Genomic DNA, 54806 nt, shown 5'->3' on the forward strand with positions numbered 1-54806 from the left:
TCGAAAAATGGCTTGCCGTAACCTTGCGTGAAGTCGGTGCCGATGCCGACGCAATCGTCGCCGACCAGGTTGATGATGTAATCGAAGGCCTCCACGTAATCGTCAACGTTGGCATTGCTGCCGCGCTTCAAAAACGGCGGGAACATGGTGACGCCGATAAAGCCGCCATGATCGGCAATGAATTTCAATTGCTCGTCGCTCTTGTTGCGCGGATGCTGTTTCAAGCCGGACGGCAGGCAGTGCGAATAACAGACCGGTTTCTTCGACGCCAGGATCGCCTCGGCTGAGGTGTTGCCGCCGACATGCGACAGATCGACCATGATGCCGACCCGGTTCATTTCTTCAATCACCTCGCGGCCGAAGCCGGACAAGCCTCCATCGCGCTCATAGCAGCCGGTGCCGATCAGGTTCTGGGTGTTGTAGCAAAGCTGCACCACCCGCACGCCCAGTTCGGCGAACACTTCGATATAGCCGAGGTTGTCTTCAAATGCATGGGCATTCTGGAAACCCAGGATGACGCCGGTGCGGCCTTCTATTTTCGCCCGCTTGATATCGTCGACGCCGCGCACCAGGGTCAGCAGGTCGGCGTTAGCGCGGATCAGGTTCTTCATGTCGACCACGTTGCCGACCGTGCCCTGGAAATTTTCCCATACCGAGATGGTGCAATTGACGGCGCTCAGGCCGCCCTTCTTCATGTCTTCGAATACCGGCCGCTCCCATTTCGAGATATTCAGGCCGTCGATGACCAGACTTTGCTGATGCAGCTTGCTCATGCCGGACTCCTTAATAGATGGGGAAACGCTTGCACAGCGCGCGCACTTCAGCCAGCACCCGCTGCTCGACCTCAGCGTCGCCCTCCGGCTTACGCGCCAGCGCATCGAATATTTCAACGGTCAGGCGGCCGATAGTGCGGAACTCCTCTACGCCGAAGCCGCGCGCAGTTCCGGCCGGAGTGCCGAGCCGGATGCCGGAAGTGACGGTCGGTTTTTCGGTATCGAACGGGATGCCGTTCTTGTTACAGGTGATGCCGGCGCGCTCCAGCGCATGCTCGACTTGCGTCCCTTTCAAGCCCTTAGGCCGCAGGTCCACCAGCAGCAGATGGTTTTCAGTGCCGCCGGTCACCAGGTCGACGCCGCCCGCCAGCAGCACTTCGCCCAGGGCTTTGGCGTTGGCGACAACGTTGCCGATGTAGTGCTTGAACTCCGGTTGCAGCGCTTCGCCGAAAGCGACGGCTTTGCCAGCGATGACGTGCATCAGGGGGCCGCCCTGCAAACCCGGGAAAACCGCGGAATTGATTTTCTTGGCGATGTCTTCATCGTTGCTCAGCACGAAGCCGCCGCGCGGACCGCGCAAGGTCTTGTGGGTAGTTGACGTGACTACATGCGCATGCGGCACCGGGCTAGGATGATGACCGGTTGCCACCAGCCCGGCGATATGCGCCATGTCGACCATCAGCAATGCATCGACGCTATCGGCAATCGCGCGGAAGCGGGCGAAATCGAGCTGGCGCGGATAGGCGGAATAACCGGCGATGATCAGACGCGGCTTGTGCAGCTTGGCCAAAGCTTCCACTTCGTCGTAATCGATCAGGTAGGTGTCGCGGTTGACGCCGTATTGCACCGCATTGAACCATTTTCCCGACATCGCCGGCCGCGCACCGTGCGTCAGATGGCCGCCGGCGTCGAGCGACATGCCGAGTACGGTATCGCCCGGCTTGACCAGCGCCAGCATGACCGCGCCGTTAGCCTGGGCGCCGGAATGCGGCTGCACATTGGCGTATCTGGCGCCGAATAATTGCTTGACTCTTTCCAGCGCCAGGGTCTCCACCTGGTCGACGAATTCGCAACCGCCGTAATAGCGCTTGCCGGGATAACCTTCTGCATACTTGTTTGTCAACACCGATCCCTGCGCCTCCAGCACGGCGCGCGAAACGATGTTTTCCGAAGCGATCATCTCGATCTGGTTTTGCTGCCGTTCCAGCTCAAGGCCGATGGCTTGCATGACCGCGGCGTCGCGTTCGGCCAGCGACTGGGAAAATGCAGAAAGTGTCATTTGTATATGTCCTGGAAAAAGATGGCGAGATTGCGCATTAAACTGAAATCGGAATGGTTCGCTTGTTGACATCATTCTTGTCCCAAGCCATTGCCCGCTATTGACTTGATCTGACGGGAACCTTTCAATTTGCGACATTGCCGTCACTTTTGGGCAAGCGCCGTTTCTTGACGCTGCTCACGCAGCTGTGGCGCAGGCTTGCCGGCCGATTGCGCCGAAATGGATCGCATGCACAAAAAGCGGGATCGACCGGACTCAGCGCTACCCTGCCTGGCCATATGGCGTGCTTGCCGGAAAAGATGCAGAGCGTGTCAAGAAAATCGAAGCGCCCCGGAGTGAACCAGGTATTCCGGCATTTTTTTCGCATCGGGACTGTTGAAATAAGCCTTCTGGTCAGCTTGGCATGCTTATTGCGACGCACAACCGAAAGCATTTGTTGTCCGGTCGTTTCAACGTTACATTGTCCATCGCTGATGTTTGCCAACGGAGCAGGTCATGTCTAAAAGCGCTTCTTCCTTCACCCATTTTGCTTTCATGCCGCTCAACAACTTTACGATGTTGGCATTTTCAAATGCCATCGAAGTATTGAGAATGGCCAATTACCTGGAAGGAAAAAATCTTTACCGCTGGTCCGTCGTCAGCCCCGAAGGCGGTACTGTCATGGCTAGCAACGGCCTCTCCGTGACCACTACGCGCGCCGGCCAAGGCACCGCGGCCGACGTCGTCTTCGTCTGCGGCGGCACCGACATCGCAGCAGCGATCAATCCTGCCACGCTGGACATGCTGCAACATCTGGCACGCAAGGGAATTGCCCTGGGCAGCCTGTGCACCGGCGCCTTCGCCCTGGCCCAGGCCGGCCTGCTGGATGGCTACACTTGCGCCACCCACTGGGAAAACCTGTCGACCTTAAAGCGCAGCTATCCCGCGATTTCTTTCGCTCCCGATCTGTTTGTCATCGACCGTGACCGCATCACCTGCACCGGCGGCATCGCGCCGCTGGACATGATGCTGAACCTGATTTCAAGCCAGGTCGGAAAAACCACGATTGCAGCGATCGCCGATCAATTTATCCTGGAACATGTACGCGACCACAAAGACCAGCAGCGGGTGCCGCTGACGGTGCGCATGACGTCTGCCCGTCCGGCCATGGTCGAGGTGGTGTCGCTGATGGAAGCGAATATAGAAGAACCCCTGTCGCTGGATGAGCTGGCGCAGTTATCGAACTCGTCGCCGCGCCAGCTGCAGCGCATGTTCAAGGAACATATGGGCATGTCGCCTACCCATTACTACCTGACGCTGCGCCTGCGCAAGGCCAGGGAATTGCTGCGCCAAACCGATATGTCGATACTCAGCATTACGGTTGCTTGCGGCTTTCAGTCCGCCTGCCATTTCAGCAAGACCTATCGTGAAATATTCAGCGTTGCGCCAAGCACCGAACGGCGCCAGCAAGCACCGGTTCCGGCTGCGTTGCTGGCGGCGCCCATGCAGCAAGCGGCAGCTTTCATTTAGCGGCGCAGTAGCAGGGAGAGAAGAAGAAAGAACGGGCGCCGCTGGCGCCCGTTTTATAACAGAAAATGGCAACACTCAAAACAGTCGCCTTAGCCGTTTGAAGAGCCCTCCCACAGATTAATCCCGCCCTCTTTTGCCTGCACATCGATAGCCGCCAATTCTTCCGTCGAAAAATCCAGCCGCTGCAAGGCCGCCACGTTTTCCCGGATCTGGGCCGGACTGCTGGCGCCGATCAAGGTGGTGGTCACGCGCGGATCGCGCAGTACCCAGGCCAGCGCCATCTGCGCCAGGCTCTGGCCGCGCGTCTTGGCAATCTCGTTGAGAGCCCGCACGCGCGCCAGGTTTTCCGGACTCAGATGGGCCTGCTGCAGCGAGCCGCCACCCTCGCGATTGATGCGCGAATCTTGCGGCACGCCGTTCAGGTATTTATCGCTCAGCAGTCCCTGCGCCAAGGCGGTAAAAGTGATGCAACCCATGCCCTCCTGTTCCAGCGTATCCAGCAAGCCTTGTTCGATCCAGCGGTTGAACATGTTGTAGGACGGCTGATGAATCAGGCAAGGCACTTTCCAGTCGCGCAACAGCTTGGCGGCTTGCGCAGTCTTGGCAGGCGAGTAGGACGAGACGCCGACATACAGCGCCTTGCCTTGCTGCACCGCGGTCGCCAGCGCACTCATGGTTTCTTCCAGCGGCGTTTCCGGATCAAAGCGGTGCGAATAAAAGATATCGACATAATCCAGGCCCATGCGCTGCAGGCTCTGGTCGAGGCTGGCCAGCACATATTTGCGCGAACCGCCGCCCTGCCCATACGGCCCCGGCCACATGTCCCAGCCAGCCTTGGTCGAAATGATCAGCTCATCGCGGTAAGGGCGCAGGTCTTCTTTCAGGATGCGGCCGAAATTGGTTTCGGCGCTGCCGTATGGCGGTCCGTAATTATTGGCCAGGTCGAAATGCGTGATCCCGAGATCGAAAGCGGCGTGCACCATTTCGCGTTGACGCGCCAGCGAGGTGGTGTCGCCGAAGTTGTGCCAGAGTCCCATCGACAACAATGGCAACTTGAGGCCGCTGGGGCCGCAAAACCGGTACTGCATGTTGTCGTAGCGCTTGCTTGATGCGTGATAGCTCATGACCGAAATTCCTTTACGATGTGTTCGAAAAATCCTGCTTAGGCAGAAAAATGGATGGCAGTCTATCTAGCTGCACTTCGCCCCAGAAAAATATGCAATACCAGCAATAGTGGCAACAGCAAGCCCGGCATCCAGTGCCCGGCCGACCAGAGCGGCCTGCTGGCTTCGCTGGCGATGTAGTACAAAGCATAGCCGCTGATCGTCAACCAGGCTAGCAAGGCCGCCATGCTCCAGCCGGAATAGCGATTGCGGCGCGCATGGTGAGCGCGGCGGATATGGCTGAGCAGCAGGCTGCCTACGAAGAAAAGCATGGCCATGGCGGCCGCACCATGCAGTTTCATCGACCATGGCTCGACCGGATTGACGGTTTCACCGAACTCACCCGCTACCCGCAGGAAATAATGGACGATCAGCCACAGAATACCGCTGGCCGTCAGCAGGCCGGAAATGCCATAAAGACTGATTCGATGCCAGCGCTCAAGGCGAAACCTCAGGATTTGCTGCCGGATTCTTGGATGATGAAGACTTTGTTTAGGATGTTTAGGGGAGCGCATCCGTCAGATTATAAAAGCAGTTGCGCCAAACTGCTGCAATAACGGATGTTGGGGATCGGCGCTTGACAGCACCAGCTTGGTCAGCGCATCCGCCGTCATGCAATCGGCAGCTTGCACCGTGGCGCTGACACTGTCGACTAGCGCGTTGCCGCTTTCACAGTCGACCAGCGCCGAACGTTGGTGGCCCCGCACCGTCTTTTGCGAAAAATAACTGCCGGAAGTCGCCATTGCAGCATTTTTCAATTCGATCCGGCCCGCGATTTGCGCGGGCGCCCGGGGATCGCGAATCATGACCGGATAGGCGTTTTCGCCGAAAGCCCGCAAATCGCCGCCCGCATTGACGCACGCCGAGGCGACGCCTGATGCTTGCAAGGCATTGATGGCAGCATCTACCGCGTAGCCCTTGGCGATACCGCCCAAATCGATCAGCACCGGCGCCATTTTCCGAACTTTATCGGCGTCATCGATATGCAAGCTGAACCGATTAGCCGCGTTGCCTGAGCCGGTTTCTGCGATTTTCCCGGCTAGCTTCGGCAAATAGCCCCATTCAACCAATTTTGACGCACAACCGATATCAAACAGACCATTCGTTACTGCATTCAAATTGAGTGCCGTGCGAATCACTATCGCCGTGTGCGCATGAATCTGTATCGCGCTGCCAACCGCCATGCGATTGATACGGCCGACATCACTGGCTGCATCGTGATAGCTCATCAAGCGATGCACTTCGGCGACAGCGGCGAAAGCCGCATCGAAAGCGCAAGCGGTGGCGACATCGCCAAGCGTATCCGCAAGTGTCACCTCGACCAGGGTTCCCAGCCAAGGTTGCGCCCGCCGCTTCATTTTTTCAGCATGACCTGAGCGATGGCGGCTATCCGCCGTACGCCATCGGTGACATGCGTGCACGACAGCGTGGCGCCGCTGATGCTGGCGATGCCGTCGCCGATAGTCAAGCCGGCGGCAGCTGTCTTGCCGACGAATTGCTTGCGCCACGCCTGGCTTTTGATTTCAAAGCCGTGGCTTTCCCGATAGGTGAGAATTTCAATCTGCTTGATGCTGGCATCGGGATTGACCGCTACCGCATACGAAATCAATTCAAACTTGCCGACCACGTCATCCAGTACCACGTAGCCTAATTGGCTATCGCCTTTATACGCGGCAAACACGCGCCAGCCGACCGAACGTGCAGGCAGGCCGGAAATTTTCTCGACCTGTTTCATCTGTTCGCCGGACAGCTGCAAGCTGGCGTCCCGGAAGCTGGTCGCATCCGGAAACATCACTTGTTGCGCCTGCTCCACCGTCAGGTACTGGGTGGCGAAGGCGCTCGAAGTGGCGCCGGTCGCAAGCGCCAGGGCAGCCAGGTTGATCTGTTTCATCGTGGATACCAATAAATAGTTAGAAATTAGAACGCATAACCGAGGCCGAGATCGAAGCTATCGCGCGTCGTATCTACCTTGAATTTCCGATAATCCGCTTTCAAAACCACGCCTTCGCCGATATTGAAGTTGGCGCCGACCGTCCAGACACCTTCGTTCGGGCCGCTTGCTACTCCCAGGCCGGGCGGCAGCGCCGCATAGCTGTTGGCAGTATTGAAGCGTTCATAGCGGGTGAACGGTGTCAAAGTATAGTCCGAGTTTTTCCACAACTGATAGGCGGCCTGCGTGTACCAGCCGTAGAACGACGACGGCACCGGTGTAGGCTGACCGGCGAAGGTCTGATTCAGGACCTCGGTGTTGCTGATGGTGCCGCGCGCATAGACTGCGGACAGATCCCATTTGCCCGGCGTGTAGCGCGCATGCAGATCCCACAAAGTAAGGCGCGCATCCTGCGCCGCGAAATCCGGCGTCTTCTGGCCGACTTTGCCGGTAAACACGGAGCCGCCCAGCAGCAAGCCTGGCACGCCGCGCCAGTTCAATGCGCCGAACACACTCAGATCATGCGACTTCGCCATCTGGCCTTCCTGGTGAATGCTGCCCAGCGGCGAGGTGCGGCCGTCGGTCGACGAAGCATCCCATTTGCTCAGATCGAAACCGGTAGTCAGCCCCGTATCCCAACTCAAGCCGTTGTCGAGCGTCTGCGACAAGCCCAGGCCAGCCTCGCGCCAGGTGGATGGAATGATCGCCGTTTCGACGAAATTACGATACACGCCGTAATAAGCAGTCGGTTCGTGATTAGTATTGAGCAAGCCGGCCGGGATCAGGAACAAGCCGCCCTTGGCGCGCAGACCGTTGTTGAATTCGCGCTCGACATACAGCTGCTCGACTTCAGTCTCGCCCTTATCGCTGGCGGAAGTGACGGCGTGCTCCCATTCAAACTCCGCCACCATCTTGGTCTTTTCATCAAAACGGTGGGTAATGCCGATCACCGCGCGAGCGACATCGGTTTGCGACTTGCTGCTGTCTTTGCGAGGACGGGTGTAATTGACTTCGCCATAACTCGACAGCACCGTATTGGGGCCCAGCGATGTCGCCGGCGAAGCAGCTGGCGACATCGCCGCGACTGCCGACATCGGTGCAACGGCAGTACCCGACGGTGCTGCCCCTGCGGCCGCCGCAGTCGTTGCGACGGCCGCTGCTGCCGGAGCTGCGGCGAGCGCATCCTGGCGCTTTTCGACCGTATCGGTTTTTTGCTTGGTGGCGGCCAGTTCGGCCTTGAGCTGCTCGACTTCAGCAGCCAGCTTATTGAGTCGCTTCAATAACTCAGCCTCGCTGGCGGATGCCGCCAAAGGGCTTGCCATCAGGGCGATTGCAATGGCTTGCGTCAAGATATTTTTTTTCATGATGTTTGTTCCCCTAAATGTTTATTGTGCTTTGTAGCCGTCGGTCAGCGTGCCGAGAAATTGCACGACGTCGTCAACCTCGCTCTCCGACAATGCCGGCGGCATATTCGGCTGCCGGTTATACGGTACTTCGGTGACATTCACGTTCTTGCGATATGGCTCGGGCAGATCGTTGAATTTTTGTACGACGCCATTGGCGTCGGCCGGATACCACAGCTCCGGATTGGTATCGCGCTTGACGTAAAAACTGACCGCCTCGCGCAGAGTCTTGAAGTAGCCGTTATGGAAAAACACTTTGCGCGTCGCAACGTTACGCAAGGTCGGCACCTTGAACTTACCGCACAACTCGCTGCGATTACTCAGATCGCTACGATCCGGCCCGCACAGGCCGAGATCGAAATAGCCGGCATCGGCGGTCGCTGCAATCGCCGGATTGCGCGGAACGCCAAGATTGTCAAAGGTGAAATCGGTAAATAGCGGGGATGAGCCGTCGCTGCCCTTGGCGCTCAGGTGGCAGGCGACGCAGTTGCCCTTGGTTGGATTATTGAACAATGCCAGCCCGCGCAATTCAGCCGCGTTCAATGGCACTTTGCCGCTCAGGAATTGATCGTATTTGGAATCGTAGGGGTGGAAATCGCCGTCTTCCTTCTGGTACTGCTGCAACGCCAACTGAATGCGGTTGAATGCATCGTCGCTATTATCCAGGATGGCAGCGCCGAATACCTGGCGGAATTCCTCGACATACGCCGCCAGCTTTAATCTGGCAATCACATCAGCCTTGCTGGCATTGGCCATTTCATGCGGCGCCAGGAACGGCCGCTGCGACTGATCGGCCAGCGTATTGACACGGCCGTCGCGATTAAAGCCGCCGGTCGGCGTGCCGTCGCTGGCAAAAAAGAAAGCCGGAGTCAGATTAAGGTAGCGCAAAGACGGCACCGCGCGAAAGCCTGGCACATCGAGATTGGGGCCGCCCAACTGCACTGCCAGGTCGTTGCTCTGTGCGTGCGCATTGTCGGGATTGTGGCAGGTGGCGCAAGACTGCTTGCCCGAGGCTGACAGACTTTGATCGCTGAAGATTTTCTTGCCAAGGCTGGCGACCTGGCTGAGTCCGCCGTCAGGCACTGGCGTATTCGCCGTACTGGTGCTGCCGCCTTCACCGCCGCCGCAAGCAGCCAGCAAACAGGCCGCCGCCAGCATCAACGACCACTTCATCCCCCCCGGAATGCGAACCATGGTCTTTACCTCATATTGAGACATTTGCATTATTTTTTAATTGATCTGAATTCACGCGAGTTTTCTCAAAGCTCAAAGCTTTGATTTCAGCCTCGCCCTGGCTTCTGTTTTATCGTTTTATTTTTTCTGGAACAACAGAATACGAATGGTATTGAGAATGATTGCAATTAGCAATTACAATCGATTCACCTGCAGAGTTTCTGTTAAACATGTCTTTTTCTTCCAACAATCGAACCAACGAATTTGCAAAAAAACACTCCCGCCTCACATTTAATTGCGAATGCTTCTCAATTAGATATAATGCCGCCTGTTAGCAAAAATGAATAAGCAGGCGAGGATAAAGTGTTGAAAAAGCAGATAGCGGGCATATGCTCAATCATGCTGACGCATGGCGTAATTGCGGCAGACCTGCAATCCGGAGAGTCGTCCAGACTGCCGGACAGCCAGGCCACAGCAGTCGGAGATGCCCAGAAAAATATCGACGCAAGGAGCAGCGAAAATGTGTTGCCTACGGTATCCGTGACGGCCAGCCGGGATGACGCCAACCCGGCGGAAAACGGTTATCAGGCAAAGCGCGCTACCGTCGCCAGCCGCAGCGACGCTGCCCTGATCGACGTACCGCAGGCGGTCAGCGTGGTGACTTCCCAATTCCTGCAGGACCGCCAGCCGGGCAGCCTGGCAGAATCGCTGGATACCGTATCCGGCATCCGCATGGGTAATACACTGGGCGGCACGCTGGATGCAATCATCAAGCGCGGCTTCGGCGACAACCGCGACAACTCCATGCTGCGCGACGGCATGCTGTCGGTCCAGCCACGCAACTTCACGCCGACCACGGAGCGTATCGAGGTACTGAAGGGACCGTCATCCATGCTTTACGGCAGCATGGACCCGGGCGGCGTCATCAACGTCATCAGCAAGAAACCGCTGCTGGAAAAGCAACGCTCGGTAACGCTCACCACTTCCAGCTACGGCGGCAGCGGCGAACAGATCGACCTGACCGGCCCGATCGGCGATTCCGGACTGGCTTACCGCTTGATCGCCGATCACCAGCGCAGCAACTACTGGCGCAACTTCGGCGAAACCACGCAATCCGTGGCGGCGCCGTCGCTGGCCTGGTACGGCCGCGATACGACATTGTCGTTCGCCTACGAACACATGAACTATTCGGTGCCGATCGACCGCGGCACCGTCATCGATCCGCGCAGCGGCAATCCGGTTGCGCTACCCAAGGAACGTCGTTTCGACGAAGCCTACAATGTCTCGGCCGGCCGTTCCGACGCCGTCAACCTGCGCTTCGACCACCAGCTCAACGCCGACTGGACCCTGCACGGCGGCTACGGCTTCAGCCGCAGCTACTACAATGACTGGCAGGCACGGGTACTGTCCGTCAACTATGCCACCGGCATCGCTACCCGGCGCGTCGACGCCACCCAGAACGGCGTGCAATCGGCGCATACGCTGACCTTGAACCTGGAAGGAAAATTCAACTGGGGCCTGATCCGCCACGATATCGTCGGCGGCGTCGACTACATGCGCAACTACCGGGTGCTGGCCGACCTCTACCGCAGCCCGAGCAATAGCCAGTTCAATATCTACGACCCGGTGTACGGGCAGCTGGCGCAGGCCGGCAGCAAAATCAGCCCGGTAGATAGCGACCAGACCGACAAGCTGATCTCGCGCGGCGTGTTTGTCCAGGATTCGATACGTCTGGATGAGCGCTGGATCCTGCTGGCCGGTGCGCGCTACGAATATTTCAATGAACTGGCCGGCAAGGGCCGCCCGTTCATTGTCGGCAGCAAGGTTGCCGCGGGCAGAGCCACGCCGCGCGCCGGCGTGACCTACAAACTGGCGCCCGACTGGTCCATGTACGCCAGTTACAGCGAGTCTTTCAAACCGAATACTTCGATCGCCACACCGATAGGCGAGTTGCCGCCGGAACTGGCCAAGAGTTATGAAATCGGATCGAAACTGGAAACCGCGAACCTGACGGCGACGCTGGCGCTATTCGATATTCAAAAACGCAACATCCAGACTACCGAAACCATCAGCGGCATCAATTACACCCGCAATGCCGGCAAAGCCAGGTCGCGCGGCCTGGAGTTCGACGCCAGCGGCCGCATCAGCCAGAACCTGAGCCTGGTCGGCAGCTACGCCTACACCGAGGCACGCTACGCCGATGACCCTAAACTGGCAGGGAATCCCCTGCCGAACACTCCGAAACATGCGGCGTCGCTGTACCTGACACGTGATTTCGGCGTATCGCGCGTCGGTCCGGTCGAAGGCCGCATCAGGGCCGGCGCCGGCGCCCGCGTGTTCAGCAGCCTGCCGGTGGGCGACGGCAGCGGCAAGGTCTATCGCCTGCCTTACGGCCGCGTGATGGATGCGTTCGTGTCCTGGAATACCTTGATCGGCGGTCAATCGATAGACTGGCAGTTCAACATCAAGAACATCTTCGATTCGACTTATTACACTGCCAGTTGCTGTACCGGCACGCCATTCGTCAATATCGGCGCCGGCCGCGAGTTGACGCTCAATGCCAAGCTGAATTTCTGAGCATGCCAGACCTGGCGGCAACAGAGTAAACAAAGGCAATTCGACTCATGCCGCGGCTATGCCCTACAATCGCGCCATGAGTCATTTAACTACCCTATTGCCATTCGGCCTGCCGCCGCCGGAACTGGCGCGCGATTTATTGCGCGAATTGAAACTGCCCGCCTTCGCCACCCTGATGGCGCGCGCCAAAAAGGAACATTCCCGTCAAGAATTTGACGACTTTGCGCGCGCCTTGCCGCACGAAATGTGGTTGAGTTCGCAATTTTCCCTGCCTTCGTTCGCCCCGGTCAGCGCCGAGCCACGCCAGGACGCGCACAACAGCCCCGCCCTGGCCTGCGCCGCCATGCGCGCGCTGGGCCTGAGCGTCGATGAAGGTGTCTGGTTCATGCTCCATCCGGCCCACATCCATATCGCCCGCGATCATCTGGTATTGACCGATATCCGCCAGATCGGCTTGTCCGAATCCGATGCACGCGAATTGTTCGACGCCGCCGCGCCTTTGTTTGCCGAAGAAGGTAGGCCACTGCTCTACGGCAACGCCAACACCTGGTTCATGCGTGCTGACGACTGGCAGGGGCTGATTACTTCCACCCCGGATGCTACTTGCGGGCACAACATCGATATCTGGATGCCGCAAGGCGACGGCGCCCAAGCCTGGCGCAAGTTGCAGAATGAAGTACAGATGCTGTGGTTTGCCCATCCCCTGAACGAGCGCCGCGAGAGGCAGGGAAAGCAGAGCGTCAACTCCCTTTGGCTGTGGGGCGGCGCCGCTGCTACGGCGCCGACCGTCGGCCAATACGAGGCATTCAACCTGCCTGACGGCTTCGTCGGTCTCGGCCAGTACGCCAAGGCTGCGCATGCAGATGCCAGCGTCGCCGGCATCATCGCCGCCAAACCCGGACGCGGCCTGCTGGTATTGGATCAATTGATCGAGCCGGCCCTCACCGGCGAGTGGTCAAGCTGGCTGCAAGAGTTGCAAACCCTGGAAAGCACCTGTTTCGCGCCGGTGCTGCAAGCGATGCAACAAGGGCAGCTGGATAGTCTTTCCCTGATCATTACCGACAGTACGCACGTGCTTGAACTGGCCGCCAGCCGGCTCTCGCTCAAGAAATTCTGGCTGAAGCCAGCCCTGACCAGATTGCTGCCATGACGCGCATAACCACCCGCCCCTACTCTTTCCGCGACTCCGAACGGCTGCACCAGAGCGGCATTCATCCGGTGCTGGCGCGTGTGTACAGCGCGCGCGGCCTGCTCGATGCCAAGGAACTGGAAAGTGAACTGACGGCGCTGATTCCACCCGCAGGATTGCTGCATATAGACGCTGCCGCCAGCTTCCTGGCCGACGCCATCGCCGCGCAAAAGAAAATGGTGATCGTCGCCGACTACGATTGCGACGGCGCCACCGCCTGTGCCGTCGGCCTGCGCGGCTTGCGGCTGCTGGGCGCCAACATCGACTTCATCGTGCCGAACCGGTTTGAATACGGCTACGGCCTGACGCCCGAAATCGTCGAACTGACGGCGCGCGAGAAATCGCCCGACATCATCGTCACCGTCGACAACGGCATCGCCAGCATCGACGGCGTGGCTGAGGCCAACCGGCGCGGCATCGAAGTGGTCGTCACTGACCATCACTTGCCTGCGGACACGCTGCCAGCCGCTCGCGTCATCGTCAACCCGAACCAGCCGGAATGCGGCTTTCCCAGCAAGAACCTGGCAGGTGTCGGCGTGATGTTCTATGTCTTGCTGGCGCTGCGCGCCGAAATGCGCAAGCGCGGCGTGTTTGACGCCAAGAGCCAGCCGAAACTGGATGTACTGCTTGATCTGGTGGCGCTCGGCACCGTTGCCGACGTCGTCAAGCTGGACGCCAACAATCGCATCCTGGTAGCGCAAGGATTGAAGCGCATGCGCGCCGGCCGCATGCATGCCGGCATTGCCGCCCTGTTTCGCGCCGCCGGCCGCGAGGCGCGCCGCGCCACGCCGTTCGACCTTGGCTTCGCGCTGGGCCCGCGCCTGAACGCCGCCGGCCGCCTGGCCGACATGGCGCTGGGTATCGAATGCCTGACCACCGACGACGAAGGCCGCGCCTGGGCCATCGCCCAGCAGCTCGACGCCATCAACCGCGAACGGCGCGATATCGAAGCCGGCATGCAAGATACCGCACTGGCATTGCTGGACGATTTCAAACCGCAAGACAGCACCACCATCAGCGTCTTCGACGCGTCCTGGCATCAGGGCGTGATCGGCATCGTTGCTTCTCGTCTGAAAGATAAATTCTATCGGCCCACGATCACTTTTGCGCCAGGCGGTGAAGGGTTGATCAAAGGTTCGGGGCGATCGATTCCCGGTTTCCATTTGCGCGATGCACTGGATCTGGTGTCCAAGCATGCGCCCAGCCTGATCCAGAAATTCGGCGGCCATGCGATGGCAGCCGGGCTGACGATCCGTGCGGATGCGTTTGACGCTTTTGCGGAGGCTTTTGAAAAAGTCGGGCGTGAATGGCTGGGACAGAGCCAGCTGGAACGCGTGGTTGAGACCGACGGACCGTTGGAGGACGCCTATTACACCACGCAATTCATAGAGTTAATGGAGGGCCAGGTGTGGGGCCAGGGCTTTGCGCCGCCGTTGTTTTGCGATGAATTCCGGGTGGTCAGCCAGCGTATCTTGAAGGAGAAGCATTTGAAGCTGCTGCTGGAACGGAATGGCACGCGCTACGATGCGATCTGGTTCGGACACACCGATGAGTTGGGGAGTAAGGCCAAGGTGGCGTTTCGGTTGGATGCTAATGAATATAATGGGGTTACCAAGGTGCAGTTGATGGTTGAGCATGCGGAGCCGATGTAGTTCTTACTTAGAATGCGGAGTGTCGTGCTCCGTGGCCCGTCAAATGGGGTCAGAGCCGCGCGGGGAGTGTAATTTACGACAATAACACTGTCGTAAACAAACTCTGACTCCATTTGACTATTTAACTATTAGCCTGGCGCTGTTGGCTGGGTGGGAGGCTTTCGAATTTGCTCCAGACACGGCGTAATTGGCGGGTTGAATTGAAGCCTGCTTGTTGCGCTACCTGCTCCATGTCCAGCTTGGATTGCGTCAATAGCTCGCGCACCAGGGCGACGCGGATGCGTTGGATGTAGTCGACCAGGCTGCTGTCGGTATGTTCGCGGAACAAACGCGTCAGATGGCGTTCGCTGGTGCAGGCGATCTCCGCCAGCTGCTGTAAATCCCAATCGTTCGCGGGATTGCCGATCACGGCGTCTTGTACCCGGTGTACCGCCGGATGCAAGTGATTGCGGCAGGCCAGCCATGGCGACAATTGCGGATCGCTGCCGGCACGCCGCATATATACCACCAGCGATCGGGCAATCGAAGCGCTGCGGGCGTGGCCGCAAATTTGCGCCACCACATGCAAAGCCAGGTCGATGCCGGTGGTGACACCCGCGCTGGTATACACATTGCGGTCTTCGACAAAAATCCGGTTTTCCAAAACCTGTGCACGCGGCGCAAGGCGACGCAGGTCATCGCAATGGCTGTGATGGGTGGTGCATTGGCGGTCGTCGAGCAAACCGGTATATCCGGCCAGCAAGGCGCCGGTGCAAATACATAACAATTTATGCGAAGCGCCCCAATGGGTGCGCAGCCAGCTCACTGCATGTTGATCGGCAATGCTGCTGAAATCGTCGTCGCGGCCGCTGCAGCCGTTAAGCACCAGGATGGCGTTGGCGGGCAGGCCATCCGGCAGCGGACAAAAGCCGGTCAGGCCAAGTCCGATGGAAGTGCTGATGTTATCCGCCGCGCTGATATAACGCACATCGAAAAAATCAGGTCGCCCTTCACGCTCGGCGATCCGGTTGGCATAGCGCAGCACTTCCGCCGGACCAATCAGGTCAAGCGCCATGGTGGCGTCACGCAGCAGGAAATAGACCGGAATGGTGATTTCGTCGGCACGCATGTTGTCGGCTATTGCAGCCATCGATACTCCATCTGTCTGGCAGTGGCGGCAGCCAGTTCGGGTCCAGCCAATCGCTCGACCAGATGCAGGCTCATGTCGACGCCCGCTGAAATGCCGCCGGAAGTGACCACTTTACCGCAATCTACCCACGCCACATCACGCTTGACAGAAAGCGCCGGAAATCCGGCCTGCAAATCATCCTGGTCCTCCCAATGCGTGGTGACATCCAGTCCATCCAGCAAGCCTGCCTTGGCCAGCAGGAAGGCGCCGGTGCAGACCGAAGCGGTGATAAGCGCACCCAGCGACTGCGCCGCGATCCAGCCGATCACCGCGTCGTTATTGAGGATAGCCGAGACATCGCCACCCGGCACCAGCAGCACATCCAGTTCCGCAGATGGCAGCAATACGCAATCAGGCAGTACTTTCATGCCGCCGCGGGCGCGCACCGGTCGCATGCTCGGCGCCACCAAAAAACACTGAAACAGGTTTGCGGCAGCATGGTTGCCATTGTTGCGACGGTGCACCCGGGCCGCGGTGGAAAACACTTCGTAGGGGCCGGAAAAATCCAAAATTTCAACATCGTCAAAAACCAGTATTCCTACGCTCAACATGCTTGGGCCTCATTCAACTCACGGAAAGTCCGGGGCTGGACTTCTATCGTTGATATCAGCTTAAGCCCAAGGCGGGTATCGCGAAATGCTCCCTGTAGACATAATGCGGACAAAACCGGACATCCTGGCTTGCCCTCAATGATCAACTATTGCGTTAGTCGAAATCGCCATGCCTATCCAAAGCAATTGCACTTTATATCCGAACCAGTATAATCAATCTGTAAAACCGGTACGCTTCCTTGGCGACTCGCTCAAATGCCTGCGCCAGTTCCCCGAGGATGCAAAGCAAGATGCCGGCTATCAACTTGATAAGGTGCAAAAGGGCAAGCCGCCGGATGACTTTAAACCTATGCCGTCAATCGGCACGGGTGTTGAAGAAATCAGGATAAGGGACGCTTCAGGTATTTATCGGGTTATCTACACAGCGCGCCTGACTGATGCCGCATATGTGCTTCACGCTTTCCAAAAGAAGACGCAAGCCACGGCCAGACACGATATTGGCATTGCCAGAGAGCGCTTTGCGCAATTGATGAGAGGTAACAAATGAGCAAAATCGAAAGCTACGCCAGCGTGTGGGACGCGCTTGCCGACACATCGGAGCAAGCCGCGAATCTGCGCGCCAGGGCTGAGCTCATGCAACAGATTGCCGATATCGTGAAGCAAAGCGCATGGACGCAGACCGAGGCAGCCAGCCATTGCGGCGTGACGCAACCGCGCGTCAACGACCTGTTGCGAGGCCGGGTATCGCGCTTTTCGCTCGATGCATTGGTGAATATGGCAGCGGCGCTTGGCCGTCGCGTGCACGTTGAACTCGAGCTTGCCTGATAGCGCCTAGCGTACCGGCAAAAACTGCAAAAACGTGCCGCCCACCATATTCTGCAAATAGCTGATACCGGCGCGCTTGTACTTCTCGGTCGTCATTTCAGCCAGTAAATCGATGCGGCCGATGATCTTGCCGAACTCTCTTTCAAAACTGACGTTGCGTTCGCTGTCGCTGATGTCGTTGGACAGCAGCAAAGGCTGGCCAGCAGGGTTTTTCCGGCTGTTGAGTATCCACGACGCTATCTCCATGTTGCGGGCGGCGTTGTACAGATACTGGGCGTCGAAACCGTCAATCAGATAAAACCTGGTTTTACCGCCATGCGCGACGATGATCATGTCGGCTGCGGCGTAGATAAAAGCCGCCGCCCGGTCGCCGCTGAAATCCGGGCTTAGCGCCAGCGACAAGGCCTGGATATCATGCTTTCCTCGCAGCTCCGGCCACGGCTGCCGGGTTTCGATAGCATCGCGCACGCGCTTGATCGCCAGTTCGCGGCTGGTGGCGGTCTTTTTCCATTCGGCCGGATTGCGCCGGTACAATTTATCCAGCAGGCGATAAAGACTGTCCAGATTGTCACGCATGGCAAGAGTCGCGAAACGATTGACATCGGACTGCGCCAGTTCCGCGCCGCTGGTGGACGCCCCCTGGACTTCGCCGTGCGGCGCCGGTGCCGGCGCCAGTAGGCCGCAAGCGCCGAGTCCCAAACACATCAGGCATAGCGGGACCACCAGTAAAAATGATGATAAATCGACATTGTAACGATTGGTATTTGCCTTAATCGCCATGTGCGGCCCGGCCCGGTAGGTAAATTAGCAAGCTCGCATCCATTGTAGAGAGTTGCAGCTTCGATAGCAGCCTTGTTGCAATGGTTCACATTTCTGCATATTTGCCCAAAAAAGATCAGCAAAAATGGGCGAAATGCAAACAGCGGGGCCATCTGCCATGCTGCAGGCGTATAATTTAGGGTTTGATTGCAAAAGAGCCGAAAATGGAAGCCGAACGCTTAAATTCCCTACAAAACCTGCTTGCGGACCTGACCAGCCGCGAAGCCGAACTTCGGAGGTATCTTTGACTTCGATACGAAGTTAGAGAAACTCGACCAGGTCAATGGCGAACTGGAAGATCCGGAAGTCTGGAACGACCAGAAACGCGCCCAAGACCTGGGCAAGGAAAAGAAATCCCTGGAAGCCATCGTCCTGACGCTGACCAAGATCGAAGCCGATCTGCGCGACACCAGCGACCTGTTCCAGATGGCCCGCGAAGAGCAGGACGAAGAAACCATAGAGGCAGTCGAAGCCGATACCGATGGCCTGCGCAAGCTGGTCGAAGGCATGGAATTCCGCCGCATGTTCAGCAATCCGATGGATCCCAACAACTGCTTCATCGATATCCAGGCAGGCGCCGGCGGTACCGAAGCGCAGGATTGGGCATCGATGCTGCTGCGCCAGTATTTGCGCTATTGCGAACGCAAGGGTTTCAAGGTCGACATCCTGGAGCAGTCCGACGGTGAAGTGGCCGGCATCAAGACCGCCACGCTCAAGGTCGAGGGCGATTACGCGTACGGCTTCCTGCGCACCGAAACCGGCGTGCATCGGCTGGTGCGCAAATCGCCTTTCGACTCCGCCAACGGCCGCCACACCTCGTTTTCCAGCCTGTTCGTGTACCCGGAAGTGGATGATTCGATCGATATCGACGTCAACCCGGCCGATGTCCGCGTCGATACTTACCGCGCATCCGGCGCCGGCGGCCAGCACATCAACAAGACCGACTCCGCAGTGCGCCTGACGCATATGCCGTCCGGCATTGTCGTGCAATGCCAGAACGACCGCAGCCAGCACCGCAACCGCGCCGAAGCGTGGGACATGCTGAAAGCCAAGCTGTACGAACTGGAATTGCGCAAGCGCATGAGCGAGCAGCAAAAGCTGGAAGACTCCAAGACCGATGTCGGCTGGGGCCACCAGATCCGCTCTTACGTGCTGGATCAATCGCGCATCAAGGATTTGCGCACCAACTTTGAGAGCGGCAATACCAAGGCCATCCTCGACGGCGATCTTGACGACTTCATCGCTGCCTCGCTCAAGCAAGGCGTGTAAGTTGCAAAGCAGTTGCAAGCCATGCCACGGACCAGGTCCGTGGCAATGCCTTCCTCGCCGCACCACAGACGTTTCACCGCATCACTTTAAAAGACACTGACATGACGACAGACAATCAGCAGCAACCTGTCCCGCAAGACGAAAATAAAATCATCGCTGAACGCCGCAACAAGCTCGGCGCCCTGCGCACGCAAGGCGTGGCTTTCCCTAACGACTTCCGGCCGATGCACAAGGCCGCCAGCATCCAGGCCGAATATGCCGAACAGGAAAACGACGCGCTGGACGCTGCGGCGGTCAAGGTTGTGGTTGCCGGCCGCATGATGTTGAAACGGGTGATGGGCAAGGCTTCCTTCGCCACCTTGCAGGACGCCTCAGGCAGTAATGCCGACGGCCGCATCCAGCTATTCATCACCAAAGAAAATATCGGCGAAGATAATTACGATAGTTTCAAGCATTACGACCTAGGCGACATTCTCGGCGCCGAAGGCATGCTGTTCAAGACCAAGACCGGCGAGCTGTCGATCAAGGTGACTACCCTGCGCCTGCTGACCAAATCGCTGCGCCCGCTGCCGGATAAATTCCACGGCCTGGCCGATCAGGAAACCAAATACCGCCAGCGTTACGTCGACCTGATCATGAACGAAGATACGCGCCGCACCTTCAAAGTGCGTACCGCTGCGATGTCGTCGATCCGCCGCTTCATGGAAAAGAACGACTTCATGGAAGTCGAAACGCCGATGCTGCACGCCATCCCCGGCGGCGCCGCGGCCAAGCCGTTCATCACCCACCACAATGCGCTGGACATGCAAATGTTCCTGCGCATCGCGCCTGAACTGTATCTGAAGCGGCTGGTGGTGGGCGGTTTCGAACGCGTGTTTGAAGTCAATCGCAATTTCCGTAATGAAGGCGTGTCACCGCGCCACAATCCGGAATTCACGATGATGGAATTCTATGCGGCATACGTCGACTATCAATGGCTGATGAATTTCACCGAGCAAGTGATCCGCCAGGCAGCTATCGATGCCCACGGCACTGCCACCCTGATTTATCAAGGCCGCGAACTGGATCTGAGCAAGCCGTTCCAGCGTTTGACGATTGTCGGCGCCATCAACAAATATGCGCCGCAATACCAGGACGAGCAACTGCAGGATGCCGAGTTCATCAAGGCCGAATTGAAAAAATTCGGCGTCAAGCCGCACGCCCACGCCGGCCTCGGCGCGCTGCAGCTGGCCTTGTTTGAAGAGACCGCAGAAGCGCAACTGTGGGATCCGACCTACATCGTCGATTATCCGGTCGAAGTATCGCCATTGGCGCGCGCCTCCGATACCGTGCCAGGCATCACCGAACGCTTCGAGCTGTTCGTCACCGGCCGCGAAATCGCCAACGGCTTCTCCGAGTTGAACGACTCGGAAGACCAGGCCGCCCGCTTCCAGGCGCAGGTTGCAGCCAAAGACGCCGGCGACGAAGAAGCCATGTTTTTCGACGCCGACTATATCCGCGCGCTGGAATACGGCATGCCTCCAACCGGCGGTTGCGGCATTGGCATCGATCGCCTGATGATGCTGATTACCGACTCGCCGAACATCCGCGACGTGCTCCTGTTCCCGCATCTGCGCCGCGAAGACTGATCAATCGGCAGCAACGCAGCCAAATGGGGTCAGGGTAATTTACGACAGTCTCATCGTCGTAAATCACCCTGACCCCATTTGACGTTCCACGGAGTAAAAAAGTTGGCAATCATGAAAAACAATTCGACTCTGACCCCAATTCTTTTCTTGGCACGGGAACTCGTTACATAAGGATACATCTGACACATTATCTACATAGCGTTCGGCACCTGAACCTTTGATAATTACAATATCCAACAATCAAAAATTCCCCTGGAGGTAATAATGGACAACCCGAAACCAAGTAGCCGCATTCATCCACTGGTCGCCGGCGCGGCCGTGGCAGTGACGCTGGCCAGCCTGGTAGGCGTGGCCGCCATGACCGGCCTGTTCCCTAGCTCGCAAGGTTCGAATCCGGCGCAAGTCGCCGCTATGTCGACAGCGCCGGCAGACTATAACAACCAGCAGCAGAACGGCCAAGCGATGCCAAATGGCGCACCGGCTGGCAACCAGAACGGCTATTATCAGCAACAGCCGCAGCAGCAACAAACACAGCAGCAACTGCAGCAGGCACAGGATCCAAGGCAAGCGCCGCGTCCCGAGTATGCCGCTGCTCCGCGCCAGCAAGAACAAGCGCCCCAACAACCAGCCATCTGCCACAGTTGCGGCCGGGTCGAGTCGATCCAGGCAATCCAGCATGCAGTACCGACTAGCGGTGTAGGTATCGCGGCAGGCGCGCTGCTGGGCGGCGTCCTGGGGCATCAGGTCGGCCATGGCAACGGCAACACCCTGGCGACTGTCGCCGGCGCTGTTGGCGGCGGCTTTGCGGGCAATGAAGTAGAAAAACGCACTCGCACCAACACCACCTATCAAGTCATGGTGCGGATGGACGACGGCAAGGTCCGCAGCTTCCCGCAATCCAGCCAGGGATGGCGCGTCGGCGATCCGGTCCGTGTAGTCAACGGCCACCTGGAAGGACGCGGTTAAACCGCATCGGCCTGAAGCTGAAAAAGAAAAACCCGCTGTCGCTACAATCGTAGCGGCAGCGGGTTTTTCTTTATGGCGGCACTTTTTTTATTAACGGGCTTCTTCTATCCAGGCTGCTTGTATCGCTTCCAGGATCTTCTCGCCGGAGCGATTCGGCTCGTCCTCGAAGCCGTCCAGTTCAAGCACCCATTTGTGCAGGTCGGTAAAGCGGATCTTCTCCGGATCGGTATCCGGGAATTTGTCGTACAAGGCTTCTGCAACGCGCAATGTATCGGTCCATTTCATGGTGCTGGTCCTCTCGTTTAGTGGGGCCTAATGACGCTTAGTGATTCTCGCTGGCGTGGTTGATCGTGTACTTCGGGATCTCGACCACCAGGTCTTCCTTGCCGACGATGGCCTGGCATGACAGGCGCGAAGTCGCTTCCAGGCCCCAGGCCATGTCCAGCAAATCTTCTTCCTTATCGTCCAGCTCGTTCAGGGATGCGTAGCCTTCGCGCACCACTACATGGCAAGTAGTGCAGGCACAGGATTTCTCGCAAGCGTGTTCGATCTCGATATGATGCGTGAGCAAGGCATCGCAAACGGATTGGCCGCTTGGGGCGTCGATCACGACGCCCTCCGGGCAGAAAGTAGGATGGGGCAATACGACGATTTGGGGCACTTGGTTTACCTCGGGAATAGGTTGAGTCTTTATGAATTTATATAATTTTCTATGACACCTGGTCCAGTGTCTTGCCGGTCAGCGCATCATGCACGCTGCGGTCCATGCGGCGTGCGGCGAACTCTTCTGTGCCATGCGCCAGCGCATCGACTGCAGCCTTGATGACTACATGATCCGTGCCCTGCGCCTGCACGCGGACGGCATCGATCAAGCCGGCTATGTCGACCCGCTCCTGCTCGGACAGCAAGGCGGCGTCGGCTTGCAAAGCCGATTCGGTGGCCAGCACGATACGCTCCGCCTCCACCTGTTCTTCTCTCAAGGCACGCGCTTGCATGTCGACATCGGCCGAAGCAAACGACTCCTGCAACATCCTGGCGATGTCGTCGTCCGCCAATCCGTAAGACGGCTTGACGCTGATCGACGCCTCCACGCCGGAACGCAATTCGCGCGCCGAGACCGACAGCAATCCATCTGCATCGACCTGATAGGTCACGCGGATTCTTGCCGCGCCGGCCGCCATCGGCGGAATCCCGCGCAACTCGAACTTCGCCAGCGAACGGCAATCGCTGACCAGCTCGCGCTCGCCCTGCAAGACCTGGATCGCCATCGCAGTCTGGCCATCCTTGAAGGTGGTGAACTCTTGCGCACGCGCGCAAGGAATGGTCGAATTGCGTGGAATAACCTTCTCCACCAGGCCGCCCATGGTTTCTATGCCTAGCGACAACGGGATCACATCCAGCAGCAGCCAGTCATCGCCGGCAGCGCGGTTGCCGGCCAGCAGATTGGCCTGGATCGCAGCGCCCAGCGCCACTACTTTGTCAGGATCGATATTCGCCAGCGGCGTAGTCTGGAAATAAGCGCCGACCGCTTTGCGAATGCTTGGCATGCGGGTAGCGCCGCCGACCAGCACCACGCCATCCACGTCATCCACGCTCAATTCAGCATCGCGCAGCGCCTTCCGCGTCGGCGTCAAGGTCTTGGCGACCAGATGCTGGGTAATCTCGTCAAAAATCGCCGACGTCAGCAGCAAATGCACTTGTTCGCCTGAACCCAGGGCGGCGTCGATGGTGACCTCGGTTTTGGCGGAGAGCAGTTCCTTGGCTTCGCGCGCCTTGACCATCAGCACCCGCGCATCTTCATCGGACAAGGGCGCCAGCCCTGCTTCCTGGCTGATCCAGCAAATTACCCGGTGATCGAAATCATCGCCGCCCAGTGCCGAATCGCCGCCGGTTGCCAGCACTTCGAACACGCCCTTGGTCAGTTTCAAGATTGAAATATCGAAAGTACCGCCGCCCAGGTCATACACCACGTACACGCCTTCCGAGGCATTATCCAGGCCGTAGGCTATCGCCGCAGCGGTAGGCTCGTTGAGCAAACGCAGCACATTGAGGCCGGCCAGTTTGGCGGCATCCTTGGTGGCCTGGCGTTGCGCATCGTCGAAATAAGCCGGCACCGTAATCACCGCGCCGACCAGATCGTCACCCAGCGCATCTTCCGCTTGCTGACGCAGCGTGGCCAGGATTTCAGCGGAAATTTCAACCGGGCTCTTGACCCCGGCGGCCGTCTTCAATTGCACCATGCCCGGCACATCGAGGAAATCGTAAGGCAGGTTTTCTGCGTAGGCGATATCTTTCAGGCCGCGTCCCATGAAACGCTTGACCGACAGGATGGTGTTCTTCGGATCGGTGGTCTGCGCAGCCTGCGCCTTGTAGCCGATATGCGCATTGCCGTTCGGCAGATAACGCACGATGGATGGCAACAAAGGCCGCCCCGCTTCATCGTTGAGCACTTCGGGGATGCTGTTGCGCACCGTCGCGACCAGGGAATTGGTGGTGCCCAGGTCGATCCCTACCGCCAACCGATGCTGATGCGGCGCGGTGGACATTCCTGGTTCGGAGATTTGTAAAAGTGCCATAGGGTGACTTGCTTTTCGATTATTGCTTTATTGTGGCAGAGCGATGCGAATACCGAGTCCGATAAATGCACAGCCCGCCAAGCGGTTCATGGTGGTGGCGGCCGATTTCTTGCGTTGAAAGAACGCTCCGACCATGCCGGAAAAAAGGGCCACCAGGCTGAAAATTGCCAGTGCCTGTGCGATGAATACCACCGCCAGCAGCAGCATCTGCGCCGGAATATGACCGGCGCCTGCATTCACGAACTGCGGCAGGAATGCGATAAAGAACAAGGTCACTTTCGGATTTAGCATGTTGGCGATCACGCTCTGCCAATAGATGCGCGACAGCTGCATGGGTTCGGCATTGCCTTGCAAATGGATCGCCGAGTGAGAACGCAAAGTACGCACGCCGATGTAGATCAGATACCCGGCGCCGGCATAACGCAGCAATGAGTAAGCCAGCGGCGAAGCCTTGATCAGCGCGGCAAAACCCAGTACGGCCAGCATGGTATGGAACATCAAGCCCGAGCTGAAACCCAGCGCGGAAACCAGGCCGGCTTTGCGGCCCTGCGTTATCCCGCGCGTCAGCACGTAGATATTGTCCGGCCCCGGGGCCAGGGTCAACGTCATTGCGGCAATCAAGAATAACCAGACTTCAGGCATGCTCGTACTCGGTTAATAATTTTTCAATCTTACGATTCAAGAACGGCGAACGCATTGCCGATCTCTTCCCCAAATTTGTCCAGGAACATCAGCTGACGCACATATTGCGCAGCCTGCTGGAAATCCCGTGCATCCAGCAAAGCGCCGATGCGCTGCAGATCGGCCTTGCGGGCTGCGCGCAGTTCGCTGTCCAGTTGTTCCAGCGCCGGCACGCTCTTCGCGGCGCGCGCATCGTCCAGCGTTTCGCGCCATTCCATCTGCTGCATCAGGAACGCCGCCGGCATCGCCGTATTCGACTCGGCCTGCAACTCAACGCCATTCAGTTCGCACAGATAGGCGGCGCGCTTGAACGGGCTCTTGAGCGTCTGATAGGCTTCGTTGGCGCGCGTCGTCCATTGCATCGCCACACGCTTTTCAGCGCTGCTGGCGCTGGCGAAACGGTCCGGATGCGTCTGGTTCTGCACTTCGTGATAGGCGCGCTCCAGCGCCGCAAGGTCCAGCGTGAAATTTTGCGGCAGATGGAACAGTTCGAAATGATTTTGCATAGTTCTCAAAACAAAAGCCTGTTGGAGTGCAACAGGCTTGGTCATCCATCCAATCCAACGTGATGCAGGGTCAACCGGACCGTCTGAAATCCAGCGTCAGATCCGGAAACTCTCGCCGCAACCACACTCATCCTTGACGTTCGGGTTGTAGAACTTGAAGCCCTCGTTCAAACCTTCGCGCGCAAAATCAAGCTCGGTGCCATCGATATAAGGCAGGCTCTTGGGATCGACAAACACCTGGATCCCGTGCGATTCGAACACGGCATCTTCGTCAGTCTTCTCGTCCACGTATTCCAGCTTGTAAGCCAGCCCCGAGCAACCCGTCGTGCGCACGCCGAAGCGCAGGCCGATGCCCTTGCCGCGCCGCTCGATGTAGCGGTTGATATGCTTCGCCGCTTTTTCAGTAAGTGTGATTGCCATATGCCGTCGATCTCTTTCCGCTAGATTAGCTTTTTAAGCTGCCTGCTTCTGCTCGCCGTGCTTGGCTTTGTAATCCTCAACCGCGGCCTTGATCGCATCTTCAGCCAGGATAGAGCAGTGAATCTTGACCGGCGGCAGCGCCAGTTCTTCGGCGATCTGGGTGTTCTTGATCGACATCGCCTGATCCAGCGTCTTGCCCTTGACCCATTCGGTCACCAGCGACGACGAGGCAATCGCCGAACCGCAGCCGTAGGTCTTAAACTTGGCGTCCTGGATGATGCCGTCGGCGCCGACCTTGATCTGCAACTTCATGACGTCGCCGCATGCAGGCGCGCCGACCATACCGGTACCCACGGTTTCGTCGCCTTTTTCAAAAGCGCCGACGTTGCGTGGATTTTCGTAGTGGTCCAAAACTTTTGCTGAATAAGACATTTTGCTACTCCTTGTTTGATGCCGCGGCGGTGAGTGTCACCAGATTTACCAAACCGCAGCGAAATCCTGTTAGTGTGCCGCCCATTGGATCGAGCTGATATCAATCCCATCCTTGTACATATCCCACAGCGGCGACAACTCGCGCAGTTTGGCCACTTTGCTCTTGATCAGGCCGATCGTGAAGTCGATGTCTTCTTCGGTGGTGAAGCGGCCGATGGTGAAGCGGATCGAGCTATGCGCCAGCTCGTCGTTGCGGCCCAGCGCGCGCAACACATACGAAGGCTCCAGGCTGGCCGAAGTACATGCCGAACCGGACGATACCGCAATATCCTTGATCGCCATGATCAGCGATTCGCCTTCGACGTAGTTGAAGCTGACGTTGAGGTTATGCGGCACGCGGTGCGCCATGTCACCGTTGATATACACTTCTTCCATGCTTTGCAGGCCGTTCGCCAGACGATCGCGCAGCGCCTTGATGCGGATGTTTTCCGCTTCCATTTCTTCGCGCGCGATTTCGAAAGCTGCGCCCATGCCGACGATCTGGTGGGTCGGCAAGGTGCCGGAACGCAGGCCGCGCTCATGACCGCCGCCATGCATCTGGGCTTCCAGACGGACCCGCGGCTTGCGCCGCACGTACAGAGCGCCGATGCCTTTCGGACCATACGTCTTGTGGGCCGTGAAAGTCATCAGGTCGACCTTCCATTTTTCCAGGTCGATTTCCACCTTGCCGGTAGCTTGCGCCGCGTCGCAATGGAAAATGATGCCCTTTTGGCGGCACAGCTCGCCGATTTCCGGGATCGGCTGGATCACGCCGATTTCATTGTTGACCAGCATCACCGATACCAGGATGGTGTCGGGGCGGATCGCCGCTTCCAGCTGTTCCAGCGTGATCAGGCCATTGTCTTGCGGCTGCAGATAAGTCGCTTCGAAGCCCTGCCGCTCCAACTCGCGCACCACGTCCAGCACAGCTTTGTGCTCGGTCTTGACCGTGATGATGTGCTTGCCCTTGGTCTTGTAGAAATTGGCTGCGCCCTTGATCGCCAGGTTGTTGCCTTCGGTCGCGCCCGAAGTCCAGATGATCTCGCGTGAATCGGCGTTGACCAGCCTGGCGACCTGCTCGCGTGCATCTTCCACGGCTTTTTCAGCAGACCAGCCATACATATGGCTGCGCGAAGCCGGATTGCCGAACTGCTCGCGCAGGTAGGGAATCATCTTGTCGGCAACACGCGGATCGATAGGCGTGGTGGCCGAATAATCCATGTAAATCGGGAAGTGAGGCGCCTTCAATGTGTCTATCAGGCTTTTTTCCAAGGGTGCGTTCATACTTTTTCTAGCTCCAATCAAGCAACCAGGTGGGACCTATGCATCACCACCACATTTTGTTCCAGGGTCTTCTTCTGCTGCGCTTGCTGCTGCGCATGTTGTTGGTCTACCAAATCCTTCAGCGACACCGAATCCAGGTATTCGACCATCTTGGCATTCAAGGTCGACCACAGATCGTGCGTCATGCAACGGCTGCCGCCCTCGTGGTCCGGGCTGTGGCAGTTTTCCTTGCCGCCGCACTGGGTCGCATCCAGCGGTTCGTCGACCGCGATGATGATGTCCGCCACCGTGACGTCTTCGGCCTTGCGCGCCAGGTTGTAGCCGCCGCCTGGCCCGCGCACGGATTCAACAATCTGGTGACGGCGCAATTTGCCGAACAATTGTTCCAGATATGACAGGGAAATCTCTTGACGCTCGCTGATTGCAGACAAAGTTACCGGACCTTTACCCTGCCGCAATGCCAAATCGATCATCGCAGTTACCGCAAACCGGCCTTTTGTAGTCAGACGCATGTAATCTCCGCTCTCAAACCTATCCTATCCGCGCATCCTTTTTTTCGGGACTACGTAGTGTAACGCCAGTATACCAAACTTGAGTGAATCCGTCAGGTATTGCCCGATTCCCGGATTCCCGCGCCGGCCGTGGCTTTGGCGGCAATTGTCATTTATACAAACACAACAAATAAGGGCATTATCCGGACCGGAGCCAGCTCAGGAAAATTGCCTTATATACACAGACTCCTATAACAAGAACAGTACAAAAATAGTGTTAACAGCAAAAAATTTATTCCAGGTTGGTACGCATATGAGCTGCGCTTAAACCTATAATGTCGACCCTCCGCACAGTCCTCTTTTGAGCAGCACTCAGTATGGCCATCCGCAAATCCAAGACACCGCAATCACCGACGCAGAGAGCTGACCAGAAACGCGTCGACATCCTGAAATCCGCAGGAAAGTGCTTCCGCAAGACCGGTTTTCACCAGACTTCCATGCAGGAAATCTGCAGCGAAGTAGGCTTGGGGCCAGGTGCCGTGTACCGCTATTTCACCAGCAAGGATGCGATTATTGCCGCCATGGCAGAGGACGAACGGCGTCAGGCACGCACTTTATTGTCAGAATTTCACGATACCGACGACCTGCCGCAAGCCTTGTCGGCCATCACCCGCGCCTTCGCCCAGCGTTACGCGGCCATCAGCGACGCTGGTCTGATGACGGAAATCTACGCCGAAGGCTTGCGCAACAAACGCGTCGGCGCGGTGATCAAGAAAGCGGAGACCGAGTGGGTGGACGGCCTGGCGGACATGCTGCGCACCGCCCAGCAACGCGGCCAGATCGACCAGGCCCTGGATGCGCATGCGGCGGCGTTGCTGCTGACCGCCATGTGGGACGGCATCGTGATCCGGCAAGCTTACACGCCGGAATTGCCGGAGGCGATGCTGGCGTTGTTTGACGACATGCTCAAACGCTGGCTGGCTAGCGCCACGCCAACCGCCGTCGTCGTTGCCGGCAGCAAACGCGCCAAACCCGCACCAGCGCCAAAAGCTGCGGCGCCTGCCGCCGAGCCGGAACTGGATCTCGGTCCGGCGCCGGCAGCCGACAAACCGTTGTCCCAGGCCGAAATCGATTTACGGCAAATGAGCCTGATCTGAATCCAGGACCAAGCGTCTTGCGATCATGCTGCGCGCCGCAATAACTGCATCGGCCCGAACAAGGCCTGCATGCCGGCGTTACCGATGAAACTGAGATTGTAAGGATGCTCGGCCACCGCTTTCGGGAAGCGTGCGGTCACCGGATAAGCATTCAACTGCTCGGCAATTTTCCCCCACAACACCAGCGTCGGCAGACCCTCGCCGCGCTTGTCCGCCGCATCGGCCAGCCCTTGCAGCACGGTTTGCATGAACGGCTGCCAGGCCTTGGCATCTTTCACCGGCGCCACATCCGGACGAAACACCAGCGTAGCGTTTAACAACAAGAACCCTTGCCCCACCATATTGGCCTGTAAATCGGCCAGCAACTGGATCGCCGGCGAGCCGCCCGCTTGCGCCCGCTGCGCCACTTCCGACATGGCGTCGCCGGTGGTGCTTTCAATCGCCAGCTGGCCATCCGCCACCAGCAACATCTTCATAAAATTACGCAAGGACGTGGCGCGATTGACCTGCTTCGACAAGCCCTTCTCCGACCACAAGGAGCCGACGGCGCCATCCATGAAACACACGCCGGTAGCGCTCGCGGCGCGCGGATAAGGCCCCTCGCCCACCAGCACATAGCGCACCGCGGCCAGCGGCTGGGCGAAGGCGGCAAACATGCGGCCTTCCGAAGGCAGATAGTCGGCCGCGGCCAGATCCTGCAGATAGGCCGGATTAGCCTGCGCTACGGCGCGCAAGCCCTGTTCCAGAATAGTCAGCCAGGAAGCATGCACGCCATCTAAAGCAGCACGAATTGAAACGGGAAGAAAATCAGTCATCGCTCTCGGTAAAAAAAACAGGTCGGTCAAAACAAACAGCACGAACAGGGTTGCAAGAACCCTGCACTCAGAACGCAATATTGTCGGCCCCAGGCGCGCCGAACAATTGCGTCTTCAACACATGCAACTGGTCGCGCACTTGCGCGGCTTTTTCGAACTCCAGGTTCTTGGCATGATCGATCATCAATTTCTCCAGGCGCTTGATTTCCTTGCTAACCTGCTTTTCGCTCATCGCCTCGTACTTGGCCTGGTCCTGCGCCGCATGCAATTCTTCGCGCGCTTCTTGCGGGCTGTAGACGCCGTCGATCAATTCCTTGATCTGCTTGCTGATGCCGACCGGCGTAATGCCGTTCGCCGTATTGAAGGCAATCTGCTTGTTGCGGCGGCGCTCGGTTTCGTCGATCGCACGGCGCATGGAATCGGTCATCCGGTCCGCATACAGGATCGCGGTGCCGTTCAGATTACGCGCGGCGCGGCCTATGGTCTGGATCAGGCTGCGCTCGGAACGCAGGAAGCCTTCCTTGTCGGCATCCAGGATCGCCACCAGCGACACTTCAGGAATATCCAGGCCTTCGCGCAGCAGGTTGATCCCGACCAGCACGTCGAAGGTTCCCAGACGCAAATCCCGGATAATCTCAACCCGCTCGACAGTCTCGATATCGCTGTGCAGATAGCGCACCTTGATGCCGTTATCGCTGAGGAATTCAGTCAGTTGCTCCGCCATGCGCTTGGTCAGCGTAGTCACCAGCACGCGCTCGTTCTTCTTGATGCGGGCATTGGCCTCGGTCATCAGGTCATCGACCTGGCTCAAGGCCGGCCGCACCTCGATGGCAGGATCGATCAAGCCGGTCGGCCGCACCACCTGCTCCACCACCTGGCCGGCACGCTGGTTTTCATAATCGGCCGGCGTCGCCGACACGAAAATCGTCTGCCGCATCTTGCCTTCGAACTCATCGAAACGCAGCGGCCGGTTATCCAGCGCCGATGGCAGCCGGAAGCCGTAATCCACCAGATTGGTTTTACGCGCGCGGTCGCCGTTGTACATGCCGTTAAGCTGGCCGATCAGCACATGCGATTCATCCAGGAACATCAATGCATCCTGCGGCAGGTAATCGACCAGGGTCGGCGGCGGCTCGCCCGGCAAGGCGCCGCTCAAATGGCGCGAGTAGTTTTCGATGCCCTTGGTGAAACCGATTTCCTGCATCATTTCCAGATCGAAACGGGTGCGCTGCTCTATGCGTTGTTCCTCGATCAATTTATTTTCCTTGCGGAAAAATTCAAGCCGATCACGCAATTCATCCTTGATGGTGTCGATAGCACGCAGCACCGTAGCGCGCGGCGTCACATAATGCGAACCGGGATATACGGTAAAGCGCGGAATCTTTTGCCGCACACGGCCGGTCAGCGGATCGAACAGCTGCAGGCTTTCGATTTCATCGTCGAAGGTCTCGATGCGCAAGGCCAGCTCGGCATGCTCGGCCGGAAACACATCGACCGTATCGCCGCGCACGCGGAAAGTGCCGCGGCCGAAATCGATTTCATTGCGGCTGTATTGCATCTGGATCAAGCGTGCAATCAGGTCGCGCTGGCTGACCTTGTCCTTGGCGCGCAAGGTCAGGATCATCTGGTGGTATTCGTTAGGATTACCGATACCGTAAATCGCCGACACCGTTGCCACAATCACCACATCGCGCCGTTCCATCAGCGATTTGGTGCATGACAGGCGCATCTGTTCTATATGCTCATTGATCGACGAATCTTTCTCAATGAACAAGTCGCGCTGAGGCACATAGGCTTCCGGCTGGTAATAATCGTAGTAACTAACGAAATATTCCACCGCGTTATGTGGAAAAAACTCGCGAAACTCGCTATACAGCTGGGCCGCCAGCGTCTTGTTCGGTGCAAAAACGATGGCCGGCCGCCCCATGCGGGCGATCACGTTCGCCATCGTATACGTCTTGCCGGAGCCCGTAACGCCCAGCAAGGTCTGGTAAAACAAGCCGTCTTCCACCCCCTCTGCCAGTTTGGCGATCGCCGCAGGCTGGTCGCCTGCGGGCAGAAACGGCTGGAACAATTTGTACGGCGAATTGGGGAAAGTGACGATTTTAGACTCGTCAACGCTACTGGAAACCTGTGATATGTCAGCCATGGGCCTCGACCTTTGGTAGAATAAGCGGTAGTAAATCCGCGCCGATCAGCGAAGTATTCGTGACCCGGCACAGCATTCAACCCGACTGCAAGATTCGATTTGCAGCCAACTTTTTATGTTATCACGATGAACGCACCTCTTTCAGCCTCCCTCTTCACCGCCATCGAAATGGCGCCACGCGATCCTATCCTCGGCATCACCGAAGGTTTCAATGCGGATCAAAATCCAGGCAAGACCAACCTCGGCGTCGGCGTCTATTACGATGACAACGGCAAGGTGCCGCTGCTGGAATGCGTGCAAAAGGCTGAAGCGCTGCTGATTGAAAAACTGGCGCCGCGCACCTACCTGCCGATCGAAGGCCTGGCTGCTTACGACAAGGCCGTGCAAGAACTGGTATTTGGGGCCGACAGCGCCGTAGTTCAAGAGAAACGTGCGATCACAGTGCAAGCCATCGGCGGCACCGGCGCATTGAAACTGGGCGCCGATTTCCTCAAGCGCTTCGCCGCAGCCGATGCGCAAGTCTGGATCAGCGATCCGAGCTGGGAAAACCACCGCGCGCTGTTTGAATCGGCCGGCTTCACCGTCAACAACTATCCTTACTACGATCCGGCCACCCGCGGCGTCAACTTCAGCGGCATGCTGAACGCGCTCAAGACCATGGCCAGCGGCTCTGTCGTGGTGCTGCACGCCTGCTGCCACAACCCGACCGGCGCCGACCTGACCGATGCCGAATGGACCCAGGTCATCGAAGTAGTGACCCAGCGCGGCCTGATTCCTTTCCTCGACATGGCCTACCAGGGTTTTGGCGACGGCATCGAAGCCGACGGCCAGGTAGTACGCCGCTTCGCCGCAGCCGGCGGCCCATTGTTCGTATCGAACTCGTTCTCCAAATCGTTCTCGCTGTACGGCGAGCGCGTTGGCGCACTGAGCATCGTCGCTGCCAGCAAAGAAGAAGCCGGCCGCGTGCTGTCGCAATTGAAGCGCGTGGTACGCACCAACTACTCCAACCCGCCTATCCACGGCGGCCAGGTAGTCGCCACCGCCCTGTCGTTGCCAGAGCTGCGCAAGCTGTGGGAAGAAGAACTGGCCGGCATGCGCGTACGGATCCGCGAAATGCGTCATCTGCTGGTCAAGAAACTGAAAGAACAAGCGCCAGGCCACGACTTCGATTTCGTCACCAAGCAACGCGGCATGTTCTCCTACTCCGGCCTGACCAAAGCCCAGGTTGACCGCCTGCGCGACGAGTTCTCGATCTACGCCGTCGACACCGGCCGCATCTGCGTGGCCGCACTCAATACAAAAAATATTGATAATGTTGTCGCCGCAATCGCAAAAGTCCTGTAATATTCGGCTCCCGGAGAAGTTGTAAGGACTGCTCCGGGGATGTAGAAAAGTTTAGAAAAAGCTTTGACAACTCAGCGAATTCAAGACTATAATTCTGCTTCTTTCAATTCCCTGATAGCTCAGTTGGTAGAGCGACGGACTGTTAATCCGCAGGTCCCTGGTTCGAGTCCAGGTCGGGGAGCCAAGATTCTAAGGGGCCACATGCAAATGTGGCCCCTTTTCTTTTGCCCTTCAACTCTGCAATTCCTCACGGCAAACTTGACGTCAATCTCGTGACGCGTAACTACCGGTTTCGCCTCAGCTCCGCCTCGACATTCAAGACTACACGTCGGCTGCCATGCTGATCGAAATCGAGCACAAAATATCAAAGCCCCTGATTCAAATCCTTTTATCATTCGTCCATTAAGGAGAACTGATGAATTATCTCGATCAAATTCAACGCGGCGTCGACTATATCGAAGCCAATCTTGACCAGCCAATTTCCATCAGTGCCGTGGCAAGCGGAGCCGGGCTGAGCCAATGGCATTTTCAACGCATCTTTAAAGGACTGACGGGCGACACCGTCAAGGACTACATCCGCTCGAGAAGGCTCGGGAAAGCACTTGAGCAATTGCTGAACAGCGACAAAAAAATCATCGACATCGCAATGGAAGCGGATTTTGAAAGTCAGGAAAGCTTTACACGGGCGTTTAAATCCGCGTTTGATACTACGCCGGCTGAATATCGAAAAATAGGAAAGAGGCGCCCATTCCCGCAGAAGGTAAAGTTCGATCAAGACTACCTTGAACATATCAACAAGAGGATGAATACCGTCCCTGAAATTTATGAGCAAAAGGAAATGCACCTTGTGGGGCTAAGGACAAGTTTCTTTGGCACCGATTCCGAGAAAAACAATATTGGCGAAAAACTCCCGCCTCTGTGGCAGCAATTCCTTCCCCGGCTATCCGAAATCAAGAACACGGTTGGCGGTACCTGTTACGGCGTCGTCAGGCAGATAACAAAGAACAGCGATGAACTGGAATATTTTTGTGCGATTGAAGTGACGGCGCTCACGGATATCCCTGACGGAATGCTGGCGATTAAAATCCCGGCATGCACCTATGCCAAATTTACGCACAACGGCGCCGTCAGTTTGATCGACAACACCATCAACTATATTTACTCGACCTGGCTGCCGCGCAGCGGAAGAAGACACTCCAGTGCGGCCGATCTGGAGTTCTATGGCGCGGGCTATAACCCCAGCTCGAATGAATCGGTCATGCACTATGCCATCCCGATAAATTGATCACGAGAGGACCAGCAAACATGAATGCAGATCTTGAGAAGACGTGGGAAAAATATACTTCTGCCTGGAAAATGACAAGCAAGGCGGACAGGCTGGCTATATTTTCAGAGGTACTCGCGGATAACGCCGTCTACACTGACCCGCTGACGCAAGCGGCATCATGGGACGAGCTCATCAATTACATGGAGAACTTACATCGACAGATTCCCGGCGCCCATTTCGTCACAACCTGTTTCATGTCGCACCATCAAAAAAGCATCGCTAACTGGGAAATGAAAACGCAGGAGAACATAACGGTGGGAACCGGGATCAGTTACGGCGAGTATGACGATCAAGGCAGGTTGCTCAGCATGAATGGTTTTTTTGCGAATAACTCTTGAAATTTACACACAGGTGGAGCCAGGTCTTGCTCTGAGGCAAACGAAAATTCACCTGGCCGGCGCTGCCAGCATCCTCTCCTGCACCTCCGAAGACAAAGGCTTCTGCCTCATCCAGTCGGCCAAGAGTCGATCATAGCCGGCCGCGTAAGCCAGATATTTACGGCTGCCGTCAGGCTTCACGGAAAACGAACGGATGCCGTGATCCGACTGCGGAAAAACCGCAATCGCGATATCCTTGCCGCTGCCGCGCAAGGCATTCAGGCGGGCGATGGTCGGCGCACTGGGCGCCACCGAATCGTCTTGCGCAAACACCCACAGCTGCGGGATGGCGAGCTGCCGCAGCACTGCCAGCGAATCGTAATGCCAGATCACTTGCGGGCTTTCGCCGCGCGCCCGTCCCACCTCGCCGCGCAGCAGCGTGCCACTGTACTGGCCATCGACTTTCGCCAGCCAAGGCTCGCCCGCGTATTTATCCTTAGCGTGCAGCAATTGCGGCATGCCGCGACGGAAATCCGATGCGGCGACGTTGCCGGCCAGGGTAGTTAACGTACGCGCCTTGCCGATCACATCTTCGCCGTAGCCGAGCTGGCGCAACTGGTAATCAACCTGCCACTGGTCCTGCTCGATCGGCGTGCCGATCACGCCATAACCGACCACCAGGAAATCGGCATGCGCCTTGAGCGCCGCCAGCGGCGCGACCCAGCCGCCCTGGCTGAAGCCGGCGAGGCCGACGCGGCCGATACGGCCGGCGCCCAACCGGCGCGCCTCCCCTACCGCTGCTGCGGCGTCGCCCGCCAACAGCACGAAATCCTGGGTATAAACGCCGCCTGAGCCGCCAGTGCCGCGCTTGTCGAACAAGAAGGCGGCGACGCCTTGGCTCGCCATCAGGAATGCATGGTTGCTAGCATCCACCGTGGCGCTCGATTCGGATCCGTGCACCAGCACGAACAGCGGCGGTTTGTCGCCGCCAGCCATCGGTTCGATCAGTTCGCCATTCAGCTGCACCGCACCGGACATGAAACGGGTGCGGGTAATCCGCAGCGGCAACCGCGACCATTGTTGCGCGTCAGCGCCGGAAAACTGCAAGTCGAGCGAAGCGGCCTGGCATCCGGCATAAGTCAGGCGCCCCGCCAGCCTGGCCGGATTATCGGCATCCTGCGCTGCGTTCAGGACGCCGTCGCCAGCCATTTCAAAGACGCCGCTGCGACCGTTGAAATCAGTCGCCAGCAGTGTCTGCGGAAAGCCCGGGCGCTGGGTCAGGGTGACGATTTCGCCCGCCGGTGAACGGTAGGCGCCGGTAAGACAGGCCGGCGCCGCCGGCGGCAGGGACTGGGCAAAAGCCGCGTCTGAAAAGCAGGCAAGCGCAAATACTGAATAGAAGAGAATAGTAGAGGTTCGAGCTTTGGTGGATGGCATTTGAATTCCTTGGCGTAGGTGCCAAATCCTACCCGATATACTTACCGCAAGGCAACTACGCTGCCTGAGCCAAACCCGCGCAGCGGTCAATTGGCACTAGCGTCTGCGCTGGCAAATAATAGAATGTCCGGCCCGCGGCAAACGTCGATAATTATTCATGCGGCTTTCCGACTAATTCGAAGCTCGGACGGTTAATCCGCAGGTCCCTGGCTCGAGTCCAGGTCGGGGAGCCAAGATATATAAAGGGTTGCATGCAAATGCAGCCCCTTTTCCATTTCTGGCCTGTGACGCAGACGTGACAGGCACACCACGTTCCCCTCCCTTCTTCGATCCTTGACGCCGCAGCTTGCAAATTTCGCGCAATGATCCACCATCACATGCGACTTCTTGCCGCCTAGCTGTAGTTCATCGCCGCGCCGATCGGCAGCCGCCGCGGGGTCTGGACCCGGCCTCTGCTTGGACTTTCAAGAACATGGCGCTTCTCAAAATTTACCGGCGGGCAGCAGCCAGTTCCTGGGCAGACTGTAGTGCTGCTCGCTCAGCAGATCGATGCCGCAATCCAGCTGCTCGACCCAGGCTATGAAGCGGGCCACCATTTCCGGTCCCTGGAACATGCAGCCGTGCTGCGGCACGATGCACTGGATATCCAGCTGCCGCACCATCGCCGCCCACAGGCGGCAGGCACGGTTGCCGCTCATATAGCGCCGGTGGAAGGATTGCATGTTGCGCAAGTGCGCCGGGAAATCGCTCACCGGCTGCGCCGCTTCGCTGTTGCTGACCATCGACGCTCCCAGGTCGCCCGAGAACAGGATCTTGCTGACCGGGTCGTAGAACTGGAAATTGCCCTCTGAATGCAGGAAGTGCGCCGGCAACGCCAGTACTTCGCTCTGGCCGATCTGGATGCGCAAACCATCATCCGGGATAGAGATGATGCGGCCGGCGGTTTTCCCCGCCGGGCAAAAATGCGGGATGAAACGCGACCACAGCTTGGAGATGACCACCTGGCATTCCGAGCCGGTCAGCCAGCGGCCGACCGAGGCGACGATGTCGGGATCGGCATGCGAAGCCAGGATATATTTCAGTTCCTTGGGCGGGAAGAAGCGGCTCAGCGCGATGAACAGTTCGTTGTAGGTCATCTGGCCGCCGGGATCGATCAGTGCGCCCTGGCCGTGATCGCAGATGAAGAACTGGTTGGTCTGGACCACTTCGCCTTCATCTTCTTCAATCAGGTCGGAAAACATGACGCAGACGTGCTGGCCGTTATTGAAGAGCTCGGTAGCCATGGATCTTTCAAGTGAAATGAATAATCGACAAGCGTAGTACGGAGTGCGGCTGCGGTTCCTTGATAAAGATCAAATTATTGACAGTTTGCAACGACGGCAAGTTCAGCTGCTGCACTGACGCAGCTAAGATATATGACCAGCTTGTTGCCAGCTCCCTGATCGGATCGGAACGGGATGCACGGCGCCAGTACCGCCGCCGCTATTAGAAAGACAGTCGACAGATGCCGTATAAATTTGAGAAATCCAGCGCCCTGGCAATCGCCCCATCCCAATTCTGGGCGCACGCCAGGTTTGCGGACGTCAACGCTGAGCTCATGCCATGGGTGCACATGATAGCCCCCGGAGACTGGAAGTCGCGTCCGCTCATTGAATGGCCCGCCGGGCGGCAGTTGTTTAGCAGCTGGGTTCTTCTGTTCGGTTTCCTTCCGGTCGATTTACATTTCTTGTGTCTGGAACGGATCGATCCGGAACGCGGCTTCGACGAACGTTCCAGTTCCTTCAGCAACAGATTCTGGCAGCATTCCCGCAGCGTTGTGCCATGCGAAGGCGGCTGCATCGTGTCGGACCGGGTCGAGTACGCGTCCCGCTTGCCGCTGCTCGGCGCCATTTTATTGCCGGTCTACCGCGCCATCTTTGACAGCCGCCATCGTTTCCTCAGGCGGAAATATGGACGAGCTGCCGACCAACAATCGATCAAGACATGATGATTTCTGCATTGCCTTTAACTCGTCGCCCCACTTAGGTAAGACTCTTTTGTTAAGCCAGCATTGTTGTTCTTCGTGATTTATGATGCGCAGATACCTGATTTTGGTACCGGCGAGACGGGTCGGGAGCTATTGGAGGCACTCCCCCGGCGCTACATGCGAGTGCTTATCCAGTTGCATGCGCTGGTAGAATCGGCGAGGGAGATGTAAAGAAAACCCGTTCAATCTCGCATTGTCGTTGTTTGAAGAAACATAAAGGAAATTTGGATGAGTTGGATTGTATACACTGATGGTGGCGCGGCCCCTTCCAATCCCGGCCCTGCCGCGTGGGGAGCGGTCATTATTACGCCTGACAAGATTGTCTCGCACCACAAAGGATTTATTGGACATGGCACCAACCAAATTGCCGAGCTAACTGCTGCGATAGAAGGTCTTCTGCTCATTCCTGCGGATTCCAAAGTAGAGCTGGTGTCGGATAGTCAGTACGTATTAAAAGGCTTAACAGAGTGGCGCAAGGGCTGGGAGAAAAATGGCATGCGGAATTCCAAAAAGGAGTTGGTCGCCAACTTAGAGCTATGGAAGCGGCTATACCATGTCGCGGATGCGCGCAAAGTGGTGACCCGCTGGATCAAAGGCCATAGCGGCGATAAATATAATGAGCAAGCCGACATGCTGGTTGGCGAGGCGATTGCATTAGCGCGCATGAACGCGGTATGAGGATGGAAAATCTATGATGACAATATTTGCAGTACCCGTTTTCGATGCGACTGTAATCGTCGAAGGTAATGAGCTATTCAAAGGACAGGGTTCGGCGACGCGTTGGGCCGAACGTTTGGCCGCTGAAATTGGCGACAAGGTGGTTGCGAAAAAGATCGGGAACGGCTGGGCATTGTGTGGCTCGGTGGATGGCATCGATTGCGTGTGGGGCATTCACGGGCAACGGCTTAAACGAATCAATTGAAGGAAACTTAGTCTTTGGTGCTGCTCCGGCAGCGATTGGGAGTAGCTCAGCTCCTGACCCGGAAGCTGGCATTTGCATCTTTCTGTAACGTGTCACCTACGCCCTGCCGCAGTCGTCTCGCCAGATGCCTTGAGCCGACGCGAAATCGCCCGGACTGTGGAACTGGGTAATTGCCGTCAGATAGCGTTGAGCGGGATTTTGAGATAGCGAACGCCGTTCGAATCGGCGGGCGGCAATTCTCCGGCCCGGATATTGACTTGTACCGAAGGCAAAATCAGAGTTGGCATTTCCAGCGTCGCATCGCGCGCCTGGCGCATGGCCACAAACTGTTCTTCGCTCACGCCGTCATGCACGTGGATATTGTATTTTCTCTGGGCGCATACGGTGGTTTCCCAAGCGGGCTCCCGGCCCGCTGGCGGATAATCGTGGCACACGAAGAGCCTGGTGGCGCCCGGCAGGTCCAACAGCTTGCGAATGGAGCGATACAACTCGTGCGCATCGCCGCCGGGGAAGTCGCAGCGGGCCGAGCCGACGTCGGGCATGAAGATCGTATCGCCGACAAAGACCGCATCCCCAATCTGGTAGGCCATATCGGCAGGCGTATGGCCAGGTACATGGAGTGCTCTGGCGCTCAGGCCGCCAATGGCAAATTCTTCGTTTTCTTCAAACAAATGGTCGAACTGCGAGCCATCGGGCCGGAACTCCGGCTCCAGGTTAAACAGCTTCTTGAAGACGCCCTGCACGCTGCGGATATTCTGCCCGATGGCAATCCTGCCGCCCAGATGGTTTCGGAGATAAGGCGCAGCCGACAAATGATCAGCGTGAGCATGCGTCTCCAGGATCCACTCCACCCGCAACTCGTGCTCGCGCACGAATGCGATGACCTTGTCGGCATTTGCCGTCGAGGTCCGCCCCGCGTTGGGATCATAGTCCAGCACGGAGTCAATGACGGCGCACTCCGGCTGCCCTTCCTGGTAGACCACGTAGGTCACGGTCCAAGTCGCGGGATCGAAGAATGGTTGTATGACGTGCGGCATCAGGGGTCTCCGTGGACATAAAAACACTACTCGCAATAATTATATCAAATGATATAATATATTAAGATAAATTATCTCATTAATATCTCAGCATATGAACGAGACTCCCGCCATTATTGACCTTGGCACCATGCAGGCCTCTGCGACGCGAGCCTGCGCGCTGCTCAAGGTGCTGGCAAATCCGGACCGGCTACTGCTGATGTGCCAGTTATCCCAGGGCGAGCTATGCGTGAATGAGCTGGAGGAGCGGCTCGACATACGGCAGCCTACTCTTTCCCAGCAACTCGGCGTGCTGCGTGAAAACGGCCTGGTCGCAACGCGGCGGGACGGCAGGAGCATCTTCTATTCCATTGCAAGCGCGGAAGCGCTTGCCGTGATGAGGATTCTTTATGAACAGTTTTGCGCCAATGTCCAACAGGAGACAACATGTTGATGGATCTAGGAAACTTCACACCCGGCTTGTCGCTGGCCGGCGGGCTGCTTATTGGCGCGGCGGCAGCCGTGCTGGTTCTCTTCAATGGCCGTATCGCCGGAATTAGCGGCATCCTCGGAGGAGCGCTGAGTCTGCCGCGCAACGACATGGCATGGCGTATAACCTTTCTCGCAGGCTTGGTCGGCGCCCCAATCCTCGCGAACGCGTTCGGCAATCCGGCGACTCCCGACATTCAGGCCGGCTGGGGCGAAATCCTCATCGCCGGCTTTCTGGTTGGCCTCGGGACCCGCTATGCCGGCGGCTGTACGAGCGGCCATGGCGTCTGCGGCATCTCGCGCGGCGCCATCCGCTCGCTGATCGCGACGGCGACCTTCATGGCGGCGGGCTGCGCGACCGTCTTCGTGCAACGACATCTGATTGGAGGCTGAAATGACCGCAGTCACTGCATTGCTGGCTGGCCTGCTCTTCGGCATCGGCTTGATGGTTTCCGGCATGGCCAACCCGGCAAAGGTGCTTGGCTTCCTCGACCTGGCAGGACGCTGGGACCCGTCGCTGGCCTTCGTGATGCTCGGTGCGATAGCCGTCGGCTCGCTCGCGTTCTTCATTGCCAAACGCCGCAAGCGCTCGTTCCTGGGATTGCCCGTCCAGCTGCCAGCCAGTGCGAAGGTAACGCTGAGATTGGTTTTGGGAAGCGCAGCATTCGGCATCGGCTGGGGCCTTGCAGGCTTCTGTCCTGGTCCTGCGCTAGTCGCCTTGGGCGCGGGTTACCCGAAGGCATGGGGCTTTGTTGCCGCCATGGTAGCCGGCATGCTCGTCTTCGATATGCTCGAGCGGGTGAAGTCGAATCGGCAGCAGGCTTTAAACCACCTCGAATAACTCGTTTTTGCCCCGGTGAGGCGGCGCATCGTAGCTGGACGAATTTCAGTTGAATACTTTTTGGTTGCGTGACGCAAGAACAGCCATTCCGGCACTGCCTATCAGTCCGATCGGTCCGATTGAAGGCCGAATTTGGCCCCTCGGCCTTCGCATCAGAACGCCGGGAGACCTCGCTCTTTCAACATGACAAGTCGCTGCAGGTTGTACGAACCAAAACGTGCGCTGGCCGCGTTGCATGGCTTGCCACCATACGTTTTGGTTTGAACGCATCTCCCGAATTGAATGTTAACAGGCCCTAGAGCAAGGCGTTCAGCTCGACCTGTATCTTGATCAGCGCCGGCAGGCAACGCTCCACCATCTGCTCGATCGGCATGCGACCGGCGTGCACGCTGATGTTCATCGCCGCCACCACTTCGCCGCGGAAGTTCTTCAGCGGGACGGCGATGGTGCACAGGCCAAGTTCCAGTTCCTGGTCCACCAGCGCATAGCCGCGCGCACTGGCACGCGCGATCTCTAGCGCCAGGCGTTCCTTGTTGACGATGGTGTGCTCCGTGATCTGCTCCGGCTGGGTACGCGCCAGGAAAGCCTCGAGCTGCTGCGGCGTCAGGTTGGCCAGCAGCATGCGGCCGTTAGCGGTGCAGTACGCCGGCACCCGCGTGCCGGGCTGCAGCGTGGCCGACACCAGTTGCCCGGCACTGACGGCGGCCACGCACACCAGCTGGTCGTGATCGAGCACGCCGACCGATGCGGCTTCCCCCAACCCATACGCAAGGCGGTACAACAGCGGCTGCACCACGCGCGGCAGCCGTGCCGAGTGCAGGTAGGACTGCCCTAGCCGCAATACCATCGGCGTCAACGAAAACAGTTTGTTCTCATGCCGCATATAGCCGAGGTGGGTTAGCGTGATCAGGTAGCGCCGCGCCGCCGCGCGCGTCAGGCCAGTGCGTTCGGCCACCTCGGCGATGCTCAGGCGGCTGCGTTCCTGGTCGAAGGCTTCGATCACTTGCAGGCCTTTTTCCAGCCCGGCGATCAAGTCGCGCCTGGCTGGCAGGTCGATTTCGGTATCCATGATAAATAAACGCAAATTTGGGCGATATTCGCACAAATTGTGCGCATAGCGAATATAGCATGCCTTAACTCCCTTGTGACGGAGTGACGGCTTGCATACCATCGTCTTCATCCCTGCCGCATCACCTACAAGGAGTCATGCTTTGAAATTCGATGCCATCGCACCCGGCGTTTATCCGGAACTGATCTATCCACCCTACAAATCGACCGTCAAGCGCGGCCCGGTCCAGCCGTCGCTGCGCATCGCCGCAGGCTTGCCGGTAGAACAGAATATCGCGCCGTCGCCGCGCATCCTCTTGCCTAACGACATGGACCTGACCGCACAGGGCGACGCTGAACCGCTGGGCGAGAAAATCGTCGTCACCGGCCGCGTGCAGGACGAAGACGGCAAGCCCGTGCGCAACTCATTGCTGGAAGTCTGGCAATGCAATGCTGCCGGCCGCTACCGCCACAAGCGCGACCAGCATCACGCGCCGCTGGACCCGAACTTCCACGGCTGGGGCAAGATGATGACCGATGACGAAGGCCGTTACCGCTTCGTCACCATCAAGCCCGGCCCTTACCCGTGGGGCAATCACGACAAGGCATGGCGCCCGGCCCACATTCATTTTTCCCTGTTCGGCAACGTGTATGCGCAGCGCCTGGTAACGCAGATGTACTTCCCCAGCGATCCGCTGTTCGACTACGACCCGATCTTCCAGAGCATTCCGGACCTGGCCGCGCGCCAGCGCCTGATCTCGCGCTACAGTCTGGAGCACACTGTGGGCGACCAAATGCTGGGCTATGAATTCGACATCGTCCTGCGCGGCCGCGACGCCACGCCGATGGACAATTAAGGAGAGTACCGAATGAGCAAAATCACGACCTCGCAAACCATAGGCCCGTTTTCCCACGAAGCCTGGAACTGGGCGACCGAACTGAGCGCCGCCGACCGCCTGCAAACCAGCGCGCCGACCATCGTCGTCAGCGGCATCATCTACGACGGCGACGGCGTTCCGATCAACGATGCCCAGATCGAAGCCTGGCAGCCGGCCGCCGCCGCTGCGGAATCCGGCCAGGCGATTCCCGGCTTCCGCCGCCTACCCAGCGACGACGCGGGAAAATTCAGCCTGCGCTTGTCAGTATGCCCGCAGGCCCAGGGGGAACCGGCAGCCTACGTGACGGTGTTCGCGCGCGGCCTGGTCAAGCACCAGTTCACCGCCGTGTTCCTGGAAGACGATGCTGGACTGGGGGATTCGGCAATACTGGCGCAAGTACCTGCTGCTCGCCGCCCCACCCTGATCGCTGCGCAAACAGGCGCCGGCCGATACAGCTGGAACATACACATGCAGGGCGAGCAGGAAACGGTATTTTTCGACTATGCATGATTCTGAATCGGAGCCGCAGTGAGTGTATCCATCTTCGATAGCTTCCTGACCACCACCGACATGATCGCCGTCTTCGACGATGCGGCGATCGTGCAAGCCATGTTCCGCTTCGAGCAGGCGCTGGCGCAGGCACAGGCCGACGAGGGGCTGCTGCCGCCTGCCGCGGCGCGCGCCATCGCCGCCGTCTGCAATGCGCAGCTGTATGACATCCCCGCCATCATCAGCGCCGGCCGCCGCGCTGGCAGCCTGGCGATTCCATTGGTGAAAGAGTTGACCAAGACCGTGGCGCTGTATGACGCCGAGGCTGCCGCCAAGGTCCACTGGGGCAGCACCAGCCAGGACGTGATCGACACCGCGATGGTACTGGCCACGCGCGACGCCCTGCAGTTGCTGGACGACGGCCTGTGCGACCTCAGCGGCCGCCTGCTGCAACTGGCGCAGCAGCACCTTGCCACGCCGGTGTTGGCGCGGACGCTGATGCAGCCGGCGCAGGTGACCAGTTTCGGTTTCAAGCTGACCGGCTGGCTGGCCCCCCTGGTGCGCGCGCGTGCGCGCCTGCGGGAGTGCGCGGCCCGCGCGCTGCAGCTGCAGCTGGGGGGGGCCGTCGGCACGCTAGCGGTAATGGGCGAACAAGGTCCAGCGGTTGTTAGCCGCGTGGCCGCCATCCTGGGCTTGAAGGTCGCCGATGCGGCCTGGCACACCCAGCGCGACGATTGGGTGCGGCTCGGCCTGGAGGTTGCAGTGCTGACCGGCAGCCTGGGCAAGCTCGCCACCGATTTGAGCCTGATGGCGCAAGGTGAAGTCGCCGAACTGGCGGAACCATCCGGCAATGGCCGCGGCGGCTCATCGGCCATGCCGCACAAGCGCAATCCGGTATCGGCCATGATCGCACTGGCCGCCGCCACGCGCACACCGCAGCATGGCGCGGCCCTGCTGGCGAGCATGGGCCAGCAGCACGAGCGTGGCCTGGGAAACTGGCAGGCCGAACTGGCCGAGTGGCCGGGCCTGTTCCTCAGCACGCACGGCGCCCTGCAGGCGTTGAACGATGCCTTCGCCGGCTTGCAGGTTGACAGCGCGCGCATGCTGCGCAATATCGATGCGCTGCAAGGACTGGTGTTCGCCGAAGCCGCAGCTGCCTATCTGGCGGCCGTCATCGGCCGTCCGCAGTCCCATGAACTGCTGGAAAAGATGAGCGGCGTCGCGCTATCCACCCAGCGCCATCTGGCCGAGGTGCTGACCGCGGCGGTGCAAGCCGATCCGGCGCTGCGCGGCCATGTCGATCTGCAGCACCTGAAGACACTGTTCGATCCCGCGGCGGCAACCGCGCCGGCACACCGGCTGGCGCAGCGGCAGTTGCAAAGCCTGCGCGGCGATATTGCTGCATTGAACCTGGCCCACACCTATCATAAATAAATGAGCACAACATGAGCTACGATCCTATCGACCACGACTTCGAGCGTGGCCTGAATAACCGCCGCAGCATCCTGGGCGACGCCTGGGTGGAGCGCTCGCTATCCAACGCCAACAGCTTCAATGCCGAATTCCAAAACCTGATCACGCGCTTTGCGTGGAACGAAATCTGGGGGCGGCCGGGCCTGGAACAAAAGACCCGGCGCGCCATCGTCCTGTCGATTACCGTCGCGCTGGGCCGCTGGGAAGAATTCGACCTGCACGTGCGCGCCGCGCTGCTGGGCGATCCGGAAAACCGCCTGACGCCGGACGAGCTGAAGGAAGTGCTGATGCAGTCGGCCATATACGCCGGCGTACCGGCCGCCAACACGGCATTTACACACGCCCTGGTGATCCTGCGCGAAATCGGCCCGCAGATCGGCTACCTGCTGGAGCCGCTGGAGCCGGCAGCCGTCACGCATCCCGGCATCGGCCTTGAAGGCCGCAGCAGCGGCAAGCCCTCTCTGCACTATACTGCGCGCGCGCGCCATAACGGCAAGGCGCCGCGCCACACGGTGGTGCTTAGCCACGCGCTGGGCTGCGACTTGACCATGTGGGACGAGCTAGCCAATCTGCTGGCCGAAGATTGCCGCGTGATCGCTTACGACCATCGCGGCCACGGCAGTTCGGAAGCAGCGCCAGGCATGTACGACATGGCGTCGCTGGCCGATGACGCTGCCGCTCTGTTGCGCGAACTCGATACCGGATCGGTGGTATGGGTAGGGCTGTCGATGGGTGGCATGGTCGGCCAGGAGCTGGCTCTGCGCCATCCGACGCTGGTCGGTGCGCTGGTGCTGGCCAATACCACGTCCTCCTATCCGGACGCGGCGCGCGAGATGTGGCAGCAACGCATCGCCACCGTGCAAGCACAAGGCGTGGAGGCTATCGGCGATGCAGTGATGGGGCGCTACTTCACGGACGAATTCCGCGGCAGCCATGGCGCCACAGTGGCGCGCTTCCGCCGGCGTGTGGTCAGTACCGATGCCATCGGCTACGTCGGATGCTGCCATGCGGTCGGCAACGTCGACACCACCGCGCGGCTAGGCGCAATTACCGTTCCTACGCTAGTAATCGCCGGCGAATTGGATCAGGGCACGCCAATAGCGATGTCGCAGACGCTGGCGAACGGCATACCCGGTGCGCAATTTGATATATTGAAAAACGCTTCACATCTGAGCTGCATCGAGCAGCCGCAGGCCTTCGGCCAGGCGGTGCGTAGTTTCATCGAGAATCTATAAGCAACGGCGGCGCCGCCTTCAAATCAGGCGCCGCCGCAGGAAAACTTATACGCCCGGATCGCGCGCCTTGTCGAACTCCACGTTGTAGAACGAACCGCCAGTTGCTTCCGCCTTGCGGATGTACACCGTCTGCAAACGGCTCATAGCGTGGTGTCTCCTACTGTATTCAATGCTGAGGCTTCATACCCGCTCAATGACGATGGCAATGCCCTGCCCTACGCCGATGCACATGGTGCATAGCGCATAGCGGCCGCCGGTCCGGCGCAGCTGATACAGCGCGGTGGTGACAAGCCGCGCGCCGCTCATGCCCAGCGGGTGGCCCAGTGCAATCGCGCCGCCCAGCGGATTGACGCGCGGATCATCGTCCTTCAGGCCCAGCTCACGCAGTACCGCCAGTCCCTGCGAGGCGAAGGCTTCGTTCAGTTCGATGATGTCCATCTGGTCCAAAGTCATGCCCAGCTGGCGCATCAGCTTCTGCGTGGCCGGCGCCGGGCCGATGCCCATCAGACGCGGCGCCACGCCTGCCGCCGCCATGCCGACAATGCGCGCGCGCGGTGTCAGGCCGTGGCGCGCCGCTGCTGCGGCGCTGGCGATCAGCAACGCGCAGGCGCCGTCGTTGACGCCGGAGGCATTGCCGGCCGTGACGCTGCCATCAATACGCACCACGCCTTTCAGCCTGGCAAGTGCTTCGGCGCTGGTCTCGCGCGGATGTTCGTCCTGCGCGAAGACGACAGGATCTCCCTTCTTCTGCGCTAGCGACACCGGCACGATCTCGTCGGCGAACAGGCCGTCGCGCTGGGCGCGCGCGGTCTTTTGCTGGCTGGCCAAGGCGAACTTATCCTGGTCGGCACGGCTTATCTTGTATTCGTCAGCCACATTTTCGGCAGTCTCCGGCATCGCATCGACGCCGTACAGCTGTTTCATCAGCTGGTTCGGGAAGCGCCAGCCGATGGTCGTGTCGTAGATGGCGGCGCTGCGCGAAAACGCCGCGTCTGCCTTGCCCATGACGAAAGGCGCGCGCGTCATCGATTCCACGCCGCCGGCGATCATCAGGCTGGCGTCGCCGGACCGGATCGCCCGCGCCGCCGTGCCAACCGCATCCATGCCCGAACCGCACAGGCGGTTGACGGTGGAGCCGGGAACTTCCTGCGGCAGACCGGCCAGCAGCGCCGACATGCGCGCCACGTTGCGGTTGTCTTCGCCGGCCTGGTTGGCGCAACCGTAGATCACGTCATCGACTTCTTTCCAGTCGACGCCGGCATTGCGGCGCATCAGTTCGCGCAGCGGCAGCGCGCCAAGGTCGTCGGCGCGCATGTCCTTCAGCGCCCCGCCGTAGCGGCCGATGGGCGTGCGGATCGCATCGCAGATGAATGCTTCTTTCGCTTCTTTCATATTGTCCTCGTTCATTTCAGCGGCGGCAGCAGGGTTGCTGCGGTCGCAGCCTGCAATTCTTCAAAGCTCAGTCCGGGCGCCATTTCCCGCACCGCAAGTCCGGCCGGCGTAACGTCCAGTACGGCCAGGTCGGTATAGATGCGGTTGACGCAGGCCACGCCGGTCAGCGGATAGCTGCACTGTTCCACGATCTTGCTTTCGCCGCTCTTGGTCTGGTGATCCATCATCACAAACACCTGCTTGGCTCCGATGGCCAGGTCCATCGCGCCGCCGACGGCTGGAATCGCGTCCGGCGCGCCGGTGTGCCAGTTGGCCAGGTCGCCGTTGGCTGCCACCTGGAAGGCGCCCAATACGCAGATATCCAGATGGCCGCCGCGCATCATGGCGAACGAATCGCCATGGTGGAAATAGGCGCCGCCGACCAGCAGCGTCACCGGCTGCTTGCCGGCGTTGATCAGGTCCTCGTCCTCCTCGCCGGGCGCCGGCGCCGGGCCCATGCCGAGCAGGCCGTTTTCGCTGTGCAGGAACACTTCGCGCTCGGCCGGCAGGTAGTTGGCGACCTTGGTCGGCAAGCCGATGCCCAGGTTTACGTAAGCGCCTTCAGGGATATCCTGCGCCACGCGGGCGGCGATCTGTTCACGGGTGTAACGGTTCGTCATACGGCCTCCTGCACCACACGTTGGACAAAGATGCCGGGCGTGACGATCGCTTCCGGATCGAGCTCACCCAGCGCCACCACTCGCTGCACCTGGGCCACGGTAATTTTGGCCGCCATCGCCATGATGGGACCGAAATTGCGCGCGGTCTTGCGGTACACCAAGTTGCCCCAGCGGTCGCCGTGCAGCGCCTTGATCAGCGCAAAGTCGGCGTGGATCGGCGACTCCAGCACGTACATGCGGCCATTGATCTCGCGCGTCTCCTTGCCGGCGGCCAGCAGCGTGCCATAGCCGGTCGGCGTAAAGAAGCCGCCGATGCCGGCGCCGGCGGCGCGGATGCGTTCGGCCAGGTTGCCCTGCGGGGTCAGTTCCAGCTCGATCTTGCCGGCACGGTACAGCGCGTCGAAGTGTTGGGAATCGGCCTGGCGCGGAAAGGAGCAGATGATCTTGCGCACCCGCCCCGCCGCCAGCAGCGCGGCCAGCCCGGTGTCGCCGTTGCCGGCGTTGTTGTTGACGATGGTGAGCTCGCGCGCGCCCTGCTCGATCAGCGCGTCGATCAGCGCCGCCGGCATGCCGGCGTTGCCAAAGCCGCCGATCATGATGGTCGCGCCGTCATGGATGTCGGCCACGGCGCGCTCCATTGATTCAAATGTTTTGTCGATCATATTCCGTCTCGGTGATGCGCACGGCCGCTGACTTGCTGTCGTACGCTGCCGGCTGCCTTAGCCAAATATACCAATGTGTGCGATAATCGAACAAATAATTGATTACCGAACGTTTAGTGTATCCAGCAGTGAGTGCCCAGGTCAAGAAAAAACAGCTGTCGAACCCAACTCCTGCATTAAAATCACGCCATGCCCAAGACCACCACCAAAGCCAGTCCTGCCGCCGAGACGGCGGAGGAACACACGGAAGAGCGCGCACCCAGCATCGCCGAACAGATCGACGCGCTGGCCGACCCCAGCTTCATGACGTCGCTGGCACGCGGCCTCGCCGTAGTGCAGGCCTTCAGCGATTCGCGTAAACCGCAAACCATCGCCAACATCAGCCAGAAAACCGGCATCCCGCGTGCAGCCGTGCGGCGCTGCCTGCATACACTGCGCGAGTTGGGTTATGTGGACGCCGAGCTGAACAATTTTTCGCTGCGGCCCAAGGTGCTGACTTTAGGCTACTCCTATTTATCGTCGACGCCGCTGACGGTATCGGCCCAACCTTATTTGAACAATATCAGTCGCACGCTGAATGAATCGAGCTCGCTGGCTGTGATGGACGATGACGAAGTACTGTACGTAGCCCGCGCCGCCACCTCACGCGTGATGTCGGTTGCGCTGAACACCGGCAGCCGCCTGCCCGCCTATTGCACTTCGCTGGGACGCGTAATGCTGGCGCACACGCCTCCAGCCCAGCTTGACCAGTACCTGGCCCGCACCAAACTGCGGCCGATGACCGAGAACACGGTAACCAGCGTCAAGCGGCTGCGTGCGATCCTGGCTGACGTGCGTCAGGCGGGTTACGCGATCAACGATGAAGAACTGGAACTAGGCTTGCGCTCCATAGCGGTGCCGGTGCGCGGTGCATCGGGCACCGTCCTGGCGGCGTTGAACGTGGGCGCGCAGGCAGCGCGTGTCAGCGTCAGTCAATTGGAGCAAGATTTCCTGCCGGTACTGTTGCGCAGCGCCCAAGAGTTGTCCGTCCTGCTGCCTTGAGCGGCAACGCAAACTGTAACGATACCCAGGCAAGTCAGAAAAAGACAATCTCTCCCTATGTACCCAAGAGAGGGCGGAGTGTTATTGCCCGTCTGCTTAGTACGCGCCACGAGTATGGATTTGCGCAGTAAACCGGCGCCTCAGCAACAGCTGGGCGCGTCGTTTGTACTTGTTAAGGCTTATCCCGCAAATTCTCGCCACGCCGGTCGCCCACTGTCGCGCGAATACTTTTCGCGTGGTAGTCCATCAGGAGAATTTTGAGATCAGAGGGCAAGGACGGATCGCTGTACAGGCTATGCAATAGCTGTGACTGCACGAACATGGTTTGCCGCTTGATGATTGCACAATCGTTGTGGCTGACACCATGATTCATGTTGGCGACGAGCTCCAGAACATCACGCTTGAGACGGTAAAAGAGAGAGCGGGCGAGAGTGCTTTCAGCAGTAATGGGAGGCTCTTTCCCAACTGTCTCTGTTACGGCCGACAGTGCGGACTGACTCTCAGAATGTTTTAAAAGCATCGTTTCCCCTGAATCCTAAAACAACAAGAATTAGTCTTCATCTCGGTCTGTCGCCGATTTCGCCGCCAACTCAAATGCACCGTCTACCGGACTGGATTAACAGGCGACCTTCACTCGAATTCCACAGCGGCAACTAGAAGAAGTATCGTCAATCCGTACATTTCAACAATTGCCTTAAATCTAACACACTACTTGATCGGATTGCATAGCAAAAAGCCAAGATTGAGACGCTGTTGGCGCGCATGCCGAAGCGCCCCTCTTCCTTTGCGATGCCCTTGATTTGTTATTGAAGAAGATGCTACGTGGAGGTTTTATTAAATGCATCGTCTCTTGGGAGGTTGCCGGATGGAATTCGCTATGCGGCTGGGCAAGAATAATGGGTGAGAAGAATGAAATGACTCAAACTGAAAGCAGCGTTTCAAGGTTTCGAGGCATATTAACTGGCAGGCGAGGATCTAGAGTGGACTGGTTCAGCTGCGGGTGGATGTCAATTTCAAAAAATTCAAAAAAAAACGCTTTGGGCCACAAGGTCCGCCTCTATTCATTTACGTCCCGTGCGTCATCGAGTCTTGGTCAGGACGACGTGGGCCGCATGCGGTGTCGGAACATATTCGGTGCATCGATAACCGAGTTTTGGCAAGTCGATGCCGGTGAGAAGGTGCTCCCCGCAGCCGAGAAGGACCGGGGCGATGGCGAGGTGCAATTGGTCGATGAGTCCTGCACGAAGGTATTGCCGAACCGTGGCGACGCCGCCGCCGAGCCGGACATCCTGGCCGCCGGCAGCATCGGTGGCGCGCTGAAGTACAGCGCGGATATCGTCGGTAACGAAGTGGAATACGGTGCCGCCATCCATCGCGATCGATGGCCGAGCGTGGTTGGTCAGCACAAAGACCTGCGTGTGGTACGGCGGATTGTCGCCCCACCATCCCTTCCACGTATCGTCGGGCCACGCGCCTCTGACAGGTCCGAACATATTGCGCCCTATGATCCACGCACCAATGTTGTCGAACCCGCGCGCTACAAAGCTGTCATCTACGCCAGTCGTGCCGCCCTCATTTCCAAACATCTGTTGAAACGTTCGGGTGGCGAAGGCCCATTCGTGCAACGCTACGCCGCCGACACCGAGCGGATTGTCGAGATTCTGGTCGGGGCCGGCGCCATAGCCGTCGAGGGATATGGAGAAGGCGTGAACCCGGAGTTTGGACATGGCTGCGGATTCTTTCAGCCGGCGCCGGTGGTCCGAGGCATGCCGGGCTGATCCAAATCAACCTCATTGGTCGAATCGACATAGTTCTTGAGCGCAGCATCCATTTCAAATCTCAATTTTTCGATCACCGCAGGATCCCGTTGCTCTCGGGATATTTCGGTGAGATATTTATTTTTTGCGAGATCGTGCAAACGGCTGGCTTCGGTGATTTTCAGCTCGGGACTATCCATGGCGATTGCTCCAGACAGGGTCAGCTAGATGACTATCCTAACACTGTCTCTGACCAGTCTCAAACGTATTCCTGATGAGTTAATTAGTTATCCAGACGCGCCAGGCAACTGCCAGCCAGTCGAATCCAATCTCTAATAACAACACTTTCCATACAGCATCTTTCGCTTACAATCCTCGGATGGATTCGTCTGAATCCACCGCACGCCGGGCACAGGCGCAGGGATATAACAAGATGCAAGGTACCTCATTCGGCAAACTCGCTGCCATCGTAGTGGGCGGTGTAGTTGTGCTTAGTATGCTGTCTCATACTTTTATCGCGTCGGTTCCAGCCAATCATGTCGGGGTTGAATTCAACCGGGTTGATGGCCGCGTAGAACCCACGCCGCTGACCAGCGGCTGGCACGTGATCGGCCTCGGCACTACCGTGGTGGATTTCCCGACTTTCACGCAAACCTACGCCTGGACAAAATCACTGACGGAGGGACGCGCTGAAAACGAATCCGTGAATTTCCAGGTGGCTTCCGGTGTTGTGATCAACGCGGACGTCAGCATCTCTTACGGCATCGACCCCAGCAAAGCGCCGGCCCTATACCAAAAATACAAACGCGGCTATGAAGAAATCACATCGCAGATCATTCGCAACGCCATACGAAACTCATTGAACGCCTTCGGCTCAGCGTATGACGCCGAGGGCCTGCTATCCGGCGGCAAGATCAAGCTGGCCGAGCAAGTGCGCGGCGAGATCAACCACGAGCTAGGACCTTACGGCGTGCTGGTGGAACAATTCGGATTCATCAATGAACTCAGGCTGCCGGCCAATATCCAGAATGCCATCAATGCCAAGATTCAAGCTACGCAAGAGGCGTTGCAGTCGGAGGCTTTGCTACGCAAGAATCAGGCTGACGCCGCCAATGCGGTCGCCATTGCCAAAGGCAAGGCTGATGCAAAAATTGCCGAGGCCGAAGGGGATGCACGCTCATTGGAAGTTGTGGGCGAGGCGATGAAACGCTATGGGTCGGAGGCCGCTCAGATCAAGAACCAGTCACGCTGGATTGAGAAATGGGACGGCAAACTTCCGACTACCACCACCGGCGCCAACACCTCAACGATGATCGGGCTCGGAAAGTAAGAAAAACTGCTGCCGCAATTAAGACAGCATATCATCCGGCATCCGGGTTATCTCAATGCGACGATTCCCGAATGCCGCACAGTGCGCGCAACAGAACAAAACGGATTTTAAAATCCGTGGTTCCACGCGTGATTGGCTCTTTTTACTGCCGGAAATACGCGGTAACCACCTTTCCGGTAATAACGATATAAATGTAAAAACGTTCTCATGTCAGCACTCTTGTCATAAAAAATCGCGATTCGATCGCTTTATTCATTACTGAATCCCTGCTGGTTCGAATTTTCCACAAGCCATGTGACATGAGGATGACAAACGCAAAGCAGCCAAAGCCCGCTGCCTGCTGTTGTAAAAACACATCAACCCGGCATTGGCATTGGCGGCGGATAGAACGGCGACCAGGTTCTATCCGCCGCGGTGGTTCAATTGCTGCTCAGCTGTAGCTACTTGCCGATTTGCCTGCTGACGCCATTTTCCTGCTGATTCAATACCGCCTGTTCCGATTTGGTGATGTGGCCACCGTTTTGTTTGGCCATATCACGCTCTTCCTGGCGGATTGCATGATCATCTTTGTGCAAGGTCCTGGCTTGAGCCTTGCTTATTTCACCTTCTTTGACTTCATTGTGAATACGCTTGTTCTGGTTATTCAGACGATTGTTGACTTGTTCACGGCGTGGATGATTCTTTTGCCATGTCGTGTCAG

The 54806-nt window shown here is 58.4% G+C and carries 58 protein-coding genes and 1 tRNA gene (2 of these 59 only partly in view); 26 read left to right on the forward strand and 33 right to left on the reverse strand.

The window, feature by feature from the left end:
• Both BLV81_RS13905 and BLV81_RS13910 read right to left on the reverse strand, forming a co-directional pair.
• A protein-coding gene (locus BLV81_RS13905) for a dipeptidase (protein WP_092357233.1) crosses the window boundary here: on the reverse strand, nt 1–773 show its 5' portion. The gene continues 199 nt to the left of window position 1, outside the view; 773 of the gene's 972 nt are visible here — the first part of the coding sequence; the start codon lies at nt 771–773; its stop codon lies beyond the left edge, outside the window.
• 10 nt (nt 774–783) lie between these two features.
• Nucleotides 784–2052: a serine hydroxymethyltransferase gene (locus tag BLV81_RS13910; protein WP_092357235.1), complete on the reverse strand. Its 1269-nt coding sequence runs from the start codon at nt 2050–2052 to the stop codon at nt 784–786.
• Nucleotides 2053–2547: 495 nt separating this feature from the next.
• Between BLV81_RS13910 and BLV81_RS13920 the strand changes: the two genes are divergently transcribed.
• Nucleotides 2548–3561 carry a GlxA family transcriptional regulator gene (locus BLV81_RS13920; RefSeq protein WP_176992839.1) on the forward strand — a complete coding sequence of 338 codons (1014 nt, stop codon included), beginning with the start codon at nt 2548–2550 and terminating at the stop codon, nt 3559–3561.
• A gap of 89 nt (nt 3562–3650) precedes the next feature.
• Here the strand turns inward: BLV81_RS13920 and mgrA are convergent, their stop codons facing one another.
• From mgrA to BLV81_RS13950, 6 genes are all read right to left on the reverse strand, one after another.
• Nucleotides 3651–4685, reverse strand: a complete 1035-nt coding sequence (gene mgrA, locus BLV81_RS13925; protein WP_092357241.1) for an L-glyceraldehyde 3-phosphate reductase — start codon at nt 4683–4685, stop codon at nt 3651–3653.
• A gap of 62 nt (nt 4686–4747) precedes the next feature.
• Nucleotides 4748–5239: a DUF4405 domain-containing protein gene (locus tag BLV81_RS13930; protein WP_255365215.1), complete on the reverse strand. Its 492-nt coding sequence runs from the start codon at nt 5237–5239 to the stop codon at nt 4748–4750.
• A 3-nt stretch (nt 5240–5242) separates the two neighbouring features.
• Nucleotides 5243–6082: an FAD:protein FMN transferase gene (locus tag BLV81_RS13935; protein WP_092357243.1), complete on the reverse strand. Its 840-nt coding sequence runs from the start codon at nt 6080–6082 to the stop codon at nt 5243–5245.
• Nucleotides 6079–6615, reverse strand: a complete 537-nt coding sequence (locus BLV81_RS13940; protein WP_092357245.1) for an FMN-binding protein — start codon at nt 6613–6615, stop codon at nt 6079–6081. Before BLV81_RS13940 ends, BLV81_RS13935 begins: the two co-directional genes overlap by 4 nt.
• Nucleotides 6616–6641: 26 nt before the next feature.
• A complete protein-coding gene (locus tag BLV81_RS13945) occupies nt 6642–8018 on the reverse strand; it encodes a phosphonate C-P lyase system protein PhnG (RefSeq protein ID WP_092357247.1) in 1377 nt (458 codons plus the stop codon).
• A gap of 21 nt (nt 8019–8039) precedes the next feature.
• Nucleotides 8040–9251, reverse strand: a complete 1212-nt coding sequence (locus BLV81_RS13950; protein ID WP_255365216.1) for a cytochrome-c peroxidase — start codon at nt 9249–9251, stop codon at nt 8040–8042.
• A gap of 342 nt (nt 9252–9593) precedes the next feature.
• Here BLV81_RS13950 and BLV81_RS13955 point away from each other — a divergent pair, with 342 nt between their 5' ends.
• From BLV81_RS13955 to recJ, 3 genes are all read left to right on the forward strand, one after another.
• Nucleotides 9594–11807: a TonB-dependent siderophore receptor gene (locus tag BLV81_RS13955; RefSeq protein WP_255365217.1), complete on the forward strand. Its 2214-nt coding sequence runs from the start codon at nt 9594–9596 to the stop codon at nt 11805–11807.
• Nucleotides 11808–11883: 76 nt separating this feature from the next.
• Nucleotides 11884–12957 (forward strand): hypothetical protein, encoded by a 1074-nt coding sequence (locus BLV81_RS13960; protein WP_092357390.1) that lies wholly within the window; start codon nt 11884–11886, stop codon nt 12955–12957.
• Nucleotides 12954–14648: a single-stranded-DNA-specific exonuclease RecJ gene (recJ, locus tag BLV81_RS13965; protein WP_092357249.1), complete on the forward strand. Its 1695-nt coding sequence runs from the start codon at nt 12954–12956 to the stop codon at nt 14646–14648. The genes BLV81_RS13960 and recJ overlap by 4 nt, the downstream gene beginning before the upstream one ends.
• 121 nt (nt 14649–14769) lie before the next feature.
• Here recJ and BLV81_RS13970 read toward each other — a convergent pair whose 3' ends face one another.
• Nucleotides 14770–15777 carry a GlxA family transcriptional regulator gene (locus tag BLV81_RS13970; protein WP_092357250.1) on the reverse strand — a complete coding sequence of 336 codons (1008 nt, stop codon included), beginning with the start codon at nt 15775–15777 and terminating at the stop codon, nt 14770–14772.
• Nucleotides 15765–16367, reverse strand: a complete 603-nt coding sequence (locus BLV81_RS13975; RefSeq protein ID WP_092357252.1) for a DJ-1/PfpI family protein — start codon at nt 16365–16367, stop codon at nt 15765–15767. Before BLV81_RS13975 ends, BLV81_RS13970 begins: the two co-directional genes overlap by 13 nt.
• Before the next feature lie 169 nt (nt 16368–16536).
• Between BLV81_RS13975 and BLV81_RS13980 the strand changes: the two genes are divergently transcribed.
• Both BLV81_RS13980 and BLV81_RS13985 read left to right on the forward strand, forming a co-directional pair.
• Complete coding sequence (locus BLV81_RS13980; protein WP_092357254.1) at nt 16537–16914, forward strand: type II toxin-antitoxin system RelE/ParE family toxin; 378 nt, start codon at nt 16537–16539, stop codon at nt 16912–16914.
• On the forward strand, nt 16911–17192 hold the full coding sequence (locus BLV81_RS13985; RefSeq protein ID WP_092357256.1) for a helix-turn-helix domain-containing protein: 282 nt from the start codon (nt 16911–16913) through the stop codon (nt 17190–17192). Before BLV81_RS13980 ends, BLV81_RS13985 begins: the two co-directional genes overlap by 4 nt.
• 6 nt (nt 17193–17198) lie before the next feature.
• Here BLV81_RS13985 and BLV81_RS13990 read toward each other — a convergent pair whose 3' ends face one another.
• A complete protein-coding gene (locus tag BLV81_RS13990) occupies nt 17199–17972 on the reverse strand; it encodes a hypothetical protein (protein ID WP_092357258.1) in 774 nt (257 codons plus the stop codon).
• 203 nt (nt 17973–18175) lie between these two features.
• Between BLV81_RS13990 and prfB the strand changes: the two genes are divergently transcribed.
• From prfB to BLV81_RS14005, 3 genes are all read left to right on the forward strand, one after another.
• A protein-coding gene (gene prfB, locus BLV81_RS13995; protein ID WP_143036337.1) for a peptide chain release factor 2 occupies nt 18176–19280 on the forward strand; the annotation gives its coding sequence in 2 pieces (ribosomal slippage) (nt 18176–18256 and nt 18258–19280; 1104 coding nt in all).
• Nucleotides 19281–19381: 101 nt separating this feature from the next.
• On the forward strand, nt 19382–20908 hold the full coding sequence (gene lysS / locus BLV81_RS14000; protein WP_092357260.1) for a lysine--tRNA ligase: 1527 nt from the start codon (nt 19382–19384) through the stop codon (nt 20906–20908).
• 264 nt (nt 20909–21172) lie between these two features.
• Nucleotides 21173–21874 (forward strand): outer membrane lipoprotein, encoded by a 702-nt coding sequence (locus BLV81_RS14005; protein ID WP_092357262.1) that lies wholly within the window; start codon nt 21173–21175, stop codon nt 21872–21874.
• A 90-nt stretch (nt 21875–21964) separates the two neighbouring features.
• On the opposite strand, the gene iscX is transcribed toward BLV81_RS14005, so the two are convergent.
• The 9 genes from iscX to iscR all read right to left on the reverse strand — a co-directional run bounded on the left by iscX (nt 21965) and on the right by iscR (nt 28324).
• Entirely contained in the window at nt 21965–22159 is a 195-nt protein-coding gene (gene iscX / locus BLV81_RS14010) for a Fe-S cluster assembly protein IscX (protein WP_092357264.1), read from the reverse strand.
• A gap of 37 nt (nt 22160–22196) precedes the next feature.
• Nucleotides 22197–22535: an ISC system 2Fe-2S type ferredoxin gene (gene fdx / locus BLV81_RS14015; protein ID WP_092357266.1), complete on the reverse strand. Its 339-nt coding sequence runs from the start codon at nt 22533–22535 to the stop codon at nt 22197–22199.
• A 49-nt stretch (nt 22536–22584) separates the two neighbouring features.
• Nucleotides 22585–24450, reverse strand: a complete 1866-nt coding sequence (gene hscA / locus BLV81_RS14020) for a Fe-S protein assembly chaperone HscA (protein WP_092357267.1) — start codon at nt 24448–24450, stop codon at nt 22585–22587.
• Between the two features lie 27 nt (nt 24451–24477).
• Nucleotides 24478–25092: a LysE family translocator gene (locus BLV81_RS14025; RefSeq protein ID WP_092357268.1), complete on the reverse strand. Its 615-nt coding sequence runs from the start codon at nt 25090–25092 to the stop codon at nt 24478–24480.
• 29 nt (nt 25093–25121) lie between these two features.
• Entirely contained in the window at nt 25122–25637 is a 516-nt protein-coding gene (hscB, locus tag BLV81_RS14030; RefSeq protein WP_092357269.1) for a Fe-S protein assembly co-chaperone HscB, read from the reverse strand.
• A 96-nt stretch (nt 25638–25733) separates the two neighbouring features.
• Nucleotides 25734–26057, reverse strand: a complete 324-nt coding sequence (gene iscA / locus BLV81_RS14035) for an iron-sulfur cluster assembly protein IscA (RefSeq protein ID WP_014007106.1) — start codon at nt 26055–26057, stop codon at nt 25734–25736.
• A 33-nt stretch (nt 26058–26090) separates the two neighbouring features.
• Nucleotides 26091–26489: a Fe-S cluster assembly scaffold IscU gene (gene iscU / locus BLV81_RS14040; protein WP_092357272.1), complete on the reverse strand. Its 399-nt coding sequence runs from the start codon at nt 26487–26489 to the stop codon at nt 26091–26093.
• 69 nt (nt 26490–26558) lie between these two features.
• Nucleotides 26559–27812, reverse strand: a complete 1254-nt coding sequence (locus BLV81_RS14045; RefSeq protein WP_092357274.1) for an IscS subfamily cysteine desulfurase — start codon at nt 27810–27812, stop codon at nt 26559–26561.
• Between the two features lie 17 nt (nt 27813–27829).
• A complete protein-coding gene (iscR, locus tag BLV81_RS14050; protein ID WP_092357276.1) occupies nt 27830–28324 on the reverse strand; it encodes a Fe-S cluster assembly transcriptional regulator IscR in 495 nt (164 codons plus the stop codon).
• Nucleotides 28325–28680: 356 nt separating this feature from the next.
• Between iscR and BLV81_RS14055 the strand changes: the two genes are divergently transcribed.
• A complete protein-coding gene (locus tag BLV81_RS14055; RefSeq protein WP_092357278.1) occupies nt 28681–29460 on the forward strand; it encodes a TetR/AcrR family transcriptional regulator in 780 nt (259 codons plus the stop codon).
• 23 nt (nt 29461–29483) lie between these two features.
• Here the strand turns inward: BLV81_RS14055 and BLV81_RS14060 are convergent, their stop codons facing one another.
• Nucleotides 29484–30275, reverse strand: a complete 792-nt coding sequence (locus BLV81_RS14060) for a uracil-DNA glycosylase family protein (protein WP_092357392.1) — start codon at nt 30273–30275, stop codon at nt 29484–29486.
• Between the two features lie 67 nt (nt 30276–30342).
• On the reverse strand, nt 30343–32424 hold the full coding sequence (gene uvrB, locus BLV81_RS14065; protein WP_092357280.1) for an excinuclease ABC subunit UvrB: 2082 nt from the start codon (nt 32422–32424) through the stop codon (nt 30343–30345).
• A 126-nt stretch (nt 32425–32550) separates the two neighbouring features.
• On the opposite strand from uvrB, the gene BLV81_RS14070 reads away from it, so the two are divergent.
• The 4 genes from BLV81_RS14070 to BLV81_RS14085 all read left to right on the forward strand — a co-directional run bounded on the left by BLV81_RS14070 (nt 32551) and on the right by BLV81_RS14085 (nt 35433).
• Nucleotides 32551–33768 carry an amino acid aminotransferase gene (locus BLV81_RS14070; protein ID WP_092357282.1) on the forward strand — a complete coding sequence of 406 codons (1218 nt, stop codon included), beginning with the start codon at nt 32551–32553 and terminating at the stop codon, nt 33766–33768.
• Nucleotides 33769–33876: 108 nt separating this feature from the next.
• Nucleotides 33877–33952, forward strand: a tRNA-Asn gene (locus tag BLV81_RS14075).
• A 231-nt stretch (nt 33953–34183) separates the two neighbouring features.
• Complete coding sequence (locus BLV81_RS14080) at nt 34184–35053, forward strand: helix-turn-helix domain-containing protein (RefSeq protein WP_092357284.1); 870 nt, start codon at nt 34184–34186, stop codon at nt 35051–35053.
• A 20-nt stretch (nt 35054–35073) separates the two neighbouring features.
• Nucleotides 35074–35433, forward strand: a complete 360-nt coding sequence (locus BLV81_RS14085) for an SPRY domain-containing protein (protein WP_092357286.1) — start codon at nt 35074–35076, stop codon at nt 35431–35433.
• Between the two features lie 48 nt (nt 35434–35481).
• Here the strand turns inward: BLV81_RS14085 and BLV81_RS14090 are convergent, their stop codons facing one another.
• Complete coding sequence (locus BLV81_RS14090) at nt 35482–36849, reverse strand: alpha/beta hydrolase family protein (protein WP_092357288.1); 1368 nt, start codon at nt 36847–36849, stop codon at nt 35482–35484.
• Between the two features lie 482 nt (nt 36850–37331).
• Entirely contained in the window at nt 37332–38132 is an 801-nt protein-coding gene (locus BLV81_RS14095) for an oxygen-binding di-iron domain-containing protein (protein WP_092357290.1), read from the reverse strand.
• A 221-nt stretch (nt 38133–38353) separates the two neighbouring features.
• On the opposite strand from BLV81_RS14095, the gene BLV81_RS14100 reads away from it, so the two are divergent.
• The 3 genes from BLV81_RS14100 (at nt 38354) to BLV81_RS14110 (ending at nt 39797) form a co-directional block, all read left to right on the forward strand.
• Nucleotides 38354–38836 carry a hypothetical protein gene (locus BLV81_RS14100; protein ID WP_092357292.1) on the forward strand — a complete coding sequence of 161 codons (483 nt, stop codon included), beginning with the start codon at nt 38354–38356 and terminating at the stop codon, nt 38834–38836.
• 267 nt (nt 38837–39103) lie between these two features.
• Nucleotides 39104–39553 carry a ribonuclease H family protein gene (locus tag BLV81_RS14105; protein ID WP_092357294.1) on the forward strand — a complete coding sequence of 150 codons (450 nt, stop codon included), beginning with the start codon at nt 39104–39106 and terminating at the stop codon, nt 39551–39553.
• 13 nt (nt 39554–39566) lie between these two features.
• Nucleotides 39567–39797 carry a hypothetical protein gene (locus BLV81_RS14110; RefSeq protein WP_369823882.1) on the forward strand — a complete coding sequence of 77 codons (231 nt, stop codon included), beginning with the start codon at nt 39567–39569 and terminating at the stop codon, nt 39795–39797.
• A gap of 176 nt (nt 39798–39973) precedes the next feature.
• Here BLV81_RS14110 and BLV81_RS14115 read toward each other — a convergent pair whose 3' ends face one another.
• On the reverse strand, nt 39974–40834 hold the full coding sequence (locus tag BLV81_RS14115) for an MBL fold metallo-hydrolase (RefSeq protein ID WP_092357296.1): 861 nt from the start codon (nt 40832–40834) through the stop codon (nt 39974–39976).
• Nucleotides 40835–40928: 94 nt separating this feature from the next.
• On the opposite strand from BLV81_RS14115, the gene BLV81_RS14120 reads away from it, so the two are divergent.
• The 3 genes from BLV81_RS14120 to BLV81_RS14130 are packed head-to-tail and all read left to right on the forward strand — an operon-like array spanning nt 40929 to nt 42143.
• Nucleotides 40929–41267: an ArsR/SmtB family transcription factor gene (locus BLV81_RS14120; RefSeq protein ID WP_092357297.1), complete on the forward strand. Its 339-nt coding sequence runs from the start codon at nt 40929–40931 to the stop codon at nt 41265–41267.
• On the forward strand, nt 41261–41695 hold the full coding sequence (locus BLV81_RS14125; RefSeq protein ID WP_092357299.1) for a YeeE/YedE family protein: 435 nt from the start codon (nt 41261–41263) through the stop codon (nt 41693–41695). Before BLV81_RS14120 ends, BLV81_RS14125 begins: the two co-directional genes overlap by 7 nt.
• Nucleotide 41696: 1 nt before the next feature.
• Nucleotides 41697–42143, forward strand: coding sequence for a YeeE/YedE family protein (locus BLV81_RS14130; RefSeq protein WP_092357301.1), 447 nt, complete (start codon nt 41697–41699; stop codon nt 42141–42143).
• 295 nt (nt 42144–42438) lie between these two features.
• On the opposite strand, the gene BLV81_RS14135 is transcribed toward BLV81_RS14130, so the two are convergent.
• Nucleotides 42439–43212, reverse strand: a complete 774-nt coding sequence (locus BLV81_RS14135) for an IclR family transcriptional regulator domain-containing protein (protein ID WP_092357303.1) — start codon at nt 43210–43212, stop codon at nt 42439–42441.
• A gap of 142 nt (nt 43213–43354) precedes the next feature.
• Between BLV81_RS14135 and pcaH the strand changes: the two genes are divergently transcribed.
• From pcaH to pcaD, 4 genes are read left to right on the forward strand one after another with little or no spacing between them, the layout of a single operon-like run.
• Complete coding sequence (gene pcaH / locus BLV81_RS14140; RefSeq protein ID WP_092357305.1) at nt 43355–44047, forward strand: protocatechuate 3,4-dioxygenase subunit beta; 693 nt, start codon at nt 43355–43357, stop codon at nt 44045–44047.
• A gap of 12 nt (nt 44048–44059) precedes the next feature.
• Nucleotides 44060–44578: a peptidase associated/transthyretin-like domain-containing protein gene (locus BLV81_RS14145; RefSeq protein WP_092357307.1), complete on the forward strand. Its 519-nt coding sequence runs from the start codon at nt 44060–44062 to the stop codon at nt 44576–44578.
• Between the two features lie 18 nt (nt 44579–44596).
• Complete coding sequence (gene pcaB / locus BLV81_RS14150; RefSeq protein ID WP_092357309.1) at nt 44597–45991, forward strand: 3-carboxy-cis,cis-muconate cycloisomerase; 1395 nt, start codon at nt 44597–44599, stop codon at nt 45989–45991.
• Nucleotides 45992–46002: 11 nt separating this feature from the next.
• The gene (gene pcaD, locus BLV81_RS14155; RefSeq protein ID WP_092357311.1) at nt 46003–47265 is read left to right on the forward strand and encodes a bifunctional 4-carboxymuconolactone decarboxylase/3-oxoadipate enol-lactonase PcaCD; all 1263 of its coding nucleotides are present in this window, start codon (nt 46003–46005) and stop codon (nt 47263–47265) included.
• Nucleotides 47266–47445: 180 nt separating this feature from the next.
• On the opposite strand, the gene pcaF is transcribed toward pcaD, so the two are convergent.
• From pcaF to BLV81_RS14170, 3 genes are read right to left on the reverse strand one after another with little or no spacing between them, the layout of a single operon-like run.
• Nucleotides 47446–48657: a 3-oxoadipyl-CoA thiolase gene (pcaF, locus tag BLV81_RS14160; protein WP_092357396.1), complete on the reverse strand. Its 1212-nt coding sequence runs from the start codon at nt 48655–48657 to the stop codon at nt 47446–47448.
• A gap of 11 nt (nt 48658–48668) precedes the next feature.
• On the reverse strand, nt 48669–49316 hold the full coding sequence (locus BLV81_RS14165) for a CoA transferase subunit B (protein ID WP_092357313.1): 648 nt from the start codon (nt 49314–49316) through the stop codon (nt 48669–48671).
• Nucleotides 49313–49978 carry a 3-oxoacid CoA-transferase subunit A gene (locus BLV81_RS14170; protein WP_092357315.1) on the reverse strand — a complete coding sequence of 222 codons (666 nt, stop codon included), beginning with the start codon at nt 49976–49978 and terminating at the stop codon, nt 49313–49315. Before BLV81_RS14170 ends, BLV81_RS14165 begins: the two co-directional genes overlap by 4 nt.
• A 189-nt stretch (nt 49979–50167) precedes the next feature.
• On the opposite strand from BLV81_RS14170, the gene BLV81_RS14175 reads away from it, so the two are divergent.
• Nucleotides 50168–51019, forward strand: a complete 852-nt coding sequence (locus tag BLV81_RS14175; protein WP_092357317.1) for an IclR family transcriptional regulator domain-containing protein — start codon at nt 50168–50170, stop codon at nt 51017–51019.
• Nucleotides 51020–51191: 172 nt separating this feature from the next.
• Here BLV81_RS14175 and BLV81_RS24085 read toward each other — a convergent pair whose 3' ends face one another.
• The 3 genes from BLV81_RS24085 to BLV81_RS14190 form a co-directional block, all read right to left on the reverse strand.
• Nucleotides 51192–51539, reverse strand: a complete 348-nt coding sequence (locus BLV81_RS24085; RefSeq protein ID WP_218134279.1) for a hypothetical protein — start codon at nt 51537–51539, stop codon at nt 51192–51194.
• Between the two features lie 559 nt (nt 51540–52098).
• Nucleotides 52099–52746, reverse strand: a complete 648-nt coding sequence (locus BLV81_RS14185) for a dihydrofolate reductase family protein (RefSeq protein ID WP_092357319.1) — start codon at nt 52744–52746, stop codon at nt 52099–52101.
• Nucleotides 52747–52760: 14 nt separating this feature from the next.
• Entirely contained in the window at nt 52761–52976 is a 216-nt protein-coding gene (locus BLV81_RS14190; RefSeq protein ID WP_092357321.1) for a hypothetical protein, read from the reverse strand.
• Between the two features lie 179 nt (nt 52977–53155).
• Here BLV81_RS14190 and BLV81_RS14195 point away from each other — a divergent pair, with 179 nt between their 5' ends.
• Entirely contained in the window at nt 53156–54106 is a 951-nt protein-coding gene (locus BLV81_RS14195; protein WP_092357323.1) for a prohibitin family protein, read from the forward strand.
• A gap of 440 nt (nt 54107–54546) precedes the next feature.
• Here the strand turns inward: BLV81_RS14195 and BLV81_RS14200 are convergent, their stop codons facing one another.
• On the reverse strand, nt 54547–54806 hold the 3' portion of the coding sequence (locus BLV81_RS14200; RefSeq protein WP_092357325.1) for a hypothetical protein. Its footprint extends 85 nt past the window's final position; only the last 260 of its 345 coding nucleotides appear in the window; its start codon lies beyond the right edge, outside the window; the stop codon is at nt 54547–54549.

Source organism: Collimonas sp. OK242, from assembly GCF_900107095.1.
Taxonomy (GTDB): domain Bacteria; phylum Pseudomonadota; class Gammaproteobacteria; order Burkholderiales; family Burkholderiaceae_D; genus Collimonas.

Coding starts and splice junctions, on each gene's coding strand:
- BLV81_RS13910 (WP_092357235.1), bottom strand. CDS start 2,052: ATGACACTTTCTGCATTTTCCCAGTCGCTGGCCGAACGCGACGCCGCG.
- BLV81_RS13920 (WP_176992839.1), top strand. CDS start 2,548: ATGTCTAAAAGCGCTTCTTCCTTCACCCATTTTGCTTTCATGCCGCTC.
- mgrA (WP_092357241.1), bottom strand. CDS start 4,685: ATGAGCTATCACGCATCAAGCAAGCGCTACGACAACATGCAGTACCGG.
- BLV81_RS13930 (WP_255365215.1), bottom strand. CDS start 5,239: ATGCGCTCCCCTAAACATCCTAAACAAAGTCTTCATCATCCAAGAATC.
- BLV81_RS13935 (WP_092357243.1), bottom strand. CDS start 6,082: ATGAAGCGGCGGGCGCAACCTTGGCTGGGAACCCTGGTCGAGGTGACA.
- BLV81_RS13940 (WP_092357245.1), bottom strand. CDS start 6,615: ATGAAACAGATCAACCTGGCTGCCCTGGCGCTTGCGACCGGCGCCACT.
- BLV81_RS13945 (WP_092357247.1), bottom strand. CDS start 8,018: ATGAAAAAAAATATCTTGACGCAAGCCATTGCAATCGCCCTGATGGCA.
- BLV81_RS13950 (WP_255365216.1), bottom strand. CDS start 9,251: ATGGTTCGCATTCCGGGGGGGATGAAGTGGTCGTTGATGCTGGCGGCG.
- BLV81_RS13960 (WP_092357390.1), top strand. CDS start 11,884: ATGAGTCATTTAACTACCCTATTGCCATTCGGCCTGCCGCCGCCGGAA.
- recJ (WP_092357249.1), top strand. CDS start 12,954: ATGACGCGCATAACCACCCGCCCCTACTCTTTCCGCGACTCCGAACGG.
- BLV81_RS13970 (WP_092357250.1), bottom strand. CDS start 15,777: ATGGCTGCAATAGCCGACAACATGCGTGCCGACGAAATCACCATTCCG.
- BLV81_RS13975 (WP_092357252.1), bottom strand. CDS start 16,367: ATGTTGAGCGTAGGAATACTGGTTTTTGACGATGTTGAAATTTTGGAT.
- BLV81_RS13980 (WP_092357254.1), top strand. CDS start 16,537: ATGCCTATCCAAAGCAATTGCACTTTATATCCGAACCAGTATAATCAA.
- BLV81_RS13985 (WP_092357256.1), top strand. CDS start 16,911: ATGAGCAAAATCGAAAGCTACGCCAGCGTGTGGGACGCGCTTGCCGAC.
- BLV81_RS13990 (WP_092357258.1), bottom strand. CDS start 17,972: ATGGCGATTAAGGCAAATACCAATCGTTACAATGTCGATTTATCATCA.
- lysS (WP_092357260.1), top strand. CDS start 19,382: ATGACGACAGACAATCAGCAGCAACCTGTCCCGCAAGACGAAAATAAA.
- BLV81_RS14005 (WP_092357262.1), top strand. CDS start 21,173: ATGGACAACCCGAAACCAAGTAGCCGCATTCATCCACTGGTCGCCGGC.
- iscX (WP_092357264.1), bottom strand. CDS start 22,159: ATGAAATGGACCGATACATTGCGCGTTGCAGAAGCCTTGTACGACAAA.
- hscA (WP_092357267.1), bottom strand. CDS start 24,450: ATGGCACTTTTACAAATCTCCGAACCAGGAATGTCCACCGCGCCGCAT.
- BLV81_RS14025 (WP_092357268.1), bottom strand. CDS start 25,092: ATGCCTGAAGTCTGGTTATTCTTGATTGCCGCAATGACGTTGACCCTG.
- hscB (WP_092357269.1), bottom strand. CDS start 25,637: ATGCAAAATCATTTCGAACTGTTCCATCTGCCGCAAAATTTCACGCTG.
- iscA (WP_014007106.1), bottom strand. CDS start 26,057: ATGGCAATCACACTTACTGAAAAAGCGGCGAAGCATATCAACCGCTAC.
- iscU (WP_092357272.1), bottom strand. CDS start 26,489: ATGTCTTATTCAGCAAAAGTTTTGGACCACTACGAAAATCCACGCAAC.
- BLV81_RS14045 (WP_092357274.1), bottom strand. CDS start 27,812: ATGAACGCACCCTTGGAAAAAAGCCTGATAGACACATTGAAGGCGCCT.
- iscR (WP_092357276.1), bottom strand. CDS start 28,324: ATGCGTCTGACTACAAAAGGCCGGTTTGCGGTAACTGCGATGATCGAT.
- BLV81_RS14055 (WP_092357278.1), top strand. CDS start 28,681: ATGGCCATCCGCAAATCCAAGACACCGCAATCACCGACGCAGAGAGCT.
- BLV81_RS14060 (WP_092357392.1), bottom strand. CDS start 30,275: ATGACTGATTTTCTTCCCGTTTCAATTCGTGCTGCTTTAGATGGCGTG.
- uvrB (WP_092357280.1), bottom strand. CDS start 32,424: ATGGCTGACATATCACAGGTTTCCAGTAGCGTTGACGAGTCTAAAATC.
- BLV81_RS14070 (WP_092357282.1), top strand. CDS start 32,551: ATGAACGCACCTCTTTCAGCCTCCCTCTTCACCGCCATCGAAATGGCG.
- BLV81_RS14080 (WP_092357284.1), top strand. CDS start 34,184: ATGAATTATCTCGATCAAATTCAACGCGGCGTCGACTATATCGAAGCC.
- BLV81_RS14085 (WP_092357286.1), top strand. CDS start 35,074: ATGAATGCAGATCTTGAGAAGACGTGGGAAAAATATACTTCTGCCTGG.
- BLV81_RS14090 (WP_092357288.1), bottom strand. CDS start 36,849: ATGCCATCCACCAAAGCTCGAACCTCTACTATTCTCTTCTATTCAGTA.
- BLV81_RS14095 (WP_092357290.1), bottom strand. CDS start 38,132: ATGGCTACCGAGCTCTTCAATAACGGCCAGCACGTCTGCGTCATGTTT.
- BLV81_RS14100 (WP_092357292.1), top strand. CDS start 38,354: ATGCCGTATAAATTTGAGAAATCCAGCGCCCTGGCAATCGCCCCATCC.
- BLV81_RS14105 (WP_092357294.1), top strand. CDS start 39,104: ATGAGTTGGATTGTATACACTGATGGTGGCGCGGCCCCTTCCAATCCC.
- BLV81_RS14110 (WP_369823882.1), top strand. CDS start 39,567: ATGATGACAATATTTGCAGTACCCGTTTTCGATGCGACTGTAATCGTC.
- BLV81_RS14115 (WP_092357296.1), bottom strand. CDS start 40,834: ATGCCGCACGTCATACAACCATTCTTCGATCCCGCGACTTGGACCGTG.
- BLV81_RS14120 (WP_092357297.1), top strand. CDS start 40,929: ATGAACGAGACTCCCGCCATTATTGACCTTGGCACCATGCAGGCCTCT.
- BLV81_RS14125 (WP_092357299.1), top strand. CDS start 41,261: ATGTTGATGGATCTAGGAAACTTCACACCCGGCTTGTCGCTGGCCGGC.
- BLV81_RS14130 (WP_092357301.1), top strand. CDS start 41,697: ATGACCGCAGTCACTGCATTGCTGGCTGGCCTGCTCTTCGGCATCGGC.
- BLV81_RS14135 (WP_092357303.1), bottom strand. CDS start 43,212: ATGGATACCGAAATCGACCTGCCAGCCAGGCGCGACTTGATCGCCGGG.
- BLV81_RS14145 (WP_092357307.1), top strand. CDS start 44,060: ATGAGCAAAATCACGACCTCGCAAACCATAGGCCCGTTTTCCCACGAA.
- pcaD (WP_092357311.1), top strand. CDS start 46,003: ATGAGCTACGATCCTATCGACCACGACTTCGAGCGTGGCCTGAATAAC.
- pcaF (WP_092357396.1), bottom strand. CDS start 48,657: ATGAAAGAAGCGAAAGAAGCATTCATCTGCGATGCGATCCGCACGCCC.
- BLV81_RS14165 (WP_092357313.1), bottom strand. CDS start 49,316: ATGACGAACCGTTACACCCGTGAACAGATCGCCGCCCGCGTGGCGCAG.
- BLV81_RS14170 (WP_092357315.1), bottom strand. CDS start 49,978: ATGATCGACAAAACATTTGAATCAATGGAGCGCGCCGTGGCCGACATC.
- BLV81_RS14175 (WP_092357317.1), top strand. CDS start 50,168: ATGCCCAAGACCACCACCAAAGCCAGTCCTGCCGCCGAGACGGCGGAG.
- BLV81_RS24085 (WP_218134279.1), bottom strand. CDS start 51,539: ATGCTTTTAAAACATTCTGAGAGTCAGTCCGCACTGTCGGCCGTAACA.
- BLV81_RS14185 (WP_092357319.1), bottom strand. CDS start 52,746: ATGTCCAAACTCCGGGTTCACGCCTTCTCCATATCCCTCGACGGCTAT.
- BLV81_RS14190 (WP_092357321.1), bottom strand. CDS start 52,976: ATGGATAGTCCCGAGCTGAAAATCACCGAAGCCAGCCGTTTGCACGAT.
- BLV81_RS14195 (WP_092357323.1), top strand. CDS start 53,156: ATGGATTCGTCTGAATCCACCGCACGCCGGGCACAGGCGCAGGGATAT.